Here is a 57671-nt window from a genome sequence, read left to right as displayed (position 1 = left end):
TTTTCAAACATTTCTAGAACGTCGATAAAGTTAGTACCTGGAATTGGATCACCACCAATACCAACACACGTAGACTGACCAAAACCAGCATCAGTAGTTTGCTTAACTGCTTCGTACGTTAAAGTACCAGAGCGAGAAACAATACCTACTTTACCTGGTTTGTGGATATGACCAGGCATGATACCAATCTTAGTCTCACCAGGAGTGATAACACCTGGACAGTTAGGACCGATCATACGAGTACCTGTTTGATCTAGTTTGATTTTAACATCAACCATATCAAGTGTAGGGATACCTTCAGTGATACAAACAATGAGCTCGATGCCAGCATCGATAGCTTCTAAGATTGCATCTTTACAGAAAGGAGCTGGTACGTAGATAACTGAAGCAGTTGCGCCAGTTTCTTGAACAGCATCACGAACTGTGTTGAATACAGGAAGACCAAGGTGCGTTTGACCGCCTTTACCCGGGCTAACACCACCAACCATTTGTGTACCGTACTCAAGCGCTTGCTCTGAGTGGAAAGTACCTTGGCCACCAGTGAAACCTTGACAGATAACTTTTGTATCTTTATTGATTAATACAGACATTATTTGCCCTCCGCAGCAGCAACAACTTTCTCAGCAGCGTCTGTTAGTGATTCAGCAGCAATGATATCTAGACCAGAGTTCTTAAGAACTTCACGACCTAATTCAGCATTAGTACCTTCTAAACGTACAACAACTGGTACGGTTACGCCAACTTCTTTAACTGCACCAATGATGCCTTCAGCAATCATGTCACAACGTACAATACCGCCAAAGATGTTTACTAAAACAGCTTTAACATTGTCGTCAGAAAGAATGATTTTGAATGCTTCAGAAACACGTTCTTTAGTCGCGCCGCCGCCAACATCTAGGAAGTTAGCCGGTTTGCCGCCATGTAGGTTTACGATGTCCATAGTACCCATCGCTAGGCCTGCACCGTTAACCATACAACCAACATTGCCATCTAGAGCAACGTAGTTAAGTTCGAAGCTTGCTGCGTGTGCTTCACGTGCATCTTCTTGAGATGGATCGTGGAACTCACGGATTTTAGGTTGACGGTAAAGTGCATTACCATCGATACCGATTTTGCCGTCAAGACAGTGAAGATTACCTTCGTCTGTGATTACTAACGGGTTGATTTCAAGTAGTGCGAAATCAAAATCAGTGAACATTTTACCAAGACCCATAAAGATCTTAACAAACTGCTTCATTTGTACTGGGTTAAGACCCAATTTGAAGCCTAGCTCACGTGCTTGGAAAGCCTGTGGACCCACTAGTGGATCGATTTCAGCTTTGTGGATAAGCTCAGGTGTTTCTTCTGCAACAGTTTCAATTTCAACGCCGCCTTCAGTAGACGCCATGAAAACTACTTTGCGAGATGCACGGTCAACTACTGCACCTAGGTACAATTCGTTAGCAATGTCAGTACAGCTTTCAACTAAAATTTTAGCTACTGGCTGACCTTTCTCGTCTGTTTGGTAAGTAACTAGGTTTTTACCCAACCAGTTAGCTGCAAACGCTTTTACTTCGTCGATAGTTTTAACTAGCTTTACACCGCCAGCTTTACCACGTCCACCTGCGTGAACCTGAGTTTTAACAACCCACATATCACCGCCGATTTTTTCAGCAGCTGCTGCAGCTTCTTCAGGTGTATCGCAAGCGAAACCTTGAGAAACTGGTAAACCATATTCGGCAAAAAGTTGTTTTGCCTGATACTCATGCAAATTCATGATGCTTTATCCAATTTTTTATACTAAAAGAGCTGAATATTTTTTCAAATAAACAACTATCCCAAATTGCGCACCTAGTATAGATCCCAAGGCTTAACATGAAAACCCCAGTAAGACCAAAGGCGCAAAAAAAAAGCTGTGAATGTTCATTCACAGCTTACATTTCATACAACTAGATTAAACATCTAGCAATAAGCGAGTTGGATCTTCAAGCAACTCTTTAATAGTCACTAAGAAACCAACAGATTCTTTACCATCAATGATGCGGTGGTCATAAGAAAGTGCTAAATACATCATAGGAAGTATTTCAACTTTACCATTTACAGCCATAGGACGGTCTTGGATTTTATGCATACCCAAAATCGAAGATTGTGGCAAGTTAATGATAGGTGTAGATAGTAATGAACCAAATACTCCACCGTTAGTAATAGTGAAGTTACCACCGGTCATATCAGCAAGCGTAAGCTTACCATCACGACCTTTAAGTGCTAACTCACGAATACCTTTTTCGATTTCAGCAACAGATAGTTTGTCACAATCTTTAAGTACTGGAGTAACTAGACCACGTGGAGTAGATACTGCAATGCTGATATCAAAATAGTTATGGTAGACAATATCGTCACCATCGATTGATGCGTTAACATCTGGGAAACGCTTAAGTGCTTCAGTTACCGCTTTCACGTAGAAAGACATGAAACCTAAACGAATCCCATGACGCTTTTCAAACACTTCTTGGTACTGCTTACGAAGGCTCATGATTGGTTCCATGTTCACTTCGTTGAATGTTGTTAACATTGCAGTTGAGTTTTTAGCTTCAAGAAGACGTGTTGCAATCGTTTTACGTAAACGGGTCATAGGAACACGTTTTTGAGTACGATCGCCCATCGGTGCTGCTGGAGCAGAAGCTTCTGCTTTTTTAGGCGCTGGCGCTTTTAAGAAAGTATCAACGTCTTCTTTAGTTACACGACCATTTTTACCCGTGCCATTAATCTTAGAAGCGTCTAAGCCTTTCTCTGCGATTAAACGACGAACTGATGGTGTTAACACATCTGAACTTTCGCTTGAATCTGCTGCTGGCGCTGAGTCTGCTTTTGCAGCTGGAGCCGCTGGTGCACCGCCTGCTTTAACCGAACCAATTACTTGCTCGCCTAATACAGTATCGCCTTCGCCGTGAATGATATCACCCATGATGCCATCTTCTTGAGCTACTACTTCAAGAACAACTTTATCTGTTTCAATATCTACCAAGTTTTGGTCGCGTGTTACCGCGTCACCTGGTTGTACATGCCATGTAGCAATTGTTGCGTCTGCAACTGATTCTGGAAGTACAGGTACTTTAATGTCCACTTCTTTACCTTCTGATGCTGGTGCTGATTGCGCCGCTGGCGCGTCTTCTGATTTAGCTGGTGCTGATTCTTCTTTAGTTGAACCTTCACTTGCTGGCGCTGCATCAGCATCACCAAGTAAACCCATAACTTGATCGCCAAGTACGGTTGCACCTTCTTCTTGTGATATTTCTGTAATTACACCGTCGTGCTGTGCAACCACTTCTAAAACCACTTTATCTGTTTCAATGTCTACTAAGTTTTGATCGCGAGTTACTTTGTCGCCAACACTTACATGCCATGTAGCAACGGTAGCATCTGCAACCGACTCAGGAAGAACAGGAACTTTAATTTCTGTGCTCATTGCTTATCCTTTATTTTCTATAGTAAGCGCGTCGGCTACGAGCGCTTGTTGTTCTTTAGTATGTACTGACATGTAACCACACGCTGGCGATGCAGAGGCTTTACGACCTGCATATTTTAATTTAGCACCTTGTGGGATTGCATCAATAAAGTGATGTTGTGAACAGTACCATGCACCTTGGTTTTGTGGCTCTTCTTGACACCAAACAAAATCAGTTACGTGTTGGTAACGCTCTATAATTGTTTGCATTTCATCGTGTGGGAACGGGTATAACTGCTCAACACGTACAATTGCAATATTATCTTGCTCAAGCTTACGACGTTCTTGTAATAGCTCGTAGTAAACTTTACCGCTACAAAATACAACACGCTCTACTTTCTCTGGCTTAATATCATCGATTTCGTCAATCATATTATGGAAAACACCGTGTGAAAGTTCTTCAAGTGATGAAGTAGCAAGCGGATGACGCAGTAGTGACTTAGGCGTCATAACAATCAATGGACGACGAAGTGGTCGAACTGATTGACGACGAAGCATAGCGTAAACTTGCGCTGGCGTTGAAGGAACACACACTTGCATATTGTGATCAGCACATAGTTGTAAGAAACGCTCTAGGCGTGCTGAACTATGCTCTGGACCTTGACCTTCGTAACCATGAGGTAACAATATTGTAAGACCACATAGACGGCCCCATTTTTGCTCACCAGAACTTAAAAATTGGTCAAATACTACTTGAGCGCCATTGGCAAAATCACCAAATTGAGCTTCCCAAAGTAGTAATGAAGTTGGCTCCGCAGTTGCATAACCATATTCAAAGGCAACAACAGCTTCTTCAGAAAGAACAGAGTCAAATATTTGAAAAGTACCTTGGTCTTCACTCAAGTGTTGAAGCGGCGTATAAGTAGCACCGTCTGATTGGCTATGAACTACCGCATGACGGTGGAAAAAAGTACCACGTCCTGAATCCTGACCCGTTAAACGAATATCAGTACCTTCAGTTGCAATTGTTGCATAAGCAAGCGTTTCAGCCATACCCCAATCAAGTGGTTTCTCTCCAGAAGCCATTAGTTTACGGTCGTCATAGATCTTTTTAACGCGTGACTGTGCTTTATACTGCTCTGGGTAAGAAGCTATCTTCTCACCAAGAGCCTTAAGCTCTTCTAAAGGTACGCTAGCATCATACTCAACGTCCCATTCATGACCAACATACTTTGCCCAATCAGAAGAATGTGAAGTCTCTGGCTGTATTTCAGAAACAACACAGTTACCTTCATCTAATGCATCACGATATTCATCAGCGAGCGCTTTAATTTCTTGTTCAGAGAAAGAACCTTCAGCAATAAGTTGATTTGCATAGATTAAACGCGGCACTGGATGTTTTTTGATTTTTTGGTACATAACAGGCTGAGTTGCATTAGGCTCATCAGCTTCATTGTGACCATGGCGACGATAACAAACTAAATCGATTACTACATCACGCTTAAACTGATTTCTAAAATCAAGTGCAATTTGAGTAACAAATGCAACTGCTTCAGGATCATCTGAATTAACATGGAAGATAGGAGACTGAACCATTTTAGCAATGTCAGTACAGTATGGCGTTGAACGAACGTCATCTTGCTTCGAGGTTGTGAAACCTACTTGGTTGTTAACAACAATACGAATGCTACCACCACAACTAAACGCGTTAGTTTGTGACATATTAAACGTTTCTTGTACAACACCTTGACCAGCAATCGCAGAGTCACCATGAATCGTAATTGGTAATGCTTTAATACCAGAGCTGTCACCTAAGCGATCAAGACGAGCACGCACAGAGCCCATAACTACTGGATTAACAATTTCAAGATGTGATGGGTTAAAAGCAAGCGCCATATGTACATTGCCACCTTTGGTAGCAAAATCAGACGAGTAACCCATATGATACTTAACATCACCAGAACTTAATGTTTCTTTATGAATACCAGCAAATTCATCAAATAGCTCTGATGGGTTTTTACCAAGTACGTTCACAAGAACATTTAAACGACCGCGGTGAGCCATACCAATAACAGCTTCTTGTTGGCCGCTTTCACCAGCACGGTGAATAAGCTCTTTAAGCATTGGAACTAACGCATCACCACCTTCAAGTGAAAAACGTTTAGCACCTGGAAACTTTGAGCCTAAATATTTTTCAAGACCATCAGCTGCTGTAAGCCCTTTAAGGATACGAAGCTTTTCATCTTTTGAGAATTTAGGTCTAGACTGGACAGATTCTAGACGTTGTTGTAACCAACGTTTTTCCTCTGTTGATGTGATGTGCATATACTCAGCGCCAACCGAACCACAATAAGTAGTTTTCAGAGCTTGGTATAATTCACCTAAAGGCATAGTATCGCGCCCAACGGCAAACGATCCTACGTTAAACTCGCGGTCAAAATCACTTGAAGATAAGTCGTGGTACTCTAGCTCTAAATCTCGTACACGTTCTCGCTGCCAAATGCCTAATGGATCTAGGTTTGCATTTTGGTGTCCTCGAAAACGGAAAGCATTAATAAGTTGTAGAACTTTAACCTGTTTAAGGTCACCGCCACTACCCTCTGCTACCACTACTTCTCTATGCTTGTTTTTAGCAAGCTGTGCAAACTGTGCTCGAACCTCTGAATGTTTTACTTCAACATCCACACCATCAACTTTAGGTAATTGTTCAAACACTTCTCGCCATTCGTCTGGCACAGAAGTCGCATCGTCTAAATACGCTTCATAAAGCTCTTCTACATAAGCAACGTTGCCGCCGTTTAAATGTGAAGATTCTAGCCATGCCTTCATCACACCTTCGTGCATTTATAAGCCCTTTTTTTTAGCGCAGAAATTAATAGTTATTATAACAAGATGGCTAATATAATTTTAATATTAGCCATCTTACCTTTACTAAGCTATCAAACCGCTCGGTTTAGTAACATAGATTTGATTTGTCCAATTGCTTTGGTCGGATTAAGACCCTTAGGACAAACGCTAACACAGTTCATGATACTGTGACAACGGAACACACTGAACGCATCGTCTAAATCCGCTAAACGTTCTTCAGTTGCTGTATCTCGGCTATCAGCCAAGAAACGGTAAGCATGAAGAAGGCCTGCTGGACCAATGAACTTGTCTGGATTCCACCAGAACGAAGGACACGATGTTGAACAACATGCACACAAAATACACTCATATAACCCGTCTAATTTATCACGTTCTTCAATAGTTTGAAGACGTTCGCCTGCTGCAGGCTGATCATTAATTAAATAAGGTTTAACTTTTTCGTACTGAGTGTAGAACTGACTCATGTCAATAACAAGGTCACGAACCACAGGTAAACCTGGTAGTGGACGTACTACTATTTTACCTTTGCCATTTTTTTGTAGCGTAGATAAAGGAGTAATACATGCTAAACCATTTTTACCATTCATGTTAACACCATCAGATCCACACACACCTTCACGGCATGAACGACGGAAAGATAATGTAGGATCTTGTTCTTTTAGAAGAATAAGTGCATCCAACACCATCATGTCGTGACCTTCCTCTGTTTGCAAGGTGTATTCTTGCATACGAGGAGCGTTGTCAACATCTGGATTATAACGATAAACTGAAAATTGTACTTGTGCCATCGTCTATCTCCTAGTAAACACGTGCTTTAGGTGGGAAAGCTTCACGCGTTTTAGGCGCATAGTTCACGTCACGCTTACTCATTTCATCCGTTACAGGATTGAATACTGAGTGACATAACCAGTTTTCGTCATCACGATCTGGGAAGTCAAAGCGAGAATGTGCACCACGGCTTTCTGTACGGAAGTTTGCAGCTACTGCAGTTGAGTAAGCTGTTTCCATTAAGTTGTCTAGTTCAAGACATTCGATACGCTGCGTGTTGAAGTCTGATGATTTATCATCAAGACGAGCATGTTGCAGACGTTCACGAATTTCTTTAAGTTCTTGAAGACCTGCTGCCATTGAGTCACCCTCACGGAATACCGAGAAGTTAAGCTGCATACATTGTTGTAGGTCTTTTTTGATTTGAACTGGATCTTCACCTTGGCCAGCCGTTGAATTTTCCCAACGATTGTAACGTGCAAGAGACGCTTCTAAATCTGATTCTGAAGCAGCTTTAGATATTTCAACGTCATTCAGGTACTTACCTAAGAAGTTACCCGCAGCACGACCAAACACAACTAAATCTAGTAATGAGTTACCACCTAAGCGGTTTGCACCATGTACAGATACACAGGCAATTTCACCTACTGCAAATAAACCTTGAACTACTGTTTCGTTGCCTTGAGCATCGATTTGTAGCGCTTGTCCATTTACATTCGTAGGAACACCACCCATCATATAATGACAAGTTGGAATTACTGGAATTGGCTCTTTTGCAGGGTCAACGTGAGCGAATGTTTTAGCAAGGTCACATACGCCAGGAAGACGTAAGTTAAGTGTTTCTTCACCTAAGTGGTCAAGTTTTAACTTAAGATGTGGACCCCAAGGACCATCACAGCCACGCCCTTCACGGATCTCAGTCATCATTGAACGTGCAACAACGTCGCGAGACGCTAAGTCTTTTGCGTTTGGAGCGTAACGTTCCATGAAGCGCTCGCCATCTTTATTTAAAAGATAACCGCCTTCACCACGACAACCTTCAGTTACTAGCGTACCAGCACCTGCAATACCCGTTGGGTGGAACTGCCACATTTCCATGTCTTGCATAGAAATACCAGCACGTGTTGCCATACCAACACCGTCACCAGTGTTAATGTGAGCATTAGTGGTTGATGCGAATATACGACCTGCACCACCAGTAGCTAATACAACAGCTTTAGATTTAAAGAAGGTAACTTCACCTGTCTCAATCTCAATTGCAGTACACCCTACTACATCACCATTATCGTTTTTAACTAAATCAAGTGCATACCATTCAGAGAATACATTTGTTTTGTTTTTAACGTTTTGTTGATAAAGAAGGTGTAATAAAGCATGGCCTGTACGGTCAGCAGCTGCTGCAGTACGTGCGGCTTGTTCACCACCAAAGTTTTTCGATTGACCACCGAAAGGACGTTGGTAAACACGGCCATTTTCAAAACGAGAAAATGGTAAACCCATGTTTTCTAATTCAGTAATAGCTTCTGGGCCAGTTTGACACATGTATTCAATAGCGTCTTGGTCACCGATGAAATCGGAACCTTTAACGGTATCGTACATATGCCATTCCCAGTTATCTTCGTGTGAATTACCAAGCGCAACCGTAATACCGCCTTGAGCAGATACAGTGTGTGAGCGCGTTGGAAATACTTTAGATATTAATGCACACGTTTTGCCAGATTCTGTAATTGCTAAAGCAGCGCGCATACCTGCACCACCTGCACCAATTACTACGGCGTCAAATTCACGAACAGAATATTTCACTTAAACACCCCATAATACGATTAGACCAATAGCTACGTAAGCAACGGCCATTAGGTTTAATACAAAACCTAAAACTGCACGAAGCTTTGCGCACTTAACATAGTCTGTAAGAACTTGCCAAAGGCCAATGCGGGTATGAACCATAATGCAAACAAGGGTAATTAACGTAAACCCTTTCATTGCTAGGTTAGAGAAGAGGCCTGTCCAGGCTTCGAAAGTGACTTCTGGCGTCGCTAAAAAATAGCCGATAATAAAAATCGCGTAAGCGCTGATTATTAATGCCGTGGTACGTAAAGATACGAAGTCTTGTACACCATCACGTTTTAGAGTTGCTTGATTTAAAACCATATCCACACCCCTGCCAATACGGCAAACACAACACCAAGAGCCATTGAAACTTTAGCGCTGAGGTTACCTGATTCAAGTTCTTCCCAATGTCCCATATCCATAATCATATGACGGATACCACCAATAAGGTGATAACCTAATACAGAAACAGTGCCCCAAGCTATAAATTTGGCAATGAATCCGTTAAACAGACCCTTGACGAATTCAAAACTTTCAGCTGAAGAGAGAGACTCAGACCAAGCCCAAATGACAAACGTTAAAGCAAAAAATAATGCAACACCGGTGACGCGGTGAAAAATTGAAGCTTTAGCCGTTGCCGGCATAGATATAGTTGTTAGATCTAGATTTACAGGTCTTTGCTTTTTCACAGTTACTTGCCCATCTTGCTCACAGTGGAGCTCATCTACTTGTTTTTCTAAAAACCCACCAAATATTACTGATGGAACTATCAAAATAAACGTACCAAAACAATTAAAGTTCACAAACCTGTAAATTTTAAGCTGTTAAGAATATGTTTACCCAAATACAATACGGTTTAAAACCACCGTTAGTATATATACCCACAGGGCTTTTTACAATTCTTGTTTATTTAGAGATGTTTGCGAATTAGCCAATAGTATTATATTTAATTAATACCGAATATTTATTATACATATATGCATAATGTTTATAAAAATTGACTTTAACCCCCTCTTTCACGTTAAAATGAAAAGATGTGCTTAAAACAGATTTCAGAACTTTAAAATCTAAAAATCAGAATAGATATCTTAATAGGAGATACATAACGATGGCAGATAAAAAAGCCACAGTCCAAATTGATGGACTAGATCCAATCGAACTTCCAATTTATCAAGGCACTGCTGGCCAAGATGTAATCGACGTACGTACGTTAGGTTCACACGGTCACTTTACTTATGACCCAGGTTTCATGTCGACTGGTTCTTGTGAATCTGCAATCACCTATATCGATGGTGGTAAAGGTGTATTACTTCACCGCGGTTACCCAATTGAGCAATTAGCTGAAGACTCAAATTACATTGAACTTTGTTACTTACTTTTAAATGGTGAGTTACCTTCTAAAGAACAATATGAAGTTTTTAAGAATGAAATCACTACAAGCACTATGCTTGACGAGAAGATTGCTAACTTTTTCCAAGGTTTCCGCTTTGACGCTCACCCAATGGCAATGCTTTGTGGTGTAGTGGGTGCATTATCATCTTTCTATCATGAAGACCTTGATATTACTGATGCTGAACAACGTAAAACAAGCGCAATTAAGCTTGTTGCTAAGTTACCAACAATCGCGGCAATGGCTTATAAAACAAATATCGGCCAACCGTTTGTATACCCACGTAACGATTTAAGCTACGCAGAAAACTTCTTACACATGATGTTCTCTGTACCTGCTGAAGAATATAAAGTTAATCCTGTTACTGCTAAGGCAATGGATAAAATCTTTATGCTTCATGCAGATCATGAACAAAATGCATCAACTTCAACAGTTCGTCTTGCTGGTTCATCTGGTGCTAACCCGTATGCATGTATTGCAGCTGGTATTGCATCTTTATGGGGCCCTGCTCACGGCGGCGCTAATGAAGCATGTTTAAACATGTTAGAAGAGATTGGCTCTGTTGACCGTATTGATGAATACGTAGCTAAAGCTAAAGATAAAGCTGACCCTTTCCGCCTTATGGGCTTTGGACACCGTGTTTACAAAAACTTTGACCCACGCGCTACAGTAATGCGTCAAACGTGTCACGAAGTTTTAGCTGAGCTGAATATCCAAGATCCACTTCTTGATATTGCTATGAAGCTTGAGCAAATTGCGCTTGAAGACCCATACTTTGTAGAGAAAAAACTATACCCTAATGTAGATTTCTACTCTGGTATTATCTTAAAAGCGATTGGTATTCCAACAAGCATGTTCACTGTAATCTTTGCAATGGCACGTACTGTTGGTTGGATCACTCACTGGGATGAGATGCTATCTCAACCTGGTCATAAGATCAGCCGCCCTCGTCAACTTTATACTGGTTACACTCAACGTGACTACGTATCAACTGACAAGCGTTAATTAACGTTGGTTAGTTTAAAAAGGCCGCATTTTGCGGCCTTTTTTATTAACAACACTTGAGAATTATCATAAACCGATTACAATTCCTGCCTTAAAAACACTATGTAGATGAGCCATGCTTGCTTTAAAGTTTGATATAAATAAAATTAGAAACGACTTCCCAACATTAAATCAAACAATAAACGGCTGCCCGCTTGTTTATTTAGACTCAGCAGCAACCTCACAAAAGCCTCAATCAGTTATAGATACAATTACTGAATTCTATACGTTTCAAAACGCTAATGTACACCGTGGACGCCATACACTTAGCGAGCAAGCAACTTATGCATATGAACAAGTACGGGATAAAACTGCAGAGTATTTCAATGTATTTAGTAAAGAGATTGTATGGACTAAAGGCGCTACAGAAGCCATTAACTTGGTCGCTAACGGATTAAAAAAGCGCTTAAATGAAAGTCATACCATAATGATATCTCCGCTTGAGCATCATGCAAACATAGTGCCTTGGCAAATAGTGAGTCAACAAACGGGTGCTAAATTAATAGCGCTTCCACTAAATAAAAATGGCACGCTGAACACCAAAGAATGCTGTGAATTTATAAAAGAAACAAAACCTACCCTATTAGCTATTACACAAGCATCTAACACACTGGGTAATATCACCGATTTAAAACCACTTATTAGAGCTGCAAAAGACGTCAATTCTCTTGTTCTAGTGGATGGTGCACAGGGTGCACTGCATTTAAAACCCAATTTACGTGAATTAAACTGTGACTTTTATGTCTGCTCAAGCCATAAAATGCTCGGTCCAACAGGATTAGGTGTACTTTATGGTCGATATGAGCAATTAAATACCCTTGAGATTTACCAATCAGGTGGGGAAATGATCGATAAAGTGTACTTAACTCACAGTACTTATCGTCCTGCGCCTGCAAAATTTGAAACTGGAACACCAAATATCTCTGGAGTTTTAGGCTTTGGTGCCGCATTAGACTATTTAAATGAATTAGATCACGCAAAAATCCAGCAATATGAGCAAAAATTGTTTAGTTATGCAGCTCAAAAATTGGTAAAGGTTGATGGCATTACAATATATAGCAACCTATCTGACAATATTGGTACACTCTGCTTCAACTTAAATGATGAACATCCTTATGATTTGGCAACTTTACTTGACGGTTACGGGGTTGCAGTAAGGAGTGGACACCATTGTACACAGCCATTAATGACACATTTAGGGCTTAATGGAACGCTAAGAGCGAGCTTTTGTTTTTATAATACCTATGAAGATGTAGATATATTCATTGATTCACTTAAAAAATGTATCGCTTTACTGGACTAAACGTCACTTTAATAGAATTAATTAGGATAACTCATGACAAATACGTTTAACAAAGTCACAGAATCTATAAAAAATGCGCCCGCTTGGCAGCAAAAATATCGTGAGATAATGCTTTTAGGAAAAACTTTACCTGTTTTAGCTGATGTTTTGAAGACTGATGATGCACTTGTACCAGGCTGTGAAAGCAAAGTATGGATGTTTGTTGAATTTGATTTAACAGAAAATACACTTGTTGTAATTGGTGACTCAGATACACGTATAGTAAAAGGATTATTAGCCATTATTTTAGCGCTTTACAATGGCCTCACACCAGAGCAAGTAGTGAATAAAAATGCGTATGAAGAATTTGAAAAGCTCGGCCTTATAAGCCACTTAAGCGCATCACGTGGTAATGGTATTAAAGCCATGGTTGATAAAATACAAACCATGGCACAACAAAAGCTTAGTTAGCAAAAACTAAGCTTGCGAGCGTTGTTTTTTATCTAGATATTTACGCACCGCTTTTGCCGCAACAAAAAAGCCAAAGCTTCCTGTGATCATAGTCACAGATCCAAAACCATTATTACAATCCATATTCATCGAGCCATCAGCACTTTGCTTTGCATGACATACGCTGCCATCGCTTCCTGGGTAAACCAATTGCTCTGTTGAGTAAACACAATCAATATTAAATTTACGTTTAGGATTATTACTAAAATTATATTGCTTACGCAAAATATAACGTACTTTTGCAAGCAATGGGTCTTGCGTAGTTTTGGCTACATCACCAAACGTTATTTGGCTAGGATCTGTTTGCCCGCCAGCACCACCAGTTGTAATTATAGGTAGTTTATTACGTTTACAGTGAGCAATTAACGCTGCTTTTTCTTTAACTGCATCAATACAATCAATTACATAATCAAAACCTTGAATATGCTCTTGAATATTATCAAGCGTAATAAAGTCATCTATTACATTAATTTGGCACTCTGGATTAATAAGCTCGCAGCGCGCTTTCATTGCATCTACTTTAGCTTGACCAATAGTGCCCGTTAACGCATGAATTTGTCTATTGACGTTAGTTGCGCAAATATCATCCAAATCAATCAATGTTATTTTACCAACACCAGTACGTGCAAGTGCTTCTGCTGTCCAGCTCCCTACACCACCAATCCCTACTACACAAAAATGTGCTTCTTGAAGCCAATCAAACTGTTGATGACCATATAAACGTTTAATACCACCAAAACGTATATCTGTAACTTTTTCGCTCATTTACCAATCCAGTTGCCATGGCGATTGCCATGCTTGAAAATCTTGATGTTTAATTAACGCCAAATACTCATCACCATTATCGGGTAATAAAGTTAGCTGTATTTGTTCACCTAGCCATAAAAAGCTCAATGCATATGCATGTAAATAGGTACGATTTGATGGCGTGCCTGAATACATTGCATCGCCTAAAATAGCAGAGCCAATACTTTTTAGTGCCACTCTTAATTGATGCGTCTTTCCTGAATAAGGCTTTAAAATATACCCTCTAAATCCCGGCTTATAACTTAGCGAATAAAATCGGGTGATTGCAGGGTTAAGCTTACTCGTTAGTAACTTAAACGAGCCACGGCGAGATTTAGCCATATCGCCTTTAATCCAACCTTGCTTCTTTTTTGGTTTAGCGTCACTAATCGCTAAATAAAATTTAGCAATCGCATGCTCAGTAAACATAACAGTAAAGCTGGCCGCAGCGGCTTTGTTTCGCGCTAAAATAATCAGCCCTGATGTCACTTTATCTAAACGATGAACGGCATAAAGCTTTTGCGCTAATTGTTGTTCGGCTAACACAACAAAGCCGGGGCCCTCTTCCGAATGAAAATTAAGACCCGCTGGCTTTTCTAAAATATAAAAATCGTTATGTGTAAAAACGATTTTTAATATTTTACTTACTTGTTCACTCACGCGCTTGTACTTTTAATATGCCCTATCACTTTCGCTAAGTCATCGGGCGTATCGACACCTGCATGAGGGGCTATTTGAGCTTGTTCTATTTTGATTTTATAACCATGATACAACACACGTAACTGCTCAAGCGATTCAAGTAGCTCAAGTGGCGATACGCTCAATTCTATATATTGTTTAATAAAACCCGCTCTGTACGCATAAATACCTACGTGGCGCTGAAATGGCGCTAAATTAAGAGCACTGCTGTCATTCATCATTGTGCTTCTATCAAACGGAATACTTGCACGAGAAAAATACAGCGCATTTTTATTTATATCGCTAACCACTTTAACGGCATTAGGATTAAATACTTCATCACGCTCTTCAATAGCAACACTTAACGTTGCCATTGGTGCTGTTGAATCACTTAATAGTGCAGCAACTTGAGATACGTTTTCTGGCGCAAGTAAGGGCTCATCGCCTTGTACATTAACCACAATTGTATTGCTGTCGAGATCAAGTAAATCAACTACTTCGGCTAAACGCTCAGTACCCGATTGGTGATCTTCGCGAGTCATTACAACATCACTAGTAAATAAACTTACTGCATCAAACACTTTTTGATGATCGGTTGCTATAACCACTTTACTTGCACCTGATAAACATGCTTTTTCGTAAACATGTTGAACCATTGGCTTACCGCAAATATCAGCAAGCGGCTTACCAGGTAGTCGGGTTGATGCAAAACGTGCAGGAATTACAACTACGAATTCCACTTTTCAACCTCTTCTAAAGATAACTCACGTGCTTCGTTTTCAAGCAATACTGGAATATCATCTTGAACGGGGTAAGCAAGCTTAGCTGCAGTACTAATTAGTTCGTTGTTTTCTCTATCAAAGCGTAATTTACCCTTACAAACTGGGCAGGCAATTATCTCGAGTAATTTTGTATCAAAGGCCATTGAGTATTCCTTTTTCTTTTAATAATGAATTTAATGTGTTTATTACGCTATCGGAAGGCTCTGCATCTACAGGTAAATAATACCAATTAGGTTTTGCAAAGGACTTACATTTAACCGCGTCTTTTTCGGTCATTATAATGCAATCATCACCAAACTGAATAAAATCATCTGCTGTATAAGCATAATGATCTCTAAAGTGATGAGTCGACAATAGCTTAATATTTTGTGCTTCTAATGAGTTTTCAAACCGTTTAGGGTTCCCAATTGCACTTATTGCATGCGCCTCGCTTACGTTACTTTTTGCATCATCACTTGAATTAACTAAACGAAGGTTACTTACTTGCAGCACGTAGCTATTATTAGCCTCACCGCCATTTTCAATTACTATATCAACACTTTGTAAGCGTTTAGTTGTTTCGCGTAGTGGCCCTGCGGGCATAACAAAACCATTACCAAAGCGGCGTTCACTATCAACAATACAACACTCAATGCTACGAGGCATTTTATAATGCTGCATCCCATCATCAGAAATAATGACATCTAGCGTATAATTTTTTTCTAATAAATCGATATTGTGTTGTCTATTAGGGCCAACTGCTATTGGGCACTTTAAACGATGGTATAAAAGTACAGGCTCATCTCCAGCCTGTTGGGCGTCAACAACTGAAGTGACTAACAGCGGGTAATTATCTGATTGCCCACCATAACCTCTACTAATAATACCCACTGATAAACCTTGCTGTGTTAAATGACTATACAGCCACAAAACAAAAGGCGTTTTACCATTACCGCCAACGCTTATATTGCCAACTACAATTACAGGCGTTTTGCACTCAAAAGATTTAAGTATTTTAGCGCTGTATAAGTATTTTCGAAATGACGATACAACCCAAAACAAAGCACTTAATGGTAATAACAGTAAAGTAATTAGACCAAATGGTTTATACCAGCTTTGCTCTATTTTGCTCACGCCTGATCACCAAACTGCATTTTGCAAAGTGCTGAATAAGTACCGTCATTTGCTAATAAGCTACTATGATCGCCACTTTCTATCACACGACCGTTATCAATAACATAAATTCTGTCACTGTTTTCAATAGTAGATAAGCGATGTGCTATAACAATAGAGGTTTTATCTTTCATTAGCGTTTCTAACGCTTGCTGAATAAGCTTTTCTGATTCGGTATCAAGTGCTGATGTTGCCTCATCTAAAATCAAAATAGGTGCATCTTTTAATATTGCACGCGCTATCGCTATTCGCTGGCGTTGGCCACCGGAGAGCATTACCCCATTTTCGCCTACCATGGTGTTTAATTGCTCAGGCAGGTCTTTAACAAATTCCCACACGTGCGCTTGTTTGGCAACTTGCTCTAACTCTGCAACAGACACATCGTGCTTTATGCCATAACAAATATTATTGGCAATCGTATCGTTAAATAACACAACTTGCTGAGACACTAAAGCAAATTGGCGACGCAGATCAGTTAATTTATAGTCCTGCAGTGCTATGCCATCAAGTAAAATTTCACTCGGTAGTTCTAAATCATAATAGCGGGGTAACAAGTTAGAAATTGTTGACTTACCAGAGCCTGAGCGCCCTACTAAGGCAATACTTTCACCCGCCTCAATCGTTAGCGACAAATCGTTTAATACGGCTTCATCTTTAGTTGGGTACTTAAAGGTTACGTTCTTAACTTCAATTAAACCTTTAACTTTATCAATCGAAACAGTGCCTGTATCTTTTTCCATTTCTTCGTCTAAAACTAAAAATATACTTTGCGCTGCAGAGATACCACGTTGCATATCACTATTCACATTGGCAAGTTGTTTTAGCGGACGTAATAACATCATCATTGAGGCAATTAATGCCATGAAGTCACCAGATGTAATCGTATCAATCATTGATGGCAACGACACCGCCCACAAAATAACTGCCATGGCACTTGCCGCTAAAATTTGAATTATAGACACACTAAGCGCTTTAGTTGCATCCATTTTAATACGCTGTTGGCGATTATGATTGTTGATTTTTGAAAAGTGATTTATTTCTTGTTCTTGCCCGCCAAAGCCATGAATGACTTTATGTCCACTGAGCATTTGTTCTGAACTACGGGTAACTTGCCCCATGGCCGATTGAATATTTTTAGAAATGTGGCGAAAACGTTTAGAAACGACAGCGACAATAATAGCAACAAGTGGGATGATCACTAAAAATATCAGTGATAATTTCCAGCTGGTATAAAACATAACTGCAAGTAAAAATACAACAAATGCCCCTTCACGTACAACTATTAGCAAGGCTTTAGTAATCGCTTGTTGAACTTGTTCTGTATCAAATGTGATTTTTGAAATTAAATCCCCCGTTGAGTTTTTGTCATGAAAAGAAACGGGTAAGTGCAATATGTGCTCAAATAACTCTTGGCGTAAAGAGCGTACAACTTGGGAGCCTACATAACTTAAGCAGTAAGAAGACATAAAGTTAAAAACACCACGCCCTAGAACTAACGCGATAACGACAAAAGGAGCGTACTTTAAAACTTCTGTATTACGCTGGTTCAAACCTTGATCAATAAACGGCTTCATTAATTGAATAAATAAAGCATCCATTGCTGAATAGCCTATCATCCCAATAATTGCGACAAATGCGACGCTTTTGTAGGTGCCAACATACGAGACAAGACGTTTATAAATTTGTGTAGTACTTTGATCCATAACACTCTCTAAATACAGTAACAATCTGTATTGTATCCTCCGATGAGATAAAACTAAACGTCAATCTTTGATAAACCAGTAACTTTCCTGCCTTCTTGCTGTTTCTATAGCCAAATTCTTTGCATAAAATTTAATACTAATTTGCCCTTCAACGCCTGTCGTAAATTGCTGAGCGTTTATTTGGTTATAACGTTCGACGACAAGAGGCTTGGGGAATTCCCATTGCCCTTTATAGGCACTTGAATGAATAACTACTTGGGGAGCAACGTTATTTATAAAATTAACACTTGATGATGTATCGCTGCCATGATGCGGGCTTAACATTACTGTACTTTTCAACGATTTATTATCCGCTAATAGCGATGCTTCACGCGCCTTTGATATATCACCGGTAAGTAACACGCTATGAGTATTATCTGATACCCTAACAACGCATGAATCATCATTTTCATTTCCAAACCCTTTTGTACTAAAGCTTTGTACTTTTAATCCAGCAAAATCAATGTTTATGACTTCACATACATTATGTGTATTTTTAGGATGAAATTGTTGTAATGTTTCACCAAAGCCAGCATCTATGAAATGCTGTAATCCCCCAGCGTGATCATTATCTTCATGACTTAGAATCGCCGTTTTCACTGTTAAATTATTTGCTTTAATATAAGGCAATAAAATACTTCGCGTACGGCTAAAGCGATTGAAATAACTGGGGCCAAAATCATAAATAAGCACTTGTTTATCTTTTTCAATTAATGCCATAAGCCCATGCCCTACATCAAATACATGTAGTTGCCACTTAGACTTTTCTGTTAGCCAATAATTTAATAAAAGCGTTATTGCTGGAATAAAAGCGAGCCATTTATAAGGAAGAAAATAAACCATCAACATAATAATATAAGTAAAAACGACAAATATTGAGTCAATTCTGCCAGTCGTTATCCATCTTAACGATTCTGGTATTTCATAAAGTAATTGAAATAATGCGTATAAACCAGTATCGAACAAATTTATTAAAATACTTATATCTAAAAAGATACTCAGTAATGTAAAAACAATTAAAAAAGGTAAGATAATGATTGAAAGCAGCGGTATAGCAATTAAGTTTATTATCAAACCTGCAATACTTACCCCATTAAAAAAATAGAGTGAAAGTGGCAATAAACCAATAAATAACGCTATTTGAATAACAAACAGTGAAATAACTTTATTTTTTATCCGTGTATTTAATATTGGTAATTTATTAATAACAGTAAAAATTATAGCTACCGCTAAAAATGAAAAATAGAGTCCTGGGTTGAGTAAATTAAATGGGTTAACAATAAGAACAATAACTAAGGCAAATAAAATACTACGCCAACGCAATGGCTGCTTAGCTAGGAAATAAAGTAAAAGATAACATCCGAGCATAATAAGCGCTCGCGTTGCCGATACTATAAATTCACTTAAGTATACATAAACAAGGGCAGCTAGAAATCCGAATAGACTGTAATAAAGAGTAAGGTTAGATGATTGCTCAATTGATAAATTAATTTTTGAAAATATGAATCGAGTAACAAGATAACCGAAGCTAAAAATCAAACCAATATGTAACCCCGATATAGCAAGTAAATGACTTAACCCAAGAGATTGCATTAATTGTTTATCAGCGTAGCTCATCAACGATTTTTCACCGCTCAGCAATGCATAATAGAGCCACTGTAATTTTGTATCCGTATAAGTGTTTTTAAGGAAGTGTTGATAATCTAAAATTATGCTTTGTTTGTCGCTATTTATAATATTAAGATTTTTATTAAGCACTTTACCTTTAAATAATATTCTATTTATAAAAGCATAACGTTCATTATCAAATACATTAAAATTTTTATTACTACGAAAATGTTTTAAATGAATTAAAGCAGAAAATTCATCACCTACTATTAAAGGCTGTGCAGAATTAACACTGAGCATTGCTTTGGGTGCTCTAAAATCCAAAAAATTACTCCCTTCTAATGCCACTATTTTAACTTTAATATATTGAGGTTTTTTGTCAGAAATAACCTCTTCAACAATTAATGTAGAATCAAGTGCATACTTTTCATCCGGTTTTGGTATTTCAAAACTATAAAAAACGTAATAATGCATACCAACGAAGCAAATTGCACAAATAAAGCCTAACAATACGGTTAAAAACGGCTTAAAATAAGCGCTCACTATAACAATGAAAATTGTGAATACTGTAAATTCGAGAGTTTGATAATAAAATACGGTTGCTATACAGCCAATTACAAACCCAAGACTTATCCACACTGATGTAAATGGTTGCTTTAAATGGCTAAAAAAACGATCCAAAGATTTTTACCTGATCCAAATAAAATTAGACATCATAAATCACTAAGGATATTTGGACGCCTTTTACAAGATGCAAATCTTTGGCATTTAAATAGACGTTCTGCTCGGGGTGCATTTGCAGTCGGGTTATTTTTTGCTTTCATCCCTGTTCCTTTTCAAATGGTTTTAGCAGCAGCCGGCGCTATATTATTTAGGGTTAATTTACCTATCTCAGTTGCATTAGTATGGCTTACAAACCCTCTGACTATGCCACCTATTTTTTATGGCTCATACTTAGTCGGGACATTAATACTTAATCAGCCGGAGCAACACTTTGTATTTGAAGCTAGTTGGTCTTGGTTTCTAGAGAGCATAGAAACTATTGGTCCTGCTTTTTTACTCGGTTCATTAGTATGTGCTTCTATTGCATCAATTATCGGCTATTTTGGTATTGATATTATTTGGCGCCGTTCTGTTAAGAAGGCATGGTTATCGCGAAATAATTAGTAGCGTTAAAGCTAAATAATAATTATAAGATTCACGGCAATCCTAATCTTATAAAATATTATAGACGAAAAAAAACCAACTTTATTAAGTTGGTTTTTTATAATCAATATTAGTAAACTTTAAAAGCGAAATATACGTCTTAAGCCAACTAATGGTAATAGCAATAATGTATACCAAGGGAAGCTAGCAGAGTTACGCTCATAGACTTCAGCCTCTGGTGGAGCACAGTTTTCTACTTCACCATTTGCGATTGGCGTTAGTTTAACTGCAACTGCAATGCTCTCATATTCAATTTCACCATTTACATCAGTTACTACACCACCTAAAGAATCTAGCTTTTCAACTGTCTTGGTCGCAGTACCAAATATTTCATTATTTTCGTTAATAGATGTGGCTTCGGCCATTGTATAAGCGTAATTAGTTTCGCCATCGGTATCAAAACAAGGCAGTAAATCGTTTAAATTAGTGATTTTATCTTCACCAATTTTATAAATAAATGCTTCTTTACGACGTGTATTATCGGAAACCCCCACTTCACCTTCACCAACAATATAACCTTGATTATTTATATCGTTACCGTAAGAGCTTGAACTTGAAAAGTAGTCGGTTGGAAAAACGGTATTACCGGTTGCTATATCATGATAGAAAAGTTTATTACGTAGAGTGCCTTCAATACGCTTAGTCGCATAACCTGTAATTACATCATTATCATTAATTGCAATTGATTTACCAGCCTGCCAATCATCTTCTTGATCAATAAAATCAGTAACTGCACCGTCTTTAAAATAAACTGGCATTGTAAGGATCGTATCGTCATTTTTGTAATAACGCGTATTCGATGAACCTACAATTATACCGTTACTATTTACTGCTAAAGCAGTACTTGTAAAAGCGTCATCTTCAGTCTCACCTTCATCAGGTGTAAGCGCTAAACCAAGCTCTTTAACAGAAATAACATTCAGTGATTCGTCAAGCTCCCATTTAACAGCACGTTTATTAAATAAACCTCGTGAAATATTAGTATTTAATAAATTAATACACACTGATGCCGGTTCACCTTCATTATCACAGTTATCATCAATATTATCTTGTCTGTCGTCAGGGATACTTGTAGACATATTACCTACAACAGTATATCCACTGTTTGTTTTAACAATATCGTTAGCACGACTTGTGCCGCCGTATTCATTAAACTCTGGTTCTAATGGAACTTTGATCATGCCATCAGCGCTTATTACAATCCCACGCTCTATAAATTCATGAGTAAACCATGTTTCTGCTTCATCATCACCATCGGGTGTAAAAGACACTTTATCGTATGGAGCGCTACCCCAACCAACCGTAACGCCGTCTTCACTTACAGCATTAAAAAGGTTAGTCGTAGAACGTGTTAACCCATCATAATCAACAGATTCAACATCAAATAATGGTTGCTCTGTAACTTGTGTGTCATTGTACTTTATGCCAACTAATGAGCTTAATTTCTGATATTCAAAATTTGTAGAAATTGAAGATAAAAAACTAACCATGAAAGTATGCGCATCAGCATTAGTGAGTACAGCATCATTATTTTCAATGTCATCAAGTGTAAAGGTAATTTCTTTATCACTTAATTCAAATGCAGCTTCTGTATTGTCGTAGTTATTTTCAATAATATTTTCTGTGAAATCAATATAGCTGATATCAATAGGTAAATTGTATAAACCATTTGCAAAACCAATAATATGCCCGCTTTCGCTTACATCTGTTACATAAGAGTATTTAGCGTCTTCAAGAGTCCCTAATTCACTTAACTGGTACGTTGCACTTGTTGCTGTAGTGCTTAATGTCGCTAAAATACTGGCAGCGAGTAATTTATATTTCATTTTAGTCCTTACTACTGATTCTGTAATTCTTCAAGTTCTTCCCAGCGCTCAAGCGCAGCTTCAAGGTCAGACTCAAGTTGTGCCAAATGGTTCAATGCTTTAGTTGTTACATCACTCTCTTGTTTAAAAAAGTCTGAGTCACTAACTACAGCTTGTTGAGCTTCAATTTCAGCTTCTAGTTTTTCCATTTTATTCGGTAGTTGCTCTAATTCAAGTTTTAATTTGTAAGAGAGTTTATTAGTCTTAGCTGCTGGCTTGGCAACTGGAGCGACCACTTTTTCAACTTTTTTTACTGGTTGTTGCTGAGTTTTTTTTTCTTGTTCAGCTAAGTAGTTAACGTAAGCCTCATAGTCGCTATAACCACCTACAATATCTGTAACTTTACCGTTACCTTCAAACGCCCATACACTTGAACATGTATTATCAATAAATTCACGGTCATGGCTTACAATCAGCACTGTACCTTGGTATTGATTAATGATGTCCTCTAGTAACTCTAACGTTTCAATGTCTAAGTCATTTGTTGGCTCATCGAGAACAAGTATATTAGACGGTTTTAAAAACAATTTAGCTAATAGTAATCTGTTTTTTTCACCACCAGAGAGTGCTTTAACAGGGGTTCGAGCACGTGCTGGCGGGAATAAAAAGTCTTGCAAATAACCTAAAACATGACGTGAGCGGCCGCCCATCATCACTTCTTGTTTACCTTCGGCGACGTTATCTTGAACTGTTGCTTCTTCATCAAGCTTTTCACGATATTGGTCAAAGTAAGCAAATTCTAAATTAACACCTTGCTTAGTTATACCGCTATCTGGTTCTAAATCACCAAACATTAGCTTTAATAGTGTTGTTTTACCAATACCATTTGGGCCTACTAAGCCGATTCTATCACCACGCATTACAAGTGTAGAAAAATCATCAGCAATAACTTTGTCTTTAAATGCATGACAAAGATGTTGAGCTTCAAATACTAACTTGCCAGAGCGGTCTGCTGTTTCAATATTGAAATCAGTTTTACCAACTTGGTCAACACGTTGTTTGCGCTCGGTACGAAGCTGCTTTAACTCACGAACTCTACCTTCGTTACGCGTTCTACGTGCTTTAACACCTTGTCGAATCCACGTTTCTTCTTCGGCTAAGCGTTTATCAAACAATGCATTTTGAGCTTCTTCAACTTTCAGATCATGCGCTTTTTGTTCTAAATAAGTAGCGTAATCGCCTGGGTACGAAATAAGCTTACCACGGTCTAAATCTAAAATACGCGTAGCAACAGCACGAATAAACGCACGGTCATGCGATATAAATACAATACCGCCTTTAAATTCTTTTAAAAACTGTTCAAGCCACATTACACTTGCCATGTCTAAATGGTTTGTTGGCTCATCTAGTAATAATAAATCAGGCTCACTTACAAGTGCACGTGCAAGTGCTACTTTACGTAACCAACCACCAGAAAGAGACTCAAGTTTAGCTTCTGGGGTTAGTTCTAATTGTGTCAAAACTAATTGAATGCGGCTATCAAAGCGCCAGCCATCAGCTGCTTCTAGTTGATTTGATAAACGTTCAAGTTTATTTAATAACTTATCGTTACACTCTGTTTGAAGCTCGTTACTAACATGATGAAAATCAATTAGTAAGTTTGCAATCTCAGGCATACCTTGTGCAACGTAATCAAATACGGTGCCGCTTGCACCTTTTGGTGGATCTTGCTCTAAGCGAGAAATTCGAATGCCACCTAGCTGATTTATTTCGCCATCATCTAAAACAACTTGTCCATCAAGTACTTTTAATAAAGTTGATTTACCTGCGCCATTTCTACCAACAACACACACTCTTTCGCCACTTTCTATAACGGCATCTGCTTTGTTAAGCAAAGCATGTGTACCAAAAGCAAGTTGTGCTTTTAAAATTCTAATTAAATCCATAGTTCTTATTTGCTCTTATTCTGCTTGTGCTAAAAATTCGCGCACAGAGTTTAAAGTAAAAGGCCAAAATAATTGCTCGCCTTTTTCACTTTTTAATACAGGAATAGTAATTTGATACTCAGCTATAAGCTGCTCATCAGTCATAATATCGATTAGTAATAACTCGCTAGTATCACAAAGTACCTCAGTGATAAGTTGCTCAGCTTGCTCGCACAAGTGGCAACCATCAGTGTGGTATAAAACCCAATTAGCCATGTGTGATTAGCCAGCTATTATGGATTTTTTTATTACGTTTAAAGTCTGGTGATAACGTTTTATCTGAAATATTAACGGCTTTTAAACCTAAACCAATCAGACCAACTTCATCTATAACAAAGCCACGTTTGTTATTAGAGAAAATCAACGTACCCGATGGGCTTAAAATCTTTTTTACCCACGTTAATAATTTAATATGATCGCTCTGAACATCAAATGCATCTTTCATTCGTTTTGAGTTTGAAAACGTTGGAGGATCTAAAAATATCAAATCGTATTGCGCTGTTGCGTGCTCTAACCATTTTAAACAATCTGCTTGTTCAAAGCGGTATCGTGTATTACTAATACCATTTAAATCAAAGTTATCTTGGCCCCATTTTAAGTAGGTCTTTGATAAATCAACTGTAGTAATGGCTTTAGCACCACCAAGAGCAGCATGTACAGAAGCTGTACCTGTGTATGCAAAAAGGTTTAAGAAACGTTTATCTTTAGCATTTTCTTGAATGTAGCGGCGCATTAAACGGTGATCTAAAAACAAGCCCGTATCTAAGTAGTCAAATAAGTTAACTTTGAACTTAGCACCAAACTCTTCAACAACCATAGTCCGGTTTTGTTTGGCCATCGCTGTATATTGATCTTCGCCCTTTTGCTTTTTACGTACTTTTACAGCAATGTTTTCAGGTGAAATCTCAAGCTGTTGAGCCGTTAAACTTATTACGTCTTGCAGGCGTTTTTCTGATGTTTTTTCATCAATTTCTTTAGGCGCTGCATATTCAAAAATTACAGCAGAGTCGCCATAAATATCTACAGCAACATTGTATTCAGGGATATCCGCTTCATAGACGCGATAAGCATCTATTTTATTTTGTTTAAGCCAGTTTTTTAAGCCTTGCTTATTTTTTTTCAATCTATTTGCAAATGACGTTGACCCTTCAAAATTGAGTGCTTTTTTGTCATCTGTGGTCAAACTTACTTGCTTATCATCTAATTGATATAAGTTAAGTTCTACATCAAGCGGGCCATTTTTAAATTTATAACGCTTAAGGCGCACAAGTTTTAAAAGTTTAAATAGGCTCTCGTCCATACCAAGTAAGGCAAGTTTCCAGTGATTGAAGTGTTTTTTAAAGCCAACGCCTAAATTACGGTGTAAATCAACAAGCTCAGCCATAGAGCCAATACGCTCACCATAAGGTAAGTTTGAAATTACAACACCCGGTAATTTTGCAACAGCTGTAAGTTTAGTTGCATCACTTTGCTTAAACTTAATAACGTCGTCAAGCTCTGCTCGTTTAGCATTATCAATTGCTTTACTTAATACTTGCTCATCGTAATCGTGGCCAATTAACCACAATTTAGGATCAGTAATATTAGCGAGTAACTCTTCTTTAAGCTCTTTAAACTTAGCGGCTCTAAAACTGGGTAAACGCTCAAAAGCAAAACCTTCACGGAATAATCCTGGCGCTTCATTTCGCGCCATACCGGCAGCTTCTATCAAAATAGTACCCGCACCACAACATGGATCAAATAAAGGCTGTTTTACATTTTCAAGCCAGCCACTTCGCTTAATTAATGCAGCAGCTAAGTGCTCTTTAATTGGCGCTTTACCTTGGCCTTGACGGTAACCACGTTCTGACAAACGAGGACCTGAATAGTCAATATACATCGATACGCCGTAACGATTTAATCGTGCAACTACGCGCACGTTAGCATCTTGCTTATCAACGTTAGGACGTTGCTCGTATAAATCATTAAAATAGTCAACAATTGCATCTTTGATTACAAGACCCGAAAATTGCGTGTTTTTTAATGAGTCATTGGTACCGTTGAAGTCGACAGCGAATGTTTGCGTAGGTCCAAACCATTCTTGCCAAGGTTGCGAGCGCGCAAAATTATACAGGCTATTTTTGTCATCTACGCCTTCTTTTTCTTCAATAAGCATAAGCACACGCGTTGCAAAACGAGTTGATAAACAAACCTTTTGCGCAAGTAATGAGTCAGCCTCAAAACGAACAGAACCAACAGTTTGCTTAGACACGGTTGCGCCAAGTTCTGTTAGTTCATCAACCAATAAATTTTCGATTCCGATAGAAGTAAGTGCGATAAATTGCAAAGTAATAACCCTTAATAGCTAATTGCGCAGGATTATAACATAGGTTGGGCGACAAACACGCCATAAAGACACGCTTAAGACTTAAATTTGGTTAGGCGGTTTGACTTTGATATTGCTGATTTAGGATGGGGTGGACTCGATTATTCAAAATACGGATTACTTCAAATTGCGCTAAAGATAAGTTTTCGTCTAATTTAAAGGTTTCACTTAAATTCAAACAAATAGATGCATCAGGACAATGCTCTACAATTAAAAAATCACCTGACTGCGCTTTAGATGTTAATTTTACTATTGCCTCTACACTTGGCTCTGTCCCTGTGTATTCTTCAAAAAACCAACTTTTTGCTAAAACGGGTTTTAAGTGATACTTAACAGCAGTTGCATTTAATGATATTTGACAAATTTGAGCCGCTGACCACAATTCAAATCCGTCCAGATAATTATAAACTTGTTCGTAAAATGCAGCATCTTCGAGACTAAAACGTGGATTTTTAAAAACAGAATCGGTGAGCTGTCTTAATTTATAAGGCGTGCATAATTGCATGTCGTCATTTAAATCAAGTAACAAACGATTTTTATCAGGACAAGTAATCCACTGCCATTGCTTTGATGCTTGTAACATTTACTCCTCCTTGGGTATGTTGAATAATTATTGCTCAGAGTATAACCGCTTTTGACCACTTTTAAAATGTTTGCTTAGAACATTTAGCTAACGATCAAAAGCTTAGATAACTGATCCTTATAAGCCGTTAACGATCGACTTTACCAATTGTGGACCTTTGTAGATGAACCCAGTATAAACCTGAACTAAATTTGCGCCTGCATCTAACTTTTCTTTTGCAGATGTAGCATCATCAATACCGCCGACTCCGATGATTGGTAGCTTACCTTGTGTTAAGCGTTTTAGTTCACTTACTACCTCTGTAGAGCGCATTCTAACAGGGTGACCTGATAAACCGCCCGCCTCTTGTGCATATTGCTGCCCCATGACTGCGGCTCGTTCAAGCGTTGTGTTTGTGGCAATTACACCATCAATTTTATTATTTAAAAGTGATTCACTTACTTGCTCTATTTGTATTTGATCGAGATCCGGTGCAATTTTTACAAGCATAGGCACTTGCTTATTATGCTTTGCAATTAAATCTAACTGTTCATTTTTAAGACTTTGCAACAAATCGTCAAGTGCAGCACCATATTGTAAATCACGAAGCCCTGGGGTATTTGGTGATGAAATATTTACCGTAATGTATGAGGCATGCTCAAATACTTTACGCATACAATAAATATAGTCATCTTTACCTTGCTCGTTAGGCGTATTTTTATTTTTACCAATATTAATACCGAGTATGCCACTGTACTTTGCTGCTTTTACATTTTCGACTAAATTATCAACACCTTTATTATTAAAACCCATACGGTTAATAATTGCGTTTGACTCTGGAAGTCTAAAAATACGTGGCTTATCATTACCAACTTGAGGACGCGGTGTAACCGTTCCAACTTCAATAAAACCAAACCCCATTTGGCTAAATGCATCTATACATTCTGCATTTTTATCCAGGCCAGCGGCAAGCCCTACTGGATTTTTAAATTCAAGACCTAAAAAGTTTACGGGTTTATCTGAAACACTTTGTGACCAAGCTATATTTAGAGGCGTATTAGCAAAACGACGAAGATTATTAAGTGCAAACTCATGCGCCCACTCCGCATCACGGGTAAACATAAAACGGCGAGCTAAATCATAAAACATCAATATAATCCTCTTTTTAAATTTTAGACAAAAAAATACCTCAGACAAGGCTGAGGTATTGTATAACAATTTTAACAATCAGTTATTTATTTACTAAACAATTAACTGATTAAAGCTAAATTATTTTCCTGGCGTATCACAATTGTGGCTTAACAACATAAGTTCACGAAGTGCAACCGAGAACTTAGCAAAGTCGTGGCTTTGTGATGTTTTAAACTCAGCCAGCATTTGTTTCCAGCGTTGAAGTAATAAATCTTGGCTATCCATCCACTCGTCTATTTGACTATCAACATCGCTCTCATCACCTTCAAAGCTATTTAATACAACTTCAGATAACGTACGTTGCTGCCAATCAAGCTCTTCTCGATAAGACGAGCGAGCAAGTGCTTGCCAATGATTTGCTACTGGTTGCTTAGTTATTTGCTCTAAGAACCAATGCAGACCCATTCTTGCACCTAGTTTAAAGTAAGTATTGGACACCATCGAAATACTCTTACCTGAACTATTCGCAACTTCTGCTAAATCCATCACAGAGAATAAGCTTGATAAAGAAACAATACGATTAGCTATATCTGTTGGAACACCCGCGTCAATTAACTTATTGGCCTCAATTACAATACGATCATTTTCTTTTTCAATCATATACGTATTTAAGTTATCGCTTAAATCTTTGAATGTTGGCGCAAAGAATTCAATTCCTTGTTCAATCGTTTGTGACTTATTACGATGACGTAAGAACCAACGCGTTGCTCGGCGCACAGTACGACGAAGTTGGTAAAGCATTTCAGTTTGAACTGCTGCTGGTATTTTATTATCAAGTGCACTAATAGAAGACCATGTTTCACGCATTTCAAATATTTCGCTAGCAATTGAGTAACACATTGCTATCTCAGCTTCATTAGCACCAGTTTCTTCATGCATACGTACCATGAAGTTTAAACCCATATCGTTAACGATACTGTTAGCAAGTTTAGTTGCAATAATTTCTTTACGAAGTGGGTGGTTGTTCATCGCATCGTTAAACTTCTCACGTAGAGGACGTGGGAATGACTTAACAAGCAATTGGCGATAGTAAGGGTTTTCAGTAATTTCATCACTTACTAAAGACTCTTTTAATACCATTTTTGCGTAAGACACTAGCACTGAAAGCTCAGGACGAGTTAAGTCTTTACCTGCAGCGGCGCGTTCTGCCAATTCTTCATCACTTGGAATAAATTCGATAGCACGGTTTAACTTGCCTTCTTTTTCAAGCGCATGGATGAAACGAATCTTCTCTTTAAGCGTTGAAGTGCCCTTAGATTGCGTAATTGAAATAGTATGTGTTTGACGGTAACAGTCCTTTAATACTAATTCAGAAACTTCATCTGTCATTGAGTAAAGTAGCTCATCACGTTGTTTACGTGTTAGGTCACCTTCAGCTACTAGGCCATTAAGTAAAATCTTTATATTTACTTCGTTATCTGAACACGCAACACCACCAACATTATCAATAAAGTCCGTGTTTACGCGCCCGCCTTTAGCTGCAAATTCAATTCTGCCAAGTTGAGTAGTACCTAAGTTACCCCCCTCACCTAAAATTTTAGCGCCTAAATCTCTACCATTAATACGTAACGCATCGTTTGCACGATCCCCTACATCTGCATCAGTTTCTTTAGAGTTTTTGATATACGTTCCGATACCGCCATTCCACAGTAAATCAAACTCCATCATTAACGATGCTTTTATTAATTCGTTTGGCGTCATACTCGCTTTTTTAGTGCCCAACATTTTTTTCATTTCTGGGCTAAGCGTAATTGATTTAGCTGCACGAGAGAAAACACCACCACCGGCAGAAATGAACTCTTTGTTATAATCATCCCACGATGAACGCGGCATATTGAATAAACGTTCGCGCTCAGGGTAAGAAGTAGCAGCATCTGGGTTTGGATCAACAAAAATGTGCATATGGTTAAAGGCAACTTGTAACCGAATATGCTTAGATAACAACATACCATTACCAAATACATCACCAGCCATATCGCCTATAGCTACCACTGTAAAGTCAGTCGTTTGACAATCGATATCCATTTCACGGAAATGTCGTTTAACTGACTCCCATGCGCCTTTAGCTGTAATACCCATTTTCTTATGATCGTAACCAACCGAGCCACCTGATGCGAATGCATCGCCTAGCCAGAAATTGTATTCATTAGCTATGCCGTTTGCGATATCAGAGAACGTAGCTGTACCTTTGTCGGCTGCAACCACCAGGTATGCATCATCTTCATCGTGGCGAACAACATCTCGAGCTGGCACTACTTCACCGCGCTCTATGTTATCTGTAATATCTAGAAGACCACGGATAAAAATTTTGTAACACTCTTGGCCTTCTTTTATAAACGCTTCGCGCTCACTAGGTAATTGTTTACATACAAAACCACCTTTAGAGCCAACAGGTACAATTACTGTATTTTTAACTTGTTGCGCTTTAACTAAGCCAAGTACTTCAGTACGGAAGTCTTCACGACGGTCAGACCAACGCAGACCACCACGCGCTACTTTACCGTAACGTAAATGCACACCTTCAACGCGCGGAGAATAAACAAAGATCTCAAACGCAGGAAGTGGAAGTGGTACATCAGGAATTAAGCTAGGCTGTATTTTAAACGAAACATAAGATTTAAACTGACCTGCATCATCTTTTTGGAAATAGTTGGTACGTAGCGTCGCAACAATCATATCTACGTATAAACGTATAATGCGGTCATCATCAAGGTTTGCTACATTTTCAAGTTCTAAATAAATTTGCGTGCTTAGCTTTTCAAGTGTTTTAGCACTTGCTGGGCTCTTAACTGAGAACTTTTTAGCAAATAAATTAACAATTTGCGCTGCAATGTTTGGATAATTTGCAAATGTGCTTTCAATGTAACTTTGTGAGAACGTTACACCAATTTGACGCATGTACTTAGCGTAAGCACGTAAAATAGAGGCTTCGCGGCCAGTTAGGCCACCCATTAACACTAAACGGTTAAAACCATCGTTTTCAAGGCGGTTGCCCCACACATTTGTTAATGCAGCGCGAAAACGTGCTGAAATTTTATCAAAGTCTGCCATCCCTTTGCTGTCAATAAGCATCGAGAAGTCCATGATCCAGTTGATACGACCATCGCTAGTTTTAACTGAATATGGTGTTTCACCAACAACGCGAAGGCCAAAGTTTTCAAGCATTGGCATAACATCAGATAAATGAATCGGCTCATCTTTATGGAATAAGCTTAATCGTACAATATTGCTGTTTGCTTCTTCTTGAGGACGGTAAAACAGCATTTCTAGTTTGTTTTCATCGCTAAGTAGTTCTAACTTTTCAATATCAACAACCGCAGCACTTGGAAGCACTTCATCTTTGTACGAGCGTGCAAACGCGTTACAGTATTTACGATTTAAATCGTTACCACGAGCTTCACCAGCAGACTCTAAAAGAGCAGATTGAAGTTTATCTTCCCACGTACGTGCAGCTTCTACTAAATTGTTTTCGATGTCTTTCACGTTATATTCGATCTTGTTGTCGGTCACACGAACAGTGTAATGAGTACGCGCCAGTGTTGACTCAGAGAAATAAGTAGTAAATTCGACTTTATCGTCAGAATTAAATGCATTAGCTAATATATCTTGCGTTTCACGACGAAGAGCCGTGTTATAACGCTCACGAGGTACATAAACCATACAAGATAAAAAACGACCATACGCATCTTTACGTACAAACAAGCGGCACATATCGCGCTCTTGTACTTGTAACACACCCATAGCAACTTCAAGTAGCTCACCTTCGCGCGCTTGAACTAGCTCATCACGTGGGTAGGTTTCTAAAATATTTAAAACAGCTTTGTAAGCGTGAGTACCTTTAGCAAAATCACACATTTCCATAATGCGATTAATTTTACTTTTTAACACAGGTACATCAGTAGCACTGTTATTGTAAAAGCTTGATGAGAATAAACCGATAAAGCGGTCTTCACCAATTACATTGCCTTCATCGTCAAAACGCTTAATGCCTACATAATCGATGTAAGCTGGACGATGAACACGAGAAACAGAGTTAGTTTTTGTTAAAATCAGTAGGTTGCTGCTACGAGCTTCTTGACGTGCAACTTCAGGTAATTCTGATAATAAGCGAGTGTGTTCTTCAGTCGAGTTTTTCATCAAGCCTAGGCTTGTATCCATTTTACCTTTTAGTTGGTAATCACCTTGAACTGGGCTTAACTCATATTCACGGTAACCCATTAGGGTAAAATTATCTTTAGCTAACCAATCTAAAAACTCAGTTGTTTCTGAAACTTCATCTTTACTTTTATTATGATGACGTTTAGGTAACTCTTTAGTCACTGCAATCAATTTTTTACGAATTGGCTGCCAATCATCAACAGCAACTGATACATCAACAAGCACAGACTCTAATTCTTTTTTGAAAGACTCAATCACAGAAGAATCTGTCTGACGGTCGATTTCAATAAAGAACACTGTTTTAGTAGATGAAGATTCTTGCTCTGCTTTTAAATTTGATAATCCAGAAATTTTAGCGTTTGTATCGCGCTTAATTTTTAATGGACAATGAAGTAATAAGTGAGAGGCGATATTTTCACGAGTCATGGCCATACGAACAGAATCAACTAAAAACGGCATGTCTTTAGTAATAATTTCTACAATTGTATGCGATGACTGCCAGCCATCTTTTGCCACTTCAGGATTGAAAACGCGGATAACAGCGTCGTCGGTAGTATTTTTTTCTAGCGAGTTCCAAAGGCTTAATGCTGCGCCATATAGGTCACTATCGTTGCGATTTGCCAAATCCTCTTTAGACATGTTGCTGTACAAGGCTTTGGCGAATTTCTCAACGAGTAACACATTATCAGCGCGAACTTTTTTCTGGATCAGCTTACAGACATTATCTAGGATAACCGAGGCTTGGCCTTCATTTCGTGTCATTGTATGTTCCTTAATCTATTACTGCTCAGGAGCAGAAATTTGTACAGCTATTCATTAGCGTGGAGTCAATCAAATTCTAACCCTTTTGCAGCTAATAAACAGCCTTTTCGATGAAAACATTTTAAGCATTTCAGCTATTTGGTCATCTATTCACAAATTGTAGATATAAATGGCCTTTACAGGCCATTTAGGAGCAAAATTATTCACATTATTTTTTCTGGTCAGTCCAGAGAAGGCTACCAATCGCCGGTAATAACAACACTGCACCCAACATATTTACTAAAAACATGAAGGTTAGCAATATACCCATATCAACTTGGAATTTAAGATCTGAGAATATCCACGTACTCACACCAATAGCTAATGTAATCCCCGTAAACAATACAGCACTACCACGCTCAACAAGTGCATTACGATAAGCAATACTCAGTGGTACGTTTTGCTTAAGCTGCCCCATCATTGACGACAGTATATAAATACCATAATCAACACCAATACCAACACCTAGCGCAATTACAGGTAGTGTAGACACCGTTAAGCCTATTTCTAGTTGAACCATAAGCGCTTGTGCAAGTGTTGATACAATATAAAGCGGCAATACTACGGCTATTGTTGCTTTTACGCTTCTAAAGCTCATTAGGCATAAAATAATAACGGCACCATAAACGTAAAGCATCATTGGTATTTGCGCCTCTGCAACTGACTCATTAGTCGCTGCCATTACACCAACAGGCCCAGACGCTAATTTAAATGCTAATTCATCAGTGCCCTCTTCTTTAGCAAATTGCTTAACACTTTTAATCACAGTATCGATAGTTTGTGCTTTGTGATCATCTAAAAATATTATCACAGGCATAACGGAGCAGTTACCGTTAAGTAAACCTGTACTTGTTTCAACTCGAGATGTTGATTGTACTAAGCTTGCTGAATTTCGTGGCAAACTCTGCCATTTCAGATTGCCTTCGTTGTACCCTGCGTTAACCGATTGAGCTACAGAGCTCAAACTAACAGCAGACTGCACACCGGTCACATTTTCTACTTTATATTGAAAACGGCTTATGCGCTCCATAACATCATGTTCAGTACATGCTGCAGGATATGCCTCTACTATTACTTTTAAGATATCTGACGAAATAGTGTACTTGTCTGATATTAAAAATGTATCTTGGTTATAACGCGCATCTTGATGCAGAGACGGTGCGCCTGCGTGTAAGTCGCCTATACGCATTTTATCTGCTTGCCAGTAACCTAGAGCAAATAAAACAAGGGTAAAACCAATAATCATTTTAGCTACTTTAGGGTCTGTTGCTTTTACAAGTAAGTCGCGGATTTTATCAAGCATGTTAGGCTTTGCAGCGTCACCAGATTGAATATGTACACTGTTTTCAAAATTCATGTACGAAGCCCAGACCGGCAATAATATTAAATTAGTAAATATAATGACGGCTACACCTAAACTCGCTGTAATAGCAAGTTCACGGATAATACCAATATCAATGGTAAGTAATGTTAAAAAGCCAACGGTGTCTGAAAGTAGTGCAATACCACCGGGTATTAATAGAGCCCTAAAACTTGACTGACAACAGATACGGGTACTTTTTCCTTCACCTACTTTTTTACCAATCGCATTGATCATCTGCACACCATGACTTACACCAATAGCAAATACTAAAAACGGCACCAAAATAGACATCGGATCAAGACCAAATCCTAAACTTGAAAGCAGGCCTAATTGCCAAATAACAGCAATAATAGAACAGGCAATAGGTAAAATGGTTAACTTCAAACTGCCACAAAATAGCCAAACCATAACGAAAGTAAAGGCGATAGCAATGGCAAAAAATACGACCACACCTTTTGCGCCTTCAGCTATATCGCCTGCCATTTTTGCAAAACCAATAATATGAATACTTACTTTATCTGTACTCAAAGGTTCTCTTAAATCACTTTCTAGCTTTTGTGCAAAAGCTAATGTGTCTAACTTTTGTTGTGTTTGTGGATCTGTTTCTAAAAGCTGGGCCGTTACCATTGCACACGAGTAATCGCTGGCAATCATACGTCCTACCACTTTTGCTTTTTCGATGTTTTCTTTTACAACACCTAAACCACGCGTATCCGCTTTAAAGTTAGCAGGAATAATTGGACCGCCTGCAAAGCCATCCTCGACTACTTCAACAAAACGAGCACTTGGTGAAAATATAGAGTTAACTAATGGACGATTTACGCCAGGAATAAAATAAAGCTGATCGTGAACCGCTTTTAATTGAGTGAAAAACTCTGGATTAAATATATTGCCGCTGTCATCACACACTGAAATTAAAATACTATTTGCACCACCAAATTGTTTTTCGTGCTTGGTGTATACTTTCATATAGTCGTGATTTAACGGAATGTTTTTATTAAACGATGCATCTAATTGAATTTGAGTTGCTTTGAATACGAGTAAACAGGTTATAAGCGCAAAACTTATAAGCATAATTAAGCGATGTCTAAAAATCGCCTTTTCTATAAAATCGAGTAACTTATGCATTAAGGGGTTAACTCCTTCACTTTAATGCCATCTTCTGTCGCCATGATTAGTTTGTTATTTAAAATCACGCCATCCAAAATTGCTTTACCATCGGCTAACTGCTCATGGGTAAGTAATCCATCTTGAAGGTGAAAAATAACACCACTATTGGCGAGCATGAGCCATTGCTTATCATTGTAATTAATGATGTTGTTAATTGTCGCTGTTTTAATATTTTCAAAATGTAGCCACTCTTGCTCATTATTTTTCTTTGCAAACACGTTACCGCGAAGCCCTGCTACAATTTCTTGCGTACTATCTGATGCAACTGCAAAGAATGAACCTGGGTAAATCTCCTCAATCCTTTGCCAAGTTTGACCATCATCAATGCTTCTGGCCATTAAACCCATCTCACCAACGAGCATTAATCCGTTATCTGTTTTTTCGATTCGATTAAAGTGCGGTAAAATTGAAGCTGTTTCTGCTTCGTACCCTTCGGGATCATTTTCTTTTAAATCGTTTAAGTAATCTCTGTCATCACTAAACAGTAACGAATCTAAAAAGCGCTTTTGCCAATGTTTACCACCGTCGGTGGTTTGATAAAACATGCCATAGGCCCCCACTGCAAAACCTTTTAAATCATCTTCAAATAGGATATCAAGGCAGGGTTTATCTAGTTCTGGTTTAACTTGTTGTAACTGCCAATTAATACCACCATCGGTAGTATTGATAATGGTGGCATCGTGTCCACATGCCCAGCCATTATTTTCATCGCTAAAGTCAACAGCTGTTAATAGCACTTGAGTTGGTACAAGTTCAGCTTGTTGCCATTTATTACCAGTGTCACTTTTAATAACGGTACCATGCTTGCCTACTGCAATTAGCCCGTTACCTGTGTTTGTTATATCAGTAAGTAGGGTTTTATCTGCTTTAATTGCACTGATTGCATTTTCAGGGACATCCTGAGCAACACTCGCACCACTTATGATCAGGCTGGCATATACTAAATACTTCATAAATTTTAATCGCCTTGAACGAGAGAATTGTTTGTCTTTATATACTGAGGAAAGCGTTGCGCGATTTGGTATAAGACAAACGCGATGTGAAAGGAAAAGGCACTTAACATGCGTTAAGTGCCTAACTTCTAACTATCTACCTGCGCGACGTAATGCGCTTGACGTAAACTCGTTATCGTTAAACGATTGTGAAAAATCGTACATTTTTTCTTGGTTATCTAAACCAATTGCTAAATAACGACGAGAATTCAAATCATGGTAAACCTCAAGCGTACTCCATTGTGTAGGTACCTCGTAGTAGTTAAGGCCATAAGCCATTGCTACACGGTAAAGTTGGTCGCGGTTATCATAAATATCCGTAACCTGTACTTGCCAGCTATCTTCATCAATGTAAAACACACGTTTTTTATAGATATGGCGTGTATCGTCTTTTAAGTTAGCTTCAACAACCCAAACACGGTGTTTTTCGTAGCGTGTATGCTCTGGGTTTATGTGGCCAGGCATTAAAATGTCATCGTATTCTAACTTATCACTATGAAGCTTATAGCTGTTGTAAGGAATGTATAATTCTTGCTTACCTTTCAACGTCCAGTTGTAACGATTAGGTGAGCCATTGAACATGTCAAAATCATCAGTAGTACGTAAGCTATCCGCTGCTGTTCCTGGTGCATCATATGCAACATTAGGTGCACGACGAACGCGGCGTTGTCCCGAATTGTAAGTCCATGCTTGGCGTGGCGTTAATATTTGGTCCATCGTTTCATGAACAAGCAGTGCTGTACCTGCTAAGCGTGCAGGCTCTGTAACACTTTGTTTAAACTTAAACAAAATGTTTGAGTCTTGCAGCTCTGCGGGTGTTGCACTCGGATCTGAATATTTAACCAATAACTGCTCATCAAAGCCAACATAGTTATAAGAACCCGATGCTGTTGGCGCTGCTTGACCGGCAAAACGCTCAATAGACTGTCCACGGTAACGTAACAAATGATTCCAAATAGCTTCTAAACCCGTTTTAGGAATAGGGAAAGGAATACCAATTGCCGTATTTTTGATCCCATTCCCGTCTTCAACTAGCTCAGCTGTTGGTGCAAACTTTTTAGTTGCGTCGTACACAAACTGTGGATAAGACGCAGAGCGACGTGTTTCATACACTGGCATTTTAAATGTATCTGGATATGCTTCAAATAAAGCAATTTGACCCGGACTTAAATTTGCTTTGTACTTTTCAATATTATTTTTATCAATAGTGAATAGCACTTTATCAGTTGAAAATGGGTCAAGGTGATGCATACCCGGTTCATAGCCTGCTGGAGCAGATATAATGCCATTATTCCATGCTGGAATAGAGCCATCAGCATTCGCCGCTTTTTCTGCGCCTAATGGCGTTAAGTTTTGACCTAATTGAGCTACCTCAACTGCGCTCATTTTTGCCAAAGCAGCGCTGCTTGCAAATAAGCTACAAAAAGCAGTAGCAATGAGGGTAGGTTTTTTAATCATAGTAATGTTACCCCTAAATAGAATATTTTAAGTTAAAAGAAACGTAATCGCGATCTGAGAAAGTATTAATATCGCCGCCGCCCCAAAACGAGTTGTAGCTCACGTCAAGTGACCACGCATTTTGGTAGTTAAAGTTCATGGTCGCACCTAAAGATTTACGGTCTTCAATAAATAAGAACATAGGATCTGGTGTATTACCATTTACGTCATGAGAAAATACAAAACGAGGAGAGAAATTAATACCATCGTAAAGGTCATAATAATCACCTTTAGCAATTAAGCGATATCCCCAAGAAGATGCAGTAGCAAATGATTTTTGCTCTGCACCATTTGAAAGACCAAGTTGCAATGTAGTGTAATCAGTTGTGCCAGGCCCAGTAATAACGCCACTTCGCCCAGTACCCGATACGTTTAAACGCATCTCGTCGTATTCAGGCATGTTATGAATTTTTACAGCACCCACTTCACCAACAACAGCCCAACTATCAGCCCCTAATGAAGGGCCAAATAAATGTGTTGCAGTAAACTGTAATTGTGATGTATTACGTTCAATATACCCTTGAGCAACTTGACCAGGTCCTACAACACTGATGTCGTCGCCTAAACTCATTTGTGAAATACCCGCAAAATCAGGACGGATACCAGCAACCGCTAATTGCTCAGGCATCGCTGCATACAAAAGCTCAACATCATCAATTTGCAGAGGCTCGTCTTGACGAAAAGCAAATTCACCCGCAAAAGCTGTTTCACCAATAGTGGTGTTAAAGCTCAAACCGTATAGTTTAATATCTTCTGGGTAGTCGTTTTCAGCTTTAGAAAAGGCAGTTAAATCAGCAACATTATCAGAGGTAATTTCTGTCGTCATAATCATCGCTAAATCTTGCGCAATTGCTTCGTTTGAAAAGTTTGATACGCGACCAGAGATAAGCGGACGACGACTGTGGTAGTTCACATGGTATAACGCAATTTCAGTATCATTAAACTCAGGTAAAAACACCCCTAAACGAAGACCGTACTGACCGCCATCTTCAGGTTCTGTTTTACCATTATCTCCTTTACCTTTAAGCGCGACCTTAGTTGGATATGCAAGGTACATTTGAGCTAATAAAGCACTCCCTTCGGCACTTGAAGGATCAATTCCTTGAGCAGCTGTTGCTAGTGCAAAGTCAGATTTTAAGTTATTTAAACTATCCGTTAAAAAAGCAACATCAATATCAGGATTAGACGTAAAGCCTAACTGAACATTTTGTTGGTAACCATTTTCTGCAGCAAAGTCATTAGTAGAAAAATACGTGCCAGCTGCTGGTAGACGCGTTTCTTGCCATTGATATTGGTAGAAACCTTCAAGCGTAATATTTTCAGTAATACCAAGCGATGCCCAAAGCATACCGATTGGTATAAATGCTTCTTTAAGCTCAGCGCCTGGTGCTTTTAATCGGTCAATATCAACTGGGTTTACGTTAATACCATGAGATATAAGCGTACTTTCACCCCAGTTAACTACTTGCTGACCTAAGCGAATTGATAATGGGTTATTCCCGTCGTTTAAATCAAAATTAGCCCAAACGTATGCATCTAGTAAACGGATATCTGCACAGCTTTGCTCTTTTGTATCTTTATCGTCACACGGGTCAACACCTTCACCAGAAGTTGGGTTTGAATAAGCGCGATCGCCATCCATCAACTCAAAATCATAAAAGTACATAAAACGTGTAAACAAACCGTAATTATCTTTATTTATTGAAAGGTCGTGTGTTCCCTTCAATAGTTTTGAGAATGAGTCACCACTGTCAAAATTTAAATTACCCGCATCACCATTGTTTGAGTAAGAGCCGGGTTGTGCCCATACATCTTGTGATGAGTAAATAGTGTTACTTAGTGCAGGGTTGTAACCTGTCCAGTCAAAAGCTGGATTATTACTTTTACCAATTAAGTTAAAGTCCCTGTCTTCTACACGGACGCTTTGCCCATATGAAAAGGTTGAGTCGAAGGTAATATCAAAACCCCCAGCTTCAAATGTTACAGCTTGAGTACTGGCTGCAGATAAACCTAAACTAGCGGCTGCTAAACCTATAGCGATTTTATTTTTAACAAAAAGCGATCTTCTTATCATTTTGGTTCCCCCCTGTCGCGGGTCATTTTGTGTGATCAAGTTATTGTTTTTAGTGTCATCGTAACGATAGAAGCGAATCATTGAAATTACAAATAGTCGCATTCAATCTGTCATATATTTCTTATTCTGGTTGACGCTTACGTATTGGTAAGACGTCGTACCAGATAATTTATACACGTTATTTAACAATAGGACAAATTGAAATTAACAAAAAGACAATATTTTTATGCTTTTATAACATGAAAACAGGGAGCTAAGCCACGCGCTCAATACGAATGAATTTATTTTCGGGGGTTAATAATATTCTAAAACGCCCTCTTATACCTAGGCTGGTAATAAAAGGTCTTAAATGATTAGCAGAAAAACGTACCGTTTTCCCGCCATCTTCTACAACTTGTAAAGAGCTAAAACGGCCATGGTAGTAATCCATGCACTCGTTATAGCTCAATCTTAAGGTAAAATAATACTCAATCATTTATACGAGCGCTTTTTCAACCTTTTCATACAAATCAGCACTTAGCCCATCTAGATTAGCTAAGCGTTGTAATTGCAGTTTCATTGCTTGAGAGCGAACATCATCGTAACGTTTCCATGACATGAACGGTGTTAACATACGAGACGCATTTTGTGGATTAATTGCATTAAGTTTTATTAATAAGTCACCTAACAACGTATAACCTTGGGCGTCTGAACGATGAAATTGTGCTGTATTAAAGTGACTAAAGCTTCCTACAAGTGCACGTACACGATTCGGGTTTGAAAAATCAAAACACGGATGTTCGTAAAGTGCCTTAATATTGTCTATAGCATTATTGCCTGATTGCATAGCTTGCAGTGCAAACCACTTATCCATCACTAAAACATCATGGCGCCATTGACTATCAAAATGACTCAAAAGCTCTTCTTGTAAAGGGTGGGATGCTTTTACCACTGCGCTTAGTGCACCAAGTACATTGGTCATATTAGTAGAACTTGCGGCTTCTTTAATAAAGCTTACAGCCTCTGGCTTTTGAGTTTTAGCCAAATAATGCAAGCATATTTGTTTTAAAGCGCGCTTAGCAACGGAGCTTGCACTTATACTGCCATCATCTTCAAGAGATTCGTAACAACTAAGCAGTTCATCAGCAAGTTCGTCAGCAATTTGTTGCTCGAACTTTTCTGTTATTTCAATAATCTCATCAACAAGTATTACTTCAAATTCAGCGGCTAATGTATCAAAACTTGGCAGTTTAAACAGCTCTGCAATTAAGGCTAAATCGCCCTCTTTTGTGTTTATAAGTACACGTAGCGCATTTATAATTTCGCTGCTTAACTCGCTATTAGTTGTGTCGGTAATCTGAGATTTAATCGCTTTAATAAATAGCTGCTGTTGTGCATCCCAACGTGAAAAATCACTGCGTGCAAAACGCATAATATGTAATAGTTCGGGCTCTGTTGTTTGCTGATTTAAAATACAAGGTGCAGAAAAATCTTCGAGTAAAACCGCAACGGGCTTTTCTAAGATATTATCAAAGCTAAATGTTTGAGTCGCATTAGTTACATCGAGTACATGATCTAGTTTTTTACCTTTATATTGCAGAGCAATACTTTGTCCATTGGCATCAAGTAGTTCAATAGCAAAAGGTATATGAAGCTTTTTATTCTCTGGCTGATTAGCTGACGCTGTTTGCTCGATTGTCAAAGTGTATGTATTTGAGCTGCTATCAAATTTTTGAATTGCATTTAAACGCGGTGTACCTGATTGGCTGTACCATTGTTTAAATTGCTCTAAATCAACACCTGATGCATCGCTCATCGCACTTACAAAGTCATCACATGTAACTGCTTGCCCATCGTGGCGCTCAAAGTAAAGCGTCATCCCTTTTTGAAAGTTAGTTTCACCCAGTAATGTGTGCATCATACGGATAACTTCAGCACCTTTATCGTATACAGTTACTGTATAAAAGTTATTCATTTCAATAACTTTCTCAGGGCGAATTGGGTGAGCCATAGGGCCTGCATCTTCGCTAAACTGATGCGTCCGCATAACTTTGACCGCATCAATTCGGTTAAGTGCACGAGAGCCTAAATCACTACTGAACTCTTGGTCTCTAAATACAGTTAACCCTTCTTTTAGCGATAACTGAAACCAATCTCTACAAGTAACTCGGTTACCTGTCCAGTTATGAAAGTACTCATGCCCTACAATGGATTCAATCGTATGGTAGTCTTTATCTGTGGCTGTTTCTTGATTAGCTAATACGCATTTACTGTTAAAAACGTTTAGCCCTTTATTTTCCATCGCGCCCATGTTGAAAAAATCGACGGCAACAATCATATAAATATCAAGGTCATACTCTAAATTAAAGCGTTCTTCATCCCATTGCATTGCTTTTTTAAGTGAAGCAATAGCATGAGGTGTTTTAGATAAATTCCCCTTATCAACAAATAATGCTAACTCTACGTATTTGCCGCTTTTAGTCGTGTACGTATCTTTTAAAACATCAAAATCGCCCGCTACAAGTGCAAATAAATAGCTCGGCTTTTTAAATGGGTCTTGCCATTTCACAAAATGACGACCATCTGATGTTTCACCGCTATCTACTTGATTACCATTAGAAAGAAGTTGTAGATACTTTTTATCGGCAATAATAGTTACATCAAACGTGGCAAGTACGTCAGGGCGATCCATGTAATAAGTGATTTTTCTAAATCCCTGCGCTTCGCACTGTGTGCAATACGCACCGCCCGATAAATATAAACCTTCTAAAGAAGTATTTGTCTCAGGTGATATCTCGGTCACAATACTTAATTGGCAACTATCCGGTAGGTTATTGATTATTAGCTGCTCGCCAATAATTTCATAATCAGTTATATCAACCGTATCAATAGATAAAGACAGTAAGCGTAAATCAATACCATCAAGCACTAAAGGTGCTTTTTTATCACCAACACGCGTAAGCGTTAGCAAAGAGCTTACTTTGGTTGATAATGGCTGTAAGTCAAAGGTTAGCTCTGTGTGGTCAATTAAAAAATCAGGAGCTTTATAGTCTTTAAGATATTGTGCTTGAGGTTTACTTGATTCAGTCATAGATACTCCAAAACAGCTCCTTTTAAGTTAAAAGGAGCTGTTTAAAATTAGGCGGATTGTTTTGGCTTAATACGTAAAATTTTAATGCCCAAGTAGGCATAAACCACCGCTAAAACAGGGTTAATTAAGTTAAAGAAAGCGTAGAGTGCATAATCAAAAGGATTTATTAGTAAAACGCTTTGCATATATGCGCCACACGTGTTCCATGGAATTAGTGGGCTGGTAATTGTACCGCCATCTTCCAATGTACGAGATAAGTTAACAGGCTTCAAACCACGTTTTTCGTATTCATCTTTAAACATACGTCCAGGTACAACAATCGCGATATACTGATCGGCTGCTATAACGTTTGTACCAATACAGGTTGCAATTGTTGCTGTAATTAATGAACCCGTACTTTTAGCTATTTTAAGTATGCTTTTAACAAAAATGTCCAGAAGACCCGTTTTTTCCATGATGGCACCAAACATCAGTGCAGTCATAATCAACCACGTAGTTGTAAGCATTCCTGACATACCGCCACCACTAAGCAGCGAGTTCATTTTATCATCACCTGTGCTTATACTAAAACCATCAAAAAACGTCGTCCAAACAAGCTTAAAGTAACCTACTAACTGTCCTTGAGAAACATCAATTTGGCTAGCAATTAGATCAGACTGAAACAACATAGCCCAAACAGCGCCCACAACAGCACCAATTGAGATAGCAGGAAATGCTGGCATTTTTTTAATAGCTAAAACTAAAAGTACGATTAACGGGATCAGCATTTCAAAACCAATATTAAAGTTTTGCTGTAAAATAGCCGTTATTTCATCAATGCGCCCTGCTTCGCTTGAAGCTGTTGCATTAAACCCCATGAATATAAATATAATCAGTGCAATTACAAAACTCGGTACTGTCGTCCACAGCATATGTTGAATATGCTCAAACAAATCAGCGCCAACAACTGCTGGTGCCAGATTGGTTGTTTCTGACAGCGGGCTTAGCTTATCACCAAAGTACGCGCCAGATATAACTGCACCTGCGGTTACTGTTTGCTCAAGTCCAAGACCCGTAGCAACACCTAATAAAGCAACACCTATCGTAGCAGCCGTGGTCCAAGAACTACCAATACTCATTGCTACAATGCCACAAATTAAACAACTCGCTGCATAAAACCAACTTGGGTTTATAACTTGCAAGCCATAATAAATTAAAGTTGGTACAGTTCCAGAAAGTAGCCAAGTGCCAATTAACGCACCTACCATAAGTAAAATTAGGATAGCGCCAAGTGAAAGCGTTATACCTTCGATCATGGCTTGTTCTAATTTTTTCCATGTATAACCGTTTTTAAGCCCAATTAAAGCCGCTGCAAAAGTAGCAAATAAAAGTGCAATTTGGTTAGGGCCTGATGAAGAGTTATCACCAAATAAGTAAACTGCAGCACCAAGTAAACAAATTAATACAGAGATAGGAATTAATGCATCAAAAAACGAGGCGGGCTTGATTGGTTTGTCATCCAATAGCTTCAAAGTAGAGACTCCTAGACACACTTACTGTGTGTTTAATTATTATTTTTAGCACGTAAAGCGCATTAATTGAGCATGATTGATCTAGCTCAACTTTATGTAATCAAATATTATAACAATTTAGTAAATTTTAGGTAGTAAAAAAGGCGCTAATGCGCCTTTTTTATAGAGGTAAAACCAGTTGTTACTTCTTAGCTATACGACCATAATTAATATAATCTTGAGTAATTAATGCAGCTTCTTCCAAAAATGGGTCAAGCTCTTCAATTACTTCAGGTAAATCGTCTAAGTTTTCTACCGGATCTTTACCTAAACGCTTAAGACGTTCGTTAGTACGTACAAGTGCACGTGCTTCACCTTCATCTTTTTCTTTAATACGCGTAGCTTCAACTAAAGAGATAGTTTTACGGTCTTTCTCTTCGTTGTATAAGGTAATGTCATTAAATACATAACCAAATTCTGGTTCTGATTTAATTCGTACTTCGTGTTGTTTCTCAAGGTACGTAATAATAGGTGTTAAATTACCTAATTTTTTGTATTTTGCTTTAACAATGCTATCCCAAGGAAGTGCATTATCTTGCTTACTTTCGCCCCACTCTGCAGGATCGATTGCTGATGGAAACGAAATATCAGGGATCACACCTTTATGTTGCGTACTACCACCGTTAATACGATAAAACTTAGCAATCGTATATTGTACGCTACCCAGCGCATTATCATATAAATCGTAAGCGCGGCCTAAGCCTTTGTGCTGCTGTACTGTACCTTTACCGAAAGTTTGCTCGCCAATAATAACTGCACGACCGTAATCTTGCATAGCTGCTGCAAATATTTCAGAAGCAGAGGCACTGTAACGGTCAACTAAAACAGTTAAAGGACCATCGTAATAAGTTATACCATCGCGATCTTTTTGCTCTTCAATACGGTTATTTAAGGTATGAATTTGAACAACTGGACCTTGGTCAAAAAACAAACCAGACAGTTGTGTTGCTTCATATAAAGAACCACCTCCATTTTGGCGTAAGTCGATAATAATACCATCAACTTTTTCTTCTTTAAGCTTAGCCAGCTCAACTTTTACATCTTTCGAAAGATTATTGTAAAAGCCCGGAATTTCAATCACGCCAACTTTACTTGTTAAATCAGAGTATTTGGCTTCAAATACTTCTGATTTAGCCGCTCTATCCTCAAGTCGAATTTTATCGCGAGTGATTTCTACAACTTTCGGAGCGCCGTGAGCATCAACACCTTTTAAATACTGTAAACGTACTTTAGTCCCTTTAGGACCTTTAATTAAATCAACTACGTCATCTAAACGCCAGCCAATTACATCTACAAACTCTTCGCCATCTTGAGCAACACCAATAATGCGATCATCAGCTTTAATTTGATCTGTTTTATCTGCAGGGCCTCCCGGCACTAAGCTGCGAATAACAGTGTAATCTTCATCAGGGCTTAATACGGCACCAATGCCCTCAAGCTCTAAGTCCATATCCATTTTGAATTGCTCTGCACGACGTGGCGATAAATAAGACGTATGCGCCTCAATACTGCGTGCTAGCGAATTCATAACAATTTGAAAAGCATCTTCTGAATTTGATTGTACTAAACGTTTTTCTGCATTTTTGTAGCGTTTGGTCAGCACCTCTTTAATGCCTTCCCAATCTTTACCCGTCATTTTTAAACGCAGTGCGTCGTACTTTACACGCTCACGCCAAATTTCATCAAGCTCAGCTTGTGACGCAGGCCATGCTGAATCTTCACGGTCAAAAAAGTATTCATCTTCTTTATCAAACGTCATCTCTTTTTCAAGCAGAGTAAGTGAATACTCGTAACGTTCAAAACGGCGTTTAAGACTTAAGTTAAAAATATCAAACGTAAAGTCTAATTTACCGGTAGTAATAGCGTTATCAAAGTCATCACGATATTGCTCAAATGAGGCGATATCGCTGGCTAAGAAAACGCTTTTATTAAAATCAAGGGATTCGATATAACGATCGTACACTTTACTAGAAAGCTCATCGTTAAATCGAACCGGTGTATAGTGTGAACGAGCAAATAAGCTAGCCACTCGTTTGCTAGCAGTACCATGTTGACTCTCTTGCTTGAGCTGGGGTAAATCGTCAATAGTAACGGCTTCTACAGCAGCAAATAATGAACCTGAAAACAGGGCAGCAACTAACGGAATGAGCGTAAACTTTTTACTCATACACAACTCCTTAATTTATTTACAACTTAAACAATGTATAAGCTGTCAGCTTTGGTTTTAACTTGCATACCTGTTACTAACTCAACATGAACATCATCTTTGTTCACTTCAGTTATTACTGCATTTACAAGTGCTTGGCCAAGTTTAACCTTAACCTTATTATTAACCTTGACCTCAGTTGCTGGCAAAGGTTCAATTTTTCCTGAACGCTTAGCCGGCGCTGCTTTAGCAGGTTTGTTAGCTGCAGGAGCGTTTTTATCGCCTGGTTTGCTAGCATGAGCTGGTTTTTTCTTGAAAGATTTAGAATCTGAATCTTGGCGAGGACGCTGTTGTTTTTTGCGTTTAGCCATTTTAGCGCGGCTTTCTTCCAATGCTTTTTGTGCATGGTCGATATGCTCTTGCTCAACTTTTTCACCTTGATTACCATCAAGATCAATACGAAACTCTGACTTGGTCACAGCTTCTAAATAACGCCAGTTAGACGTGTATTTTCTAAGCGCTTGACGAACTTGAGTCTTACTTACTTTTTCAGACCCTTCAATACGCTCAGCAATATCTTTAAAAATACCTACTTTAAGCGGCTTGATGCCATCTTTTTGTTTAAAACATTGTGGGAATTCTTGATATAAAAATTCCAACACTTCATTAATATCTTTTAGCTTGTTTGTGGTTTCCATTTTAGAACCTATTTTTCACATCTTTTCATCAAGGGACGAATCGACGTAGTGTGTTACCCAGTCGACCAACTCTTCGAAATCGGCTTCAATTACAGCCATATCACCCCGAAGGTGTTCCCAAATACCATTAATTGTTTCATCAATAAATTCACATTCTGAATCATCAGGAAGACGATCCCATGCAATATGAATTAAATCATTGAGCGTTTCCGCTACATGCTCTTCTTCGCCTTCCCAGTCGCCAACATCTTGCACAGCAAATAGGTAGTCTTGAACATTTAGCAAATCTTTCATTACAGGCTCGCCTCTAAGCATTTCACTAATGCTTCAAGGCCAGCTTTATCATCAGCATCAAATCGGCCAATACTTGGACTATCAATGTCTAGTACAGCAAATACTTTACCATGTTTCATGATAGGTACAACCACTTCAGAATTAGACGCTGCATCACAGGCTATGTGGCCGTCAAAAGCGTGAACATCTTCAATTAATTGTGTTTCTACGGTTGCCGCAGCAGTTCCGCATACACCTTTTCCTACTGGAATACGAATGCATGCAGGGTTACCTTGAAACGGACCAAGTACTAATTCAGTAGGAGAATCCATAAAGTAAAAGCCCGCCCAATTTACATCCTCTAAAGAGGTAAATAACAGCGCGCTTATGTTTGCCATATTGGCAATTACATTGGATTCACCAGCTATCAGCGATTCAGTTTGCTTAACTAATGACTGGTAAAAATCGTGCTTTTGCATACCAAACTACTTCTTATTAAACATACAGTAGCTAAAGGTACTCTTTGTCGTGAAAAATTGGAACCTTTTGGAGGTAAAAAAAAGGAAATCACACCGTTTATCAGTGCGCTTGGTTAATAATGCTGCGATTATTTTTTTGCCGTTTTACGAAGACCAAACAAAAACAGCCCAGCAGCGAATGCTGACATTACACTATTGATCAAAAATATCTCCCCTGTTGTGGCACTTAATAAGTAACTAAATATCGCTCCGCCTAGTAGTCCAAGAGTTAATACCCCTGAATAATTAACTTTAGAATACTTAAACATGAGTAAATACCCAGGCACAACAAAAGCAGCCATTGTTAAGCCTACTATGTGTGCATTTGATATAGCAGTCATTAATAAGGTAAGAAATATTGATACAAACTCGCCTTCAAGCGTAAGTGAGTAATAAACACCAAGTAAACTGCCTACAATAACAGGCGATAATAACGAAAGCCCTACGCTTTTTGCTAGCTGATGTTTCATTTAAAATCCTTAATACACAAATCTAAATTCTATGTATAAAGCATGCACCAAGATCTAAAGGTTAGAAACAGAGACTATGGTCGTAATTTATGATTAAAAATAAACCTTATTGCAGTATGAGCCTATTACTTTATTAATAGGCTCATAAGTTTGGGTCACACTTATCAAAATGCTTATAACTTAGCTATTTTATTTGATAACTCAAAATGGCTAGATGTTACTATTTCCTCAAGCACTGCCACCCTTTTGCTCAACATCGCTGTTTGTTCCTCTAATTTTGTTATCTTGTTATTATTTAGTCCTTTAAATTTTGCGTGCGCTGCCATTATTGTAGTTTTATAGGTGAAATAACGTTTAGTAATAGTAAGAATCAAAAAGGGTGTGCTAAATATAATTATTACAATAAATAATTCTAGCATGGTCGTTTCCCAATCAATTTAAGTTAGCTTGTTGCGTGTAAAGGCCATTTTTAGTGCATTGAAATAATTTTGATAATGTAACTTCGCGCTGCTTTCCTCGTCGAATTAGCATCTCAACATACACAATACTTAACACAATGGCTGTTGCTTTAAATAAGTTACCTTGTAGATCACCTACTGCGCCACCCGACATACCAAATATTCCGTAAGCTGCATTCATAAAAACATGCATCCACATAGGAAACCAAATACGATAACCACATTCACAATATAGCCACGCAAACCATGTACCTGCTACAGTAGTGATTGCAACCGCCATCAATGCAGAAATCGCATCATTGCCTTGATAAATATGGCCCAGACCAAATATTACTGAACTAATTAATGCCGCAGGCACAAAGCCCCATCTACAATATTTAAATAAAACACCAAACAATGCAGCCCTAAAAATTAGCTCTTCAAAAAACCCCGCATAAACTGAGCCAGTTATTATTGCTGGTATTGATAGGTTAAGTTCATCACTCAAAAATCCATAACCTATTGCCATAGGAGTACAACAAATAATTGCTGCGAGTGCATAGTTAATAAAACCAGAGGAATTAAGCCCTATAGATTCAAAAGGCTTACTTTGTTTAAACAAAATAATAGCCGCAATAACTAACGGTCCATATAAAAAAATATATTTAGCGGGGGTAAATAAAATGCCAGTTAGATTATCAAGTTCAGACAACCAGCTAGACCAACCTTCTCCCCTAAACTGCCTCATTACATAGTGGCAAAATACATAGTGGCAAAATACAAATATAGAAATTATTGCAAGTGCCTTGATAGCGTATTTCATATCTACTTTTCTCGTTAAGTTGTAAATTTCAACTTAATCTTGGCAATAGTAAAAATACAAAGCGACCTATTAGGTATCAATTACAAGATGAGGTATAAAGCCCATGTTTTAGGGGGGATTAACATGATTTTGGGATTAATGACAAAGCATCTTTGATTACTTTTACATAAGAACGAGACACAGGAATTTTAATATCAATTGTATGTAGCGATAATTGCAACCCTCCAGCATTACCACTGTAGTGTTGAATGTTTTGCAGGTTAACCGCATAAGAACGGTGGCATCGTAATATAATTGTTTTTTCTGGAAGCTGCTTTAATAAACCGCTAAGAGATACACGTGATAGTTTACGTGAAGTTGAAGCTCCTTCTTGTATTGTTATTTCACAATAGTTGTCTGAAGATTTAATAAATAAAATATGGTGAGGAGCCGCATTAATTTCGTCGTTTTTGTTATCACCTTTGAGAGTAATTGTCTTTAATTCAACTTCTCTCAACTGCTCTTGAGCAACGCTAACTTTACTTGGCTTAGTTAAATCTATTACATGCCTATTTACCACAAGTAAAAAAATAAGAGGAAATACACCAATACAAAAAATATACCCTACAAAAAGTAATTGATTCTGCCAATGCTAAGATCCAAGTACAGCAACCACAAAATACCCATGATTGAATATCGCAGTAATTAAAATATATGTGATAGGAATAATAATTAAACGGTTTAATTTACTTAGCTTAAACTTAAGTAACACTATTTCTATGAAACCTGACAATAGCAAAGCACAAAAGGTTACTAACCCATAGCCAAAAAGTCGCAGAAACTTGTAAGACTCGGTATCGCTTGAAGTGCCAAAAGGTTGAAATACAAAAAGTACAAAAAGCGTTATAAACGAAAACATGGCGGCACGATATACAACTAACTTTCTCGAATCTAGATCATCTTTGAGCCACAACATCCTATTTTGCATACCTTTAATCCACCAATATTTAAAAATAACACATATTAATATGTGCATTCCAACTCATTTAAAGTTTTTTGTGATGGTAGTTTTATTAAAAACAAAAATAGGAAGAGAACATCAACGTTTTTTAACATCAGAAGATGATGTGTGAGCAATTCTATCTGCTTTTAAGGTTTTACTAATAAGAGATAAGAGATGTAATACCAATTCGCTTAATTAAGTGATCTATTTAGAGGGCGGATAAACGTGTTTACAGCTAGCCAATAAATTCGCTATTTAGTTGTTCAAAATGAGAATTTTTTAACGCAGGGAGCGACACGTTTAGTCCCGCAAAATGATTAAGTATTATTGCGGGTTGGTATAAGTGTACTGATATTGTTCCAAACACAAAAAAACCCGCTAAGTTAGCGGGCTATTCTGTTATATGGTGGAGAGATAGGGATTTGAACCCTAGATGGGCTATAAACCCATGCCGGTTTTCAAGACCGGTGCATTCGACCACTCTGCCATCTCTCCGATACTGCTAAGTTAAAAGTAAGAGTGTACTAATAACTATTTAAATGAATGATATTTTAATTACCACACACTTATTAAATAAGTGGTGGAGAGATAGGGATTTGAACCCTAGATGGGCTATAAACCCATGCCGGTTTTCAAGACCGGTGCATTCGACCACTCTGCCATCTCTCCGCACGGCCTGCATAATAGGGAAACCCATCCCTTTTGTGAAGCTTTTTTTTAAATTAATTGTTTAAGTGCCTAAAAAACAATTGATTTGTTTAAAGTTAAAACAAAATGTTTTTAATTTAGCCATCAATATACTTTTATTTAAATATTTAACTCTATTGATCTACAAAGGTTTGCCCAAACATATAAGAGTTGGTAATCTAATTTTAGTTAAATTATCGAAACACACACGTTTCACTTAAAGGAGCTCTACAATGGCGTTTAATCAATCGTACAATACCGCGAAACCGGTAATGTCTACCATTGAAACAAACAAGGTACTTAAAAACACCTACTTTTTACTAGCTATGACACTTGCATTTAGTGCAGTTACAGCCGGTATTTCAATGGCACTACAATTACCTTACTTTATGGGAATTGTGTTTACACTCGTTTCGTTCGGTTTATTATTTGTTGTAAATAAAAAAGCAGATACAGCATCTGGTGTATTTTGGGTTTTTGCTTTCACAGGTTTAATGGGGGCAGGCTTAGGTCCATTGCTTAACCATTATGCTGCATTACCTAATGGCCCAATGCTTATTATGCAAGCCTTAGGTTCTACAGCGCTTATCTTTTTTGGTTTATCTGCTTATGCACTAAATACTAAAAAAGACTTCTCATTTATGGGTGGCTTTTTAACTGTTGGCTTAATCGTTGTGATTGTAGCAAGCATCGTTAATATTTTTATTGGCAGTTCATTGATGTTTATGGTGCTTAATGCAGCAGTTGTACTGATTATGTCTGGTTTGATTTTATTTGATACAAGCCGAATCATAAACGGTGGTGAAACTAACTACATTCGCGCAACAGTGTCTTTATACCTAAGCGTATATAACTTATTTACTTCTTTACTTGCTCTACTTGGCGCAAGTGATGACTAATTAAATAGTTCTGTTAAAATAGCCCCTTTATTGGGGCTTTTTTATTGGAATTGTTTTGGCACGCTTTGTTCTTTCATTACATACACCACCATCCGATCACGATACCACGCAACGCATAGTTAAATTTGCGAATGCATGTTTAGCCCAAGGGCACACCATTGATGCTATTTTTTTATACCAGCAAGGTATTTATCATGCATCTACCCACTTTGATTTATCCTCAGACGAGCTTCAAATTTCAGCACTTTGGCAGCAACTTGCTGATCAAAAACTAAATTTAATGCTGTGTGTTACCGCCGCGCAAAAGCGCGGGTTAGATATTAAAAACACAGGTGTATTTAAAGTCGCAGGGTTAGCTGAATTTGCAATGCTTGCAAGCGACGCAGATAAATGGGTGCAATTTAAATGATAAACGTATTAGTAATGAGTCAGTGCAGCCCATTTGACGATTTAAATATTCGTGATGCACTTGATATGACATTGATATTTGCTGCTGTTGACCAAAATGTAAGTTGGTTGTTTAGCGGCCCCGCCGTTTTAGCTTTAAAAAAGCATCAACAACCAAACAATATTGGCTTAAAAGACTTTTTTAAAAATATTAAAACACTCGAAATATATGATGTTGAAAACATTTTCGTGTGTGAAAAATCATTGCTTGATTATGGTTTAAATAAACATGATTTACTCATAGAAGCAAAAGCTCTTAACTTTAGTCAACAACAAACACTAATTAAAGCGCAGCAACATGTGGTGAACCTATGAGTACGTTACATATATTTTCAAAGCCGCTTAACTATTACTCGGCAAATCAGCTAGAGAACTTAATTTTATCAGGCGATAAGGTACTACTTGTTGGTGATGCCTGCTTTGCAAAAAAACAATTTAGACAATTTGCAGATACACTGTTAATACTTGAACAAGACGCGCAAGTACGTGCAATAAAATTAGCAGATAACGATAAAGCAATTAGCTATGAAGACTTTGTGGCACTCACTTTATCAACTAATCAATCAATTACGTGGTAACTCATGCTTGAATTTAACAACCAACAGATTGAAACCGACAAACAAGGCTACTTGCTCGACCATACTTTATGGTCAAAGGAGCTGGCGCCTGTAATTGCTACTCAAGAAAACATCACACTTAGTGAGCAACACTGGGAAGTCATTAATTTTGTTCGTGATTTTTACATTGAATATAACACCAGCCCAGCAATTAGAATGCTTGTAAAAGCAATGGCTAAAGCACTCGGTGAAGATAAAGGTAATAGCCTTTATTTATATAAATTATTTCCTAAAGGCCCAGCCAAGCAAGCAACAAAAATTGCCGGATTACCAAAACCAGCTAGGTGCATATAATGAGAGCTAAATCAGACAATAATCAAGCAACACAAGCCAAGCCAAAAAGAAGTACTGGGCGTACTTATTCACGCAGTGCACTTAACAAAACGCCATCTGGTAAAAGAGAAATAAAGCCGCAAATAGCATCTAAAGACAGAAAAATTGTGTTATTCAACAAGCCGTTTGATGTGCTATGCCAATTTACAGATGACGCAGACAGAAAAACGCTTGCTGAATTTATCCCTATTAAAGAAGTTTACGCAGCAGGAAGGTTAGACAGAGACAGTGAAGGTTTATTGCTTTTAACAAACTGTGGAAAATTACAAAACACCTTAACTGCTCCTGATAAAAAAACGAATAAAACCTACTGGGCACAAGTTGAGGGTGAACCAACGAGTGAATCAATTAATGATTTATGTAATGGCGTAGAACTTAAAGACGGGCTTACACTCCCCGCTAACGTTAAAATAATTGATGAGCCAACAATTTGGGCGCGTACCCCGCCTGTACGCGAGCGAAAAGCAATCCCGACCACTTGGCTAAGTATTACTATTAATGAAGGTAGAAACAGACAAGTTCGTCGAATGACCGCGCATATTGGACACCCTACACTTCGCCTCATCCGCTATAGCATTGGCAACTATACGTTGGATGATATTAATTGTGGTGAATACAAAGTAATTAAGGGCGTAGTTGATGCATAAACCGCATGTCACGGTTGCAGCAATAGTAAAAAAGCAAAACGAGTTTTTACTTGTAAAAGAGCGCGATAAATTTACACAGCAGGTTTGTTACAATCAACCTGCTGGTCATTTAGAACAAAACGAAACGCTTGCACAAGCAGCAAGCAGAGAACTACTTGAAGAAACAGGCTTAGCGCGTGAGCCAGTCGGCTTTTTAGGTGTGTATAATTTGCATGCCGAAAATGGAGTGCACTATTTGCGATTCTGCTTTTTATTTGAAGCACCCGATAATATAAAATCGCCAACGCCAGTAGATACCGACATTATCAGCGCTAACTGGTACACATTAGAGCAAATAAAATCACTACCGCTTAGAAGCCCTTTAGTATTGAAGTGTATTAACGACAGCCTGAACCGACCAGTATTAAGCCTAGAAACTATTTATAATTAGTTATATTGGCGAGTAGCTTAAATAAAATAATTAACTCTATTTTACTTACTCTGAGCTTAGCGCTATACAGTTACGCCCTTGTTTTTTAGCATAGTACAAGGCGTTATCAGCGGCTTTAACGAAGCTAATTTCATCACTATTTGTATAGTCACTGATGGTATTAATACCCATACTTATAGATAAAAATCCGGTAAAGCTATCCTGATGTGCAATAGCTAAGTTTTCTACAGCCTTTTGTATTTGCTCTGCTATAAACAATGCCCCTTGCCTATCGGTTTGAGGTAATAAAACAACAAATTCCTCTCCGCCATATCGCGCCACAAAATCTTCTGGGCGACTAACCGTTGAAGCAATTTTTTGAGCCACGTCATATAAGCACGTATCGCCCGCTACATGCCCATACCGATCATTAAATTGTTTAAAATGATCAATATCGATAATAATCATCGATAGCATGCCTTCGCATTCTTTTGCTCGTTCATACTCATGCGTTAGTTTTTCATCAAACCGACGCCTATTTGCAATTTTGGTTAATGCATCCAAAAAGGCCATATCCCTAAGTATATCCTCTGCTTCTAAACGCTCTGTTGCATCATTAAAAACAGCTAAAAACTCTTCACCTATATCAATTCCTGAAATTTCCATCATCACTTGCGAGCCATCACGACAAGAAACTCGATAGTTATTTGCGGGTATGTCGTTATTGTTATTTAGTGCCTTTTCAAGAGAGTCTTGCCACAGCTCTTTTGCAAGTGCTCTGTATTGGGGATCTGGATACGCTTTTTCCCACCATGATTTAAGATTTGGCACATCTTCTACTGTATAACCAAAAACATCTACAAAACGTTGATTAACTTTTAAAATATCACCCGTCTTGGCACATACATTACATACTGGCATTGGCAAAACGGTAAATAACCTAGCGTAGTGACTTATCTCATGTTTGCGCATAGGGTTTAGTGTACTTTGAGGTAAGTAACTCATTGGCATATCATTTTTTTCTATACTAAGCTTTTCTTCCATTTCTAAAGCGAAATACCACTCAAGCCACCAGTGCTCTACATGCTCAAGCACCTTTAAATCAACGTTCTTTTTAACTGTTGAACCTTTTATTAAGCTAAATAACTCATGTACATGGTTTGGCTCTTGGTAAATATGAGGGTTTTTGGGTTTTATTAACTCATAAAAAAGATTATAGGCTGATTTTTTAAACTCTGTCGTCTTGCTAGAAAGTAATTCGCTATCCACAAAATCCGGTTTTTGTGTGTAATGCTCGACTAAAGAATTTATCTTGTTTATTTGATAGGCATAATTCATATATTCATTCCATTGACTATATTTCAAGCGGCTTTAAAATGGTTTATAACCATATACTCACCACTATTTTATTTTTATTAAGTGTATATTTACCCTAGTAGTTTTAAAAGAAAATACTATTAATAAAACTCAATAACTACATGAATTATTCTATACTCTTAATTTATTAGGGCGTGTTGATCTTTGTGGTATGAAAAACAAACAGCATGAAGATAAGGTATAATTGAATTCGCCAGAAAACTTTACACCGAACCTATATGCCAAGATTAATGTTAACAGACGGGACATGGAATG

The 57671-nt window shown here is 38.2% G+C and carries 50 protein-coding genes and 2 tRNA genes (1 of these 52 running past the window's edge); 11 read left to right on the top strand and 41 right to left on the bottom strand.

Annotated features, from left to right (window positions below; translation table 11 throughout):
* From sucD to sdhC, 8 genes are all read right to left on the bottom strand, one after another.
* Positions 1 to 590: the 5' portion of a succinate--CoA ligase subunit alpha gene (gene sucD / locus H4J63_RS04785; RefSeq protein WP_024599573.1), read on the bottom strand. It extends 283 nt beyond the left edge of the window; 590 of the gene's 873 nt are visible here — the first part of the coding sequence; the start codon lies at positions 588 to 590; its stop codon lies beyond the left edge, outside the window.
* On the bottom strand, positions 590 to 1756 hold the full coding sequence (gene sucC, locus H4J63_RS04780; protein ID WP_024599574.1) for an ADP-forming succinate--CoA ligase subunit beta: 1167 nt from the start codon (positions 1754 to 1756) through the stop codon (positions 590 to 592). Before sucC ends, sucD begins: the two co-directional genes overlap by 1 nt.
* 177 nt (positions 1757 to 1933) lie before the next feature.
* Positions 1934 to 3445 (bottom strand): 2-oxoglutarate dehydrogenase complex dihydrolipoyllysine-residue succinyltransferase, encoded by a 1512-nt coding sequence (gene odhB, locus H4J63_RS04775; RefSeq protein WP_182194872.1) that lies wholly within the window; start codon positions 3443 to 3445, stop codon positions 1934 to 1936.
* Positions 3446 to 3448: 3 nt separating this feature from the next.
* Positions 3449 to 6268, bottom strand: a complete 2820-nt coding sequence (sucA, locus tag H4J63_RS04770) for a 2-oxoglutarate dehydrogenase E1 component (RefSeq protein ID WP_024604821.1) — start codon at positions 6266 to 6268, stop codon at positions 3449 to 3451.
* Positions 6269 to 6363: 95 nt separating this feature from the next.
* A complete protein-coding gene (locus H4J63_RS04765; protein WP_007375751.1) occupies positions 6364 to 7080 on the bottom strand; it encodes a succinate dehydrogenase iron-sulfur subunit in 717 nt (238 codons plus the stop codon).
* Positions 7081 to 7090: 10 nt separating this feature from the next.
* A complete protein-coding gene (gene sdhA, locus H4J63_RS04760; protein WP_024594659.1) occupies positions 7091 to 8863 on the bottom strand; it encodes a succinate dehydrogenase flavoprotein subunit in 1773 nt (590 codons plus the stop codon).
* Positions 8864 to 9211 (bottom strand): succinate dehydrogenase, hydrophobic membrane anchor protein, encoded by a 348-nt coding sequence (gene sdhD / locus H4J63_RS04755; RefSeq protein ID WP_007586873.1) that lies wholly within the window; start codon positions 9209 to 9211, stop codon positions 8864 to 8866. It lies immediately after the preceding gene.
* Positions 9202 to 9579 (bottom strand): succinate dehydrogenase, cytochrome b556 subunit, encoded by a 378-nt coding sequence (gene sdhC, locus H4J63_RS04750; protein WP_076914908.1) that lies wholly within the window; start codon positions 9577 to 9579, stop codon positions 9202 to 9204. Before sdhC ends, sdhD begins: the two co-directional genes overlap by 10 nt.
* 419 nt (positions 9580 to 9998) lie before the next feature.
* On the opposite strand from sdhC, the gene H4J63_RS04745 reads away from it, so the two are divergent.
* The 3 genes from H4J63_RS04745 (at position 9999) to H4J63_RS04735 (ending at position 13077) form a co-directional block, all read left to right on the top strand.
* Positions 9999 to 11285, top strand: coding sequence for a citrate synthase (locus H4J63_RS04745; protein WP_024594661.1), 1287 nt, complete (start codon positions 9999 to 10001; stop codon positions 11283 to 11285).
* A gap of 115 nt (positions 11286 to 11400) precedes the next feature.
* Positions 11401 to 12627, top strand: coding sequence for a SufS family cysteine desulfurase (locus H4J63_RS04740; protein ID WP_182194869.1), 1227 nt, complete (start codon positions 11401 to 11403; stop codon positions 12625 to 12627).
* 33 nt (positions 12628 to 12660) lie between these two features.
* Positions 12661 to 13077 (top strand): SufE family protein, encoded by a 417-nt coding sequence (locus tag H4J63_RS04735; RefSeq protein WP_007586879.1) that lies wholly within the window; start codon positions 12661 to 12663, stop codon positions 13075 to 13077.
* 6 nt (positions 13078 to 13083) lie between these two features.
* On the opposite strand, the gene tcdA is transcribed toward H4J63_RS04735, so the two are convergent.
* From tcdA to H4J63_RS04700, 7 genes are read right to left on the bottom strand one after another with little or no spacing between them, the layout of a single operon-like run.
* On the bottom strand, positions 13084 to 13881 hold the full coding sequence (gene tcdA / locus H4J63_RS04730) for a tRNA cyclic N6-threonylcarbamoyladenosine(37) synthase TcdA (RefSeq protein WP_024603405.1): 798 nt from the start codon (positions 13879 to 13881) through the stop codon (positions 13084 to 13086).
* The gene (locus H4J63_RS04725) at positions 13882 to 14562 is read right to left on the bottom strand and encodes a TIGR01621 family pseudouridine synthase (RefSeq protein ID WP_024604817.1); all 681 of its coding nucleotides are present in this window, start codon (positions 14560 to 14562) and stop codon (positions 13882 to 13884) included. It lies immediately after the preceding gene.
* Entirely contained in the window at positions 14559 to 15320 is a 762-nt protein-coding gene (kdsB, locus tag H4J63_RS04720) for a 3-deoxy-manno-octulosonate cytidylyltransferase (protein ID WP_024594728.1), read from the bottom strand. Before kdsB ends, H4J63_RS04725 begins: the two co-directional genes overlap by 4 nt.
* Positions 15308 to 15505: a Trm112 family protein gene (locus H4J63_RS04715; protein WP_002961789.1), complete on the bottom strand. Its 198-nt coding sequence runs from the start codon at positions 15503 to 15505 to the stop codon at positions 15308 to 15310. The genes kdsB and H4J63_RS04715 overlap by 13 nt, the downstream gene beginning before the upstream one ends.
* A complete protein-coding gene (gene lpxK, locus H4J63_RS04710) occupies positions 15495 to 16475 on the bottom strand; it encodes a tetraacyldisaccharide 4'-kinase (protein ID WP_024594729.1) in 981 nt (326 codons plus the stop codon). The genes H4J63_RS04715 and lpxK overlap by 11 nt, the downstream gene beginning before the upstream one ends.
* Positions 16472 to 18217 (bottom strand): lipid A export permease/ATP-binding protein MsbA, encoded by a 1746-nt coding sequence (msbA, locus tag H4J63_RS04705; protein ID WP_182194867.1) that lies wholly within the window; start codon positions 18215 to 18217, stop codon positions 16472 to 16474. Before msbA ends, lpxK begins: the two co-directional genes overlap by 4 nt.
* 60 nt (positions 18218 to 18277) lie before the next feature.
* Positions 18278 to 20545, bottom strand: a complete 2268-nt coding sequence (locus H4J63_RS04700) for a DNA internalization-related competence protein ComEC/Rec2 (protein ID WP_024604815.1) — start codon at positions 20543 to 20545, stop codon at positions 18278 to 18280.
* Between H4J63_RS04700 and H4J63_RS04695 the strand changes: the two genes are divergently transcribed.
* A complete protein-coding gene (locus tag H4J63_RS04695) occupies positions 20525 to 21031 on the top strand; it encodes a DUF2062 domain-containing protein (protein ID WP_007586895.1) in 507 nt (168 codons plus the stop codon). The two genes, H4J63_RS04700 and H4J63_RS04695, sit on opposite strands and share 21 nt — an antisense overlap.
* 119 nt (positions 21032 to 21150) lie before the next feature.
* Here the strand turns inward: H4J63_RS04695 and H4J63_RS04690 are convergent, their stop codons facing one another.
* The 25 genes from H4J63_RS04690 to H4J63_RS04575 all read right to left on the bottom strand — a co-directional run bounded on the left by H4J63_RS04690 (position 21151) and on the right by H4J63_RS04575 (position 52669).
* Positions 21151 to 22896 carry a DUF3466 family protein gene (locus H4J63_RS04690; RefSeq protein WP_182194864.1) on the bottom strand — a complete coding sequence of 582 codons (1746 nt, stop codon included), beginning with the start codon at positions 22894 to 22896 and terminating at the stop codon, positions 21151 to 21153.
* 11 nt (positions 22897 to 22907) lie between these two features.
* Entirely contained in the window at positions 22908 to 24821 is a 1914-nt protein-coding gene (locus H4J63_RS04685) for an ABC transporter ATP-binding protein (RefSeq protein WP_024599586.1), read from the bottom strand.
* Positions 24822 to 24836: 15 nt separating this feature from the next.
* Complete coding sequence (locus H4J63_RS04680) at positions 24837 to 25076, bottom strand: glutaredoxin family protein (RefSeq protein ID WP_024599587.1); 240 nt, start codon at positions 25074 to 25076, stop codon at positions 24837 to 24839.
* Positions 25069 to 27186 (bottom strand): bifunctional 23S rRNA (guanine(2069)-N(7))-methyltransferase RlmK/23S rRNA (guanine(2445)-N(2))-methyltransferase RlmL, encoded by a 2118-nt coding sequence (gene rlmKL / locus H4J63_RS04675; protein ID WP_182194860.1) that lies wholly within the window; start codon positions 27184 to 27186, stop codon positions 25069 to 25071. Before rlmKL ends, H4J63_RS04680 begins: the two co-directional genes overlap by 8 nt.
* Before the next feature lie 91 nt (positions 27187 to 27277).
* Positions 27278 to 27808, bottom strand: a complete 531-nt coding sequence (locus tag H4J63_RS04670) for a cell division protein ZapC (protein ID WP_007586900.1) — start codon at positions 27806 to 27808, stop codon at positions 27278 to 27280.
* Positions 27809 to 27925: 117 nt separating this feature from the next.
* Positions 27926 to 28936: a quinone-dependent dihydroorotate dehydrogenase gene (gene pyrD, locus H4J63_RS04665; protein WP_182194857.1), complete on the bottom strand. Its 1011-nt coding sequence runs from the start codon at positions 28934 to 28936 to the stop codon at positions 27926 to 27928.
* A gap of 120 nt (positions 28937 to 29056) precedes the next feature.
* On the bottom strand, positions 29057 to 33898 hold the full coding sequence (locus tag H4J63_RS04660; protein ID WP_182194855.1) for an NAD-glutamate dehydrogenase: 4842 nt from the start codon (positions 33896 to 33898) through the stop codon (positions 29057 to 29059).
* A 208-nt stretch (positions 33899 to 34106) separates the two neighbouring features.
* Positions 34107 to 36428, bottom strand: a complete 2322-nt coding sequence (locus H4J63_RS04655; RefSeq protein WP_182194852.1) for an RND family transporter — start codon at positions 36426 to 36428, stop codon at positions 34107 to 34109.
* On the bottom strand, positions 36428 to 37423 hold the full coding sequence (locus H4J63_RS04650; RefSeq protein ID WP_024604808.1) for a YCF48-related protein: 996 nt from the start codon (positions 37421 to 37423) through the stop codon (positions 36428 to 36430). The genes H4J63_RS04655 and H4J63_RS04650 overlap by 1 nt, the downstream gene beginning before the upstream one ends.
* A 132-nt stretch (positions 37424 to 37555) precedes the next feature.
* Complete coding sequence (locus H4J63_RS04645) at positions 37556 to 38920, bottom strand: DUF1329 domain-containing protein (protein ID WP_165743183.1); 1365 nt, start codon at positions 38918 to 38920, stop codon at positions 37556 to 37558.
* A 13-nt stretch (positions 38921 to 38933) separates the two neighbouring features.
* Positions 38934 to 41033, bottom strand: a complete 2100-nt coding sequence (locus H4J63_RS04640; protein WP_182194849.1) for a DUF1302 domain-containing protein — start codon at positions 41031 to 41033, stop codon at positions 38934 to 38936.
* Between the two features lie 253 nt (positions 41034 to 41286).
* Complete coding sequence (locus H4J63_RS04635; RefSeq protein WP_033011738.1) at positions 41287 to 41508, bottom strand: DUF2835 family protein; 222 nt, start codon at positions 41506 to 41508, stop codon at positions 41287 to 41289.
* Complete coding sequence (gene pepN, locus H4J63_RS04630; RefSeq protein WP_182194847.1) at positions 41509 to 44103, bottom strand: aminopeptidase N; 2595 nt, start codon at positions 44101 to 44103, stop codon at positions 41509 to 41511. It abuts the gene before it with no gap.
* Positions 44104 to 44150: 47 nt separating this feature from the next.
* The gene (nhaC, locus tag H4J63_RS04625; RefSeq protein WP_182194844.1) at positions 44151 to 45614 is read right to left on the bottom strand and encodes a Na+/H+ antiporter NhaC; all 1464 of its coding nucleotides are present in this window, start codon (positions 45612 to 45614) and stop codon (positions 44151 to 44153) included.
* A gap of 181 nt (positions 45615 to 45795) precedes the next feature.
* Positions 45796 to 47820, bottom strand: coding sequence for a carboxy terminal-processing peptidase (prc, locus tag H4J63_RS04620; RefSeq protein ID WP_182194841.1), 2025 nt, complete (start codon positions 47818 to 47820; stop codon positions 45796 to 45798).
* Positions 47821 to 47846: 26 nt separating this feature from the next.
* On the bottom strand, positions 47847 to 48497 hold the full coding sequence (proQ, locus tag H4J63_RS04615; RefSeq protein ID WP_002961909.1) for an RNA chaperone ProQ: 651 nt from the start codon (positions 48495 to 48497) through the stop codon (positions 47847 to 47849).
* 15 nt (positions 48498 to 48512) lie between these two features.
* Positions 48513 to 48791, bottom strand: coding sequence for a hypothetical protein (locus H4J63_RS04610; protein WP_002961910.1), 279 nt, complete (start codon positions 48789 to 48791; stop codon positions 48513 to 48515).
* On the bottom strand, positions 48791 to 49249 hold the full coding sequence (locus tag H4J63_RS04605; RefSeq protein ID WP_002961911.1) for a GAF domain-containing protein: 459 nt from the start codon (positions 49247 to 49249) through the stop codon (positions 48791 to 48793). Before H4J63_RS04605 ends, H4J63_RS04610 begins: the two co-directional genes overlap by 1 nt.
* Before the next feature lie 128 nt (positions 49250 to 49377).
* On the bottom strand, positions 49378 to 49758 hold the full coding sequence (locus H4J63_RS04600) for a hypothetical protein (protein ID WP_002961912.1): 381 nt from the start codon (positions 49756 to 49758) through the stop codon (positions 49378 to 49380).
* 173 nt (positions 49759 to 49931) lie between these two features.
* A complete protein-coding gene (locus tag H4J63_RS04595) occupies positions 49932 to 50177 on the bottom strand; it encodes a hypothetical protein (protein ID WP_182194839.1) in 246 nt (81 codons plus the stop codon).
* Between the two features lie 13 nt (positions 50178 to 50190).
* Complete coding sequence (locus tag H4J63_RS04590; protein WP_182194836.1) at positions 50191 to 51018, bottom strand: CPBP family intramembrane glutamic endopeptidase; 828 nt, start codon at positions 51016 to 51018, stop codon at positions 50191 to 50193.
* 118 nt (positions 51019 to 51136) lie between these two features.
* Entirely contained in the window at positions 51137 to 51514 is a 378-nt protein-coding gene (locus H4J63_RS20215) for a LytTR family DNA-binding domain-containing protein (RefSeq protein ID WP_259365572.1), read from the bottom strand.
* 135 nt (positions 51515 to 51649) lie between these two features.
* Entirely contained in the window at positions 51650 to 52033 is a 384-nt protein-coding gene (locus H4J63_RS20210) for a hypothetical protein (protein ID WP_259365571.1), read from the bottom strand.
* A 371-nt stretch (positions 52034 to 52404) separates the two neighbouring features.
* Positions 52405 to 52495, bottom strand: a tRNA-Ser gene (locus H4J63_RS04580).
* 83 nt (positions 52496 to 52578) lie between these two features.
* Positions 52579 to 52669, bottom strand: a tRNA-Ser gene (locus tag H4J63_RS04575).
* A 251-nt stretch (positions 52670 to 52920) separates the two neighbouring features.
* Between H4J63_RS04575 and H4J63_RS04570 the strand changes: the two genes are divergently transcribed.
* From H4J63_RS04570 to H4J63_RS04540, 7 genes are read left to right on the top strand one after another with little or no spacing between them, the layout of a single operon-like run.
* The gene (locus H4J63_RS04570; protein WP_008133668.1) at positions 52921 to 53586 is read left to right on the top strand and encodes a Bax inhibitor-1/YccA family protein; all 666 of its coding nucleotides are present in this window, start codon (positions 52921 to 52923) and stop codon (positions 53584 to 53586) included.
* A gap of 55 nt (positions 53587 to 53641) precedes the next feature.
* On the top strand, positions 53642 to 53995 hold the full coding sequence (gene tusD / locus H4J63_RS04565; protein ID WP_024596911.1) for a sulfurtransferase complex subunit TusD: 354 nt from the start codon (positions 53642 to 53644) through the stop codon (positions 53993 to 53995).
* Complete coding sequence (tusC, locus tag H4J63_RS04560) at positions 53992 to 54348, top strand: sulfurtransferase complex subunit TusC (protein WP_002962696.1); 357 nt, start codon at positions 53992 to 53994, stop codon at positions 54346 to 54348. Before tusD ends, tusC begins: the two co-directional genes overlap by 4 nt.
* On the top strand, positions 54345 to 54611 hold the full coding sequence (locus tag H4J63_RS04555) for a DsrH/TusB family sulfur metabolism protein (RefSeq protein ID WP_008133664.1): 267 nt from the start codon (positions 54345 to 54347) through the stop codon (positions 54609 to 54611). Before tusC ends, H4J63_RS04555 begins: the two co-directional genes overlap by 4 nt.
* Before the next feature lie 3 nt (positions 54612 to 54614).
* The gene (locus H4J63_RS04550) at positions 54615 to 54944 is read left to right on the top strand and encodes a TusE/DsrC/DsvC family sulfur relay protein (protein ID WP_007375712.1); all 330 of its coding nucleotides are present in this window, start codon (positions 54615 to 54617) and stop codon (positions 54942 to 54944) included.
* Positions 54944 to 55630, top strand: a complete 687-nt coding sequence (locus tag H4J63_RS04545) for a pseudouridine synthase (RefSeq protein WP_024604803.1) — start codon at positions 54944 to 54946, stop codon at positions 55628 to 55630. The genes H4J63_RS04550 and H4J63_RS04545 overlap by 1 nt, the downstream gene beginning before the upstream one ends.
* Entirely contained in the window at positions 55623 to 56060 is a 438-nt protein-coding gene (locus H4J63_RS04540; RefSeq protein WP_024604802.1) for an NUDIX domain-containing protein, read from the top strand. The genes H4J63_RS04545 and H4J63_RS04540 overlap by 8 nt, the downstream gene beginning before the upstream one ends.
* Before the next feature lie 45 nt (positions 56061 to 56105).
* Here the strand turns inward: H4J63_RS04540 and H4J63_RS04535 are convergent, their stop codons facing one another.
* The gene (locus tag H4J63_RS04535) at positions 56106 to 57377 is read right to left on the bottom strand and encodes a sensor domain-containing diguanylate cyclase (protein ID WP_024604801.1); all 1272 of its coding nucleotides are present in this window, start codon (positions 57375 to 57377) and stop codon (positions 56106 to 56108) included.
* Between the last annotated feature and the right edge of the window lie 294 nt (positions 57378 to 57671).

The organism is Pseudoalteromonas sp. 5Ae-yellow, assembly GCF_014077565.1.
GTDB lineage: Bacteria > Pseudomonadota > Gammaproteobacteria > Enterobacterales > Alteromonadaceae > Pseudoalteromonas.
This window is presented reverse-complemented; position numbering and strand designations above follow the sequence as displayed.

What these genes read in the sequence shown, in the direction of transcription:
- H4J63_RS04765 (WP_007375751.1), bottom strand. Translation starts at nt 7,080, where the DNA reads ATGGCACAAGTACAATTTTCAGTTTATCGTTATAATCCAGATGTTGAC.
- H4J63_RS04670 (WP_007586900.1), bottom strand. Translation starts at nt 27,808, where the DNA reads ATGTTACAAGCATCAAAGCAATGGCAGTGGATTACTTGTCCTGATAAA.
- sucA (WP_024604821.1), bottom strand. Translation starts at nt 6,268, where the DNA reads ATGCACGAAGGTGTGATGAAGGCATGGCTAGAATCTTCACATTTAAAC.
- H4J63_RS04550 (WP_007375712.1), top strand. Translation starts at nt 54,615, where the DNA reads ATGCTTGAATTTAACAACCAACAGATTGAAACCGACAAACAAGGCTAC.
- H4J63_RS04695 (WP_007586895.1), top strand. Translation starts at nt 20,525, where the DNA reads ATGGCTAAAAAAACGATCCAAAGATTTTTACCTGATCCAAATAAAATT.
- prc (WP_182194841.1), bottom strand. Translation starts at nt 47,820, where the DNA reads ATGAGTAAAAAGTTTACGCTCATTCCGTTAGTTGCTGCCCTGTTTTCA.
- tcdA (WP_024603405.1), bottom strand. Translation starts at nt 13,881, where the DNA reads ATGAGCGAAAAAGTTACAGATATACGTTTTGGTGGTATTAAACGTTTA.
- H4J63_RS20210 (WP_259365571.1), bottom strand. Translation starts at nt 52,033, where the DNA reads ATGCACATATTAATATGTGTTATTTTTAAATATTGGTGGATTAAAGGT.
- H4J63_RS04650 (WP_024604808.1), bottom strand. Translation starts at nt 37,423, where the DNA reads ATGAAGTATTTAGTATATGCCAGCCTGATCATAAGTGGTGCGAGTGTT.
- sdhD (WP_007586873.1), bottom strand. Translation starts at nt 9,211, where the DNA reads ATGGTTTTAAATCAAGCAACTCTAAAACGTGATGGTGTACAAGACTTC.
- H4J63_RS04540 (WP_024604802.1), top strand. Translation starts at nt 55,623, where the DNA reads ATGCATAAACCGCATGTCACGGTTGCAGCAATAGTAAAAAAGCAAAAC.
- H4J63_RS04735 (WP_007586879.1), top strand. Translation starts at nt 12,661, where the DNA reads ATGACAAATACGTTTAACAAAGTCACAGAATCTATAAAAAATGCGCCC.
- H4J63_RS04685 (WP_024599586.1), bottom strand. Translation starts at nt 24,821, where the DNA reads ATGGATTTAATTAGAATTTTAAAAGCACAACTTGCTTTTGGTACACAT.
- H4J63_RS04740 (WP_182194869.1), top strand. Translation starts at nt 11,401, where the DNA reads ATGCTTGCTTTAAAGTTTGATATAAATAAAATTAGAAACGACTTCCCA.
- H4J63_RS04610 (WP_002961910.1), bottom strand. Translation starts at nt 48,791, where the DNA reads ATGAAAGATTTGCTAAATGTTCAAGACTACCTATTTGCTGTGCAAGAT.
- H4J63_RS04600 (WP_002961912.1), bottom strand. Translation starts at nt 49,758, where the DNA reads ATGAAACATCAGCTAGCAAAAAGCGTAGGGCTTTCGTTATTATCGCCT.
- H4J63_RS04590 (WP_182194836.1), bottom strand. Translation starts at nt 51,018, where the DNA reads ATGAAATACGCTATCAAGGCACTTGCAATAATTTCTATATTTGTATTT.
- H4J63_RS04535 (WP_024604801.1), bottom strand. Translation starts at nt 57,377, where the DNA reads ATGAATTATGCCTATCAAATAAACAAGATAAATTCTTTAGTCGAGCAT.
- msbA (WP_182194867.1), bottom strand. Translation starts at nt 18,217, where the DNA reads ATGGATCAAAGTACTACACAAATTTATAAACGTCTTGTCTCGTATGTT.
- H4J63_RS04690 (WP_182194864.1), bottom strand. Translation starts at nt 22,896, where the DNA reads ATGAAATATAAATTACTCGCTGCCAGTATTTTAGCGACATTAAGCACT.
- pepN (WP_182194847.1), bottom strand. Translation starts at nt 44,103, where the DNA reads ATGACTGAATCAAGTAAACCTCAAGCACAATATCTTAAAGACTATAAA.
- H4J63_RS04645 (WP_165743183.1), bottom strand. Translation starts at nt 38,920, where the DNA reads ATGATTAAAAAACCTACCCTCATTGCTACTGCTTTTTGTAGCTTATTT.
- H4J63_RS04640 (WP_182194849.1), bottom strand. Translation starts at nt 41,033, where the DNA reads ATGATAAGAAGATCGCTTTTTGTTAAAAATAAAATCGCTATAGGTTTA.
- tusC (WP_002962696.1), top strand. Translation starts at nt 53,992, where the DNA reads ATGATAAACGTATTAGTAATGAGTCAGTGCAGCCCATTTGACGATTTA.
- H4J63_RS04680 (WP_024599587.1), bottom strand. Translation starts at nt 25,076, where the DNA reads ATGGCTAATTGGGTTTTATACCACACTGATGGTTGCCACTTGTGCGAG.
- H4J63_RS04635 (WP_033011738.1), bottom strand. Translation starts at nt 41,508, where the DNA reads ATGATTGAGTATTATTTTACCTTAAGATTGAGCTATAACGAGTGCATG.
- H4J63_RS04655 (WP_182194852.1), bottom strand. Translation starts at nt 36,428, where the DNA reads ATGCATAAGTTACTCGATTTTATAGAAAAGGCGATTTTTAGACATCGC.
- H4J63_RS04715 (WP_002961789.1), bottom strand. Translation starts at nt 15,505, where the DNA reads ATGGCCTTTGATACAAAATTACTCGAGATAATTGCCTGCCCAGTTTGT.
- H4J63_RS04660 (WP_182194855.1), bottom strand. Translation starts at nt 33,898, where the DNA reads ATGACACGAAATGAAGGCCAAGCCTCGGTTATCCTAGATAATGTCTGT.
- H4J63_RS04545 (WP_024604803.1), top strand. Translation starts at nt 54,944, where the DNA reads ATGAGAGCTAAATCAGACAATAATCAAGCAACACAAGCCAAGCCAAAA.
- proQ (WP_002961909.1), bottom strand. Translation starts at nt 48,497, where the DNA reads ATGGAAACCACAAACAAGCTAAAAGATATTAATGAAGTGTTGGAATTT.
- H4J63_RS04745 (WP_024594661.1), top strand. Translation starts at nt 9,999, where the DNA reads ATGGCAGATAAAAAAGCCACAGTCCAAATTGATGGACTAGATCCAATC.
- H4J63_RS04555 (WP_008133664.1), top strand. Translation starts at nt 54,345, where the DNA reads ATGAGTACGTTACATATATTTTCAAAGCCGCTTAACTATTACTCGGCA.
- odhB (WP_182194872.1), bottom strand. Translation starts at nt 3,445, where the DNA reads ATGAGCACAGAAATTAAAGTTCCTGTTCTTCCTGAGTCGGTTGCAGAT.
- H4J63_RS04595 (WP_182194839.1), bottom strand. Translation starts at nt 50,177, where the DNA reads ATGCTAGAATTATTTATTGTAATAATTATATTTAGCACACCCTTTTTG.
- sucC (WP_024599574.1), bottom strand. Translation starts at nt 1,756, where the DNA reads ATGAATTTGCATGAGTATCAGGCAAAACAACTTTTTGCCGAATATGGT.
- pyrD (WP_182194857.1), bottom strand. Translation starts at nt 28,936, where the DNA reads ATGTTTTATGATTTAGCTCGCCGTTTTATGTTTACCCGTGATGCGGAG.
- H4J63_RS04570 (WP_008133668.1), top strand. Translation starts at nt 52,921, where the DNA reads ATGGCGTTTAATCAATCGTACAATACCGCGAAACCGGTAATGTCTACC.
- H4J63_RS04605 (WP_002961911.1), bottom strand. Translation starts at nt 49,249, where the DNA reads ATGCAAAAGCACGATTTTTACCAGTCATTAGTTAAGCAAACTGAATCG.